Origin of the sequence: Stieleria tagensis, assembly GCF_024129865.1 — a bacterium.
Taxonomy (GTDB): domain Bacteria; phylum Planctomycetota; class Planctomycetia; order Pirellulales; family Pirellulaceae; genus Stieleria; species Stieleria tagensis.
This window is the reverse complement of sequence record NZ_JAMYFE010000018.1, coordinates 1-57,671: the sequence shown is the minus strand read 5'-3', so window position 1 is coordinate 57,671 and position 57,671 is coordinate 1. Positions and strand designations below refer to the sequence as shown.

At 55.2% G+C, this 57,671-nt stretch carries 39 protein-coding genes and 1 tRNA gene; 22 read left to right on the top strand and 18 right to left on the bottom strand.

The annotated features are described in order from the left end of the window. The first annotated feature begins 48 nt into the window (after window positions 1-48). The 6 genes from NHH03_RS02565 (at window position 49) to queG (ending at window position 9,127) form a co-directional block, all read left to right on the top strand. On the top strand, window positions 49-1,020 hold the full coding sequence (locus NHH03_RS02565) for a magnesium transporter CorA family protein (protein WP_253154173.1): 972 nt from the start codon (window positions 49-51) through the stop codon (window positions 1,018-1,020). 1 nt (window position 1,021) lies between these two features. After that, complete coding sequence (locus tag NHH03_RS02560) at window positions 1,022-1,804, top strand: endonuclease/exonuclease/phosphatase family protein (protein ID WP_253154172.1); 783 nt, start codon at window positions 1,022-1,024, stop codon at window positions 1,802-1,804. Next, entirely contained in the window at window positions 1,801-3,252 is a 1,452-nt protein-coding gene (cls, locus tag NHH03_RS02555) for a cardiolipin synthase (RefSeq protein WP_253154171.1), read from the top strand. The genes NHH03_RS02560 and cls overlap by 4 nt, the downstream gene beginning before the upstream one ends. A 23-nt stretch (window positions 3,253-3,275) precedes the next feature. After that, window positions 3,276-5,438 (top strand): cation:dicarboxylate symporter family transporter, encoded by a 2,163-nt coding sequence (locus NHH03_RS02550; RefSeq protein ID WP_253154170.1) that lies wholly within the window; start codon window positions 3,276-3,278, stop codon window positions 5,436-5,438. Between the two features lie 75 nt (window positions 5,439-5,513). Continuing rightward, a complete protein-coding gene (locus tag NHH03_RS02545) occupies window positions 5,514-8,054 on the top strand; it encodes a PVC-type heme-binding CxxCH protein (protein ID WP_253154169.1) in 2,541 nt (846 codons plus the stop codon). After that, entirely contained in the window at window positions 8,054-9,127 is a 1,074-nt protein-coding gene (gene queG / locus NHH03_RS02540; RefSeq protein WP_253154168.1) for a tRNA epoxyqueuosine(34) reductase QueG, read from the top strand. The genes NHH03_RS02545 and queG overlap by 1 nt, the downstream gene beginning before the upstream one ends. Before the next feature lie 212 nt (window positions 9,128-9,339). On the opposite strand, the gene NHH03_RS02535 is transcribed toward queG, so the two are convergent. Beyond that, window positions 9,340-10,374 (bottom strand): aldose epimerase family protein, encoded by a 1,035-nt coding sequence (locus tag NHH03_RS02535; protein WP_253154167.1) that lies wholly within the window; start codon window positions 10,372-10,374, stop codon window positions 9,340-9,342. A 79-nt stretch (window positions 10,375-10,453) separates the two neighbouring features. On the opposite strand from NHH03_RS02535, the gene NHH03_RS02530 reads away from it, so the two are divergent. The 4 genes from NHH03_RS02530 (at window position 10,454) to NHH03_RS02515 (ending at window position 14,891) form a co-directional block, all read left to right on the top strand. Beyond that, entirely contained in the window at window positions 10,454-11,566 is a 1,113-nt protein-coding gene (locus NHH03_RS02530; RefSeq protein WP_253154166.1) for a tRNA dihydrouridine synthase, read from the top strand. A gap of 134 nt (window positions 11,567-11,700) precedes the next feature. Further along, on the top strand, window positions 11,701-12,981 hold the full coding sequence (locus NHH03_RS02525) for a lactate racemase domain-containing protein (protein ID WP_253154165.1): 1,281 nt from the start codon (window positions 11,701-11,703) through the stop codon (window positions 12,979-12,981). Window positions 12,982-13,239: 258 nt separating this feature from the next. After that, window positions 13,240-13,716: a ribosomal protein S18-alanine N-acetyltransferase gene (rimI, locus tag NHH03_RS02520; RefSeq protein WP_315861420.1), complete on the top strand. Its 477-nt coding sequence runs from the start codon at window positions 13,240-13,242 to the stop codon at window positions 13,714-13,716. 59 nt (window positions 13,717-13,775) lie between these two features. After that, window positions 13,776-14,891, top strand: a complete 1,116-nt coding sequence (locus NHH03_RS02515; protein ID WP_253154163.1) for an exonuclease domain-containing protein — start codon at window positions 13,776-13,778, stop codon at window positions 14,889-14,891. 97 nt (window positions 14,892-14,988) lie between these two features. Here NHH03_RS02515 and NHH03_RS02510 read toward each other — a convergent pair whose 3' ends face one another. After that, entirely contained in the window at window positions 14,989-16,218 is a 1,230-nt protein-coding gene (locus NHH03_RS02510; protein ID WP_253154162.1) for a DUF1015 domain-containing protein, read from the bottom strand. A 269-nt stretch (window positions 16,219-16,487) separates the two neighbouring features. On the opposite strand from NHH03_RS02510, the gene NHH03_RS02505 reads away from it, so the two are divergent. Then, on the top strand, window positions 16,488-17,411 hold the full coding sequence (locus NHH03_RS02505) for a carbohydrate kinase family protein (RefSeq protein WP_253154161.1): 924 nt from the start codon (window positions 16,488-16,490) through the stop codon (window positions 17,409-17,411). 212 nt (window positions 17,412-17,623) lie between these two features. Here the strand turns inward: NHH03_RS02505 and NHH03_RS02500 are convergent, their stop codons facing one another. Beyond that, complete coding sequence (locus tag NHH03_RS02500; protein WP_253154160.1) at window positions 17,624-17,950, bottom strand: DUF6793 family protein; 327 nt, start codon at window positions 17,948-17,950, stop codon at window positions 17,624-17,626. A gap of 81 nt (window positions 17,951-18,031) precedes the next feature. Continuing rightward, window positions 18,032-18,271: a hypothetical protein gene (locus tag NHH03_RS02495; RefSeq protein ID WP_253154159.1), complete on the bottom strand. Its 240-nt coding sequence runs from the start codon at window positions 18,269-18,271 to the stop codon at window positions 18,032-18,034. A 239-nt stretch (window positions 18,272-18,510) separates the two neighbouring features. Between NHH03_RS02495 and NHH03_RS02490 the strand changes: the two genes are divergently transcribed. Continuing rightward, window positions 18,511-18,584 (top strand) — tRNA-Asp (locus NHH03_RS02490). Window positions 18,585-18,689: 105 nt separating this feature from the next. On the opposite strand, the gene nadB is transcribed toward NHH03_RS02490, so the two are convergent. Both nadB and NHH03_RS02480 read right to left on the bottom strand, forming a co-directional pair. Next, a complete protein-coding gene (nadB, locus tag NHH03_RS02485; RefSeq protein WP_253154158.1) occupies window positions 18,690-20,345 on the bottom strand; it encodes an L-aspartate oxidase in 1,656 nt (551 codons plus the stop codon). A 144-nt stretch (window positions 20,346-20,489) separates the two neighbouring features. Then, entirely contained in the window at window positions 20,490-21,434 is a 945-nt protein-coding gene (locus NHH03_RS02480) for a DUF1570 domain-containing protein (RefSeq protein WP_253154157.1), read from the bottom strand. Between the two features lie 390 nt (window positions 21,435-21,824). Between NHH03_RS02480 and NHH03_RS02475 the strand changes: the two genes are divergently transcribed. Both NHH03_RS02475 and NHH03_RS02470 read left to right on the top strand, forming a co-directional pair. Further along, window positions 21,825-23,156: a hypothetical protein gene (locus NHH03_RS02475; protein WP_253154156.1), complete on the top strand. Its 1,332-nt coding sequence runs from the start codon at window positions 21,825-21,827 to the stop codon at window positions 23,154-23,156. Window positions 23,157-23,317: 161 nt separating this feature from the next. Beyond that, window positions 23,318-24,322, top strand: coding sequence for a peptidylprolyl isomerase (locus NHH03_RS02470; protein WP_253154155.1), 1,005 nt, complete (start codon window positions 23,318-23,320; stop codon window positions 24,320-24,322). Between the two features lie 92 nt (window positions 24,323-24,414). Here the strand turns inward: NHH03_RS02470 and NHH03_RS02465 are convergent, their stop codons facing one another. Together NHH03_RS02465 and NHH03_RS02460 are read right to left on the bottom strand one after the other, a co-directional pair. Further along, complete coding sequence (locus tag NHH03_RS02465; protein WP_253154154.1) at window positions 24,415-25,911, bottom strand: hypothetical protein; 1,497 nt, start codon at window positions 25,909-25,911, stop codon at window positions 24,415-24,417. A gap of 190 nt (window positions 25,912-26,101) precedes the next feature. Beyond that, window positions 26,102-27,040 carry a TIM barrel protein gene (locus NHH03_RS02460; RefSeq protein WP_253154153.1) on the bottom strand — a complete coding sequence of 313 codons (939 nt, stop codon included), beginning with the start codon at window positions 27,038-27,040 and terminating at the stop codon, window positions 26,102-26,104. A 546-nt stretch (window positions 27,041-27,586) separates the two neighbouring features. Here NHH03_RS02460 and NHH03_RS02455 point away from each other — a divergent pair. Together NHH03_RS02455 and NHH03_RS02450 are read left to right on the top strand one after the other, a co-directional pair. After that, window positions 27,587-30,004, top strand: coding sequence for a DUF1588 domain-containing protein (locus tag NHH03_RS02455; RefSeq protein WP_253154152.1), 2,418 nt, complete (start codon window positions 27,587-27,589; stop codon window positions 30,002-30,004). Next, window positions 29,991-31,322, top strand: coding sequence for a DUF1552 domain-containing protein (locus tag NHH03_RS02450; protein ID WP_253154151.1), 1,332 nt, complete (start codon window positions 29,991-29,993; stop codon window positions 31,320-31,322). The genes NHH03_RS02455 and NHH03_RS02450 overlap by 14 nt, the downstream gene beginning before the upstream one ends. On the opposite strand, the gene NHH03_RS02445 is transcribed toward NHH03_RS02450, so the two are convergent. Both NHH03_RS02445 and NHH03_RS02440 read right to left on the bottom strand, forming a co-directional pair. Next, window positions 31,319-32,761 (bottom strand): DUF1501 domain-containing protein, encoded by a 1,443-nt coding sequence (locus NHH03_RS02445; protein ID WP_253154150.1) that lies wholly within the window; start codon window positions 32,759-32,761, stop codon window positions 31,319-31,321. The two genes, NHH03_RS02450 and NHH03_RS02445, sit on opposite strands and share 4 nt — an antisense overlap. After that, window positions 32,751-35,984, bottom strand: coding sequence for a DUF1553 domain-containing protein (locus NHH03_RS02440; RefSeq protein ID WP_253154149.1), 3,234 nt, complete (start codon window positions 35,982-35,984; stop codon window positions 32,751-32,753). The genes NHH03_RS02445 and NHH03_RS02440 overlap by 11 nt, the downstream gene beginning before the upstream one ends. Window positions 35,985-36,170: 186 nt before the next feature. Here NHH03_RS02440 and NHH03_RS02435 point away from each other — a divergent pair, with 186 nt between their 5' ends. Both NHH03_RS02435 and NHH03_RS02430 read left to right on the top strand, forming a co-directional pair. Continuing rightward, window positions 36,171-37,454, top strand: a complete 1,284-nt coding sequence (locus NHH03_RS02435) for an MFS transporter (protein WP_253154148.1) — start codon at window positions 36,171-36,173, stop codon at window positions 37,452-37,454. A 111-nt stretch (window positions 37,455-37,565) separates the two neighbouring features. Continuing rightward, window positions 37,566-38,933 carry a Gfo/Idh/MocA family oxidoreductase gene (locus NHH03_RS02430; RefSeq protein WP_253154147.1) on the top strand — a complete coding sequence of 456 codons (1,368 nt, stop codon included), beginning with the start codon at window positions 37,566-37,568 and terminating at the stop codon, window positions 38,931-38,933. Between the two features lie 10 nt (window positions 38,934-38,943). On the opposite strand, the gene NHH03_RS02425 is transcribed toward NHH03_RS02430, so the two are convergent. From NHH03_RS02425 to eda, 5 genes are all read right to left on the bottom strand, one after another. Continuing rightward, complete coding sequence (locus NHH03_RS02425) at window positions 38,944-40,698, bottom strand: proteasome accessory factor PafA2 family protein (RefSeq protein ID WP_253154146.1); 1,755 nt, start codon at window positions 40,696-40,698, stop codon at window positions 38,944-38,946. A 60-nt stretch (window positions 40,699-40,758) separates the two neighbouring features. Beyond that, window positions 40,759-41,583: an XDD4 family exosortase-dependent surface protein gene (locus tag NHH03_RS02420; protein WP_253154145.1), complete on the bottom strand. Its 825-nt coding sequence runs from the start codon at window positions 41,581-41,583 to the stop codon at window positions 40,759-40,761. Between the two features lie 199 nt (window positions 41,584-41,782). Continuing rightward, window positions 41,783-43,228 carry a sulfatase gene (locus NHH03_RS02415; RefSeq protein ID WP_253154256.1) on the bottom strand — a complete coding sequence of 482 codons (1,446 nt, stop codon included), beginning with the start codon at window positions 43,226-43,228 and terminating at the stop codon, window positions 41,783-41,785. Between the two features lie 108 nt (window positions 43,229-43,336). Continuing rightward, window positions 43,337-44,386, bottom strand: a complete 1,050-nt coding sequence (locus tag NHH03_RS02410; RefSeq protein WP_253154144.1) for a sugar kinase — start codon at window positions 44,384-44,386, stop codon at window positions 43,337-43,339. Then, a complete protein-coding gene (gene eda / locus NHH03_RS02405) occupies window positions 44,386-45,060 on the bottom strand; it encodes a bifunctional 4-hydroxy-2-oxoglutarate aldolase/2-dehydro-3-deoxy-phosphogluconate aldolase (protein WP_253154143.1) in 675 nt (224 codons plus the stop codon). Before eda ends, NHH03_RS02410 begins: the two co-directional genes overlap by 1 nt. 136 nt (window positions 45,061-45,196) lie before the next feature. On the opposite strand from eda, the gene NHH03_RS02400 reads away from it, so the two are divergent. Beyond that, on the top strand, window positions 45,197-50,998 hold the full coding sequence (locus NHH03_RS02400; protein WP_253154142.1) for a PVC-type heme-binding CxxCH protein: 5,802 nt from the start codon (window positions 45,197-45,199) through the stop codon (window positions 50,996-50,998). A gap of 59 nt (window positions 50,999-51,057) precedes the next feature. Here NHH03_RS02400 and NHH03_RS27810 read toward each other — a convergent pair whose 3' ends face one another. Continuing rightward, complete coding sequence (locus NHH03_RS27810) at window positions 51,058-51,183, bottom strand: hypothetical protein (RefSeq protein ID WP_261364045.1); 126 nt, start codon at window positions 51,181-51,183, stop codon at window positions 51,058-51,060. Between the two features lie 88 nt (window positions 51,184-51,271). Between NHH03_RS27810 and NHH03_RS02395 the strand changes: the two genes are divergently transcribed. Next, entirely contained in the window at window positions 51,272-52,219 is a 948-nt protein-coding gene (locus NHH03_RS02395; protein ID WP_253154141.1) for a hypothetical protein, read from the top strand. A gap of 71 nt (window positions 52,220-52,290) precedes the next feature. On the opposite strand, the gene NHH03_RS02390 is transcribed toward NHH03_RS02395, so the two are convergent. Together NHH03_RS02390 and NHH03_RS02385 are read right to left on the bottom strand one after the other, a co-directional pair. Beyond that, window positions 52,291-52,455 carry a hypothetical protein gene (locus NHH03_RS02390; RefSeq protein ID WP_253154140.1) on the bottom strand — a complete coding sequence of 55 codons (165 nt, stop codon included), beginning with the start codon at window positions 52,453-52,455 and terminating at the stop codon, window positions 52,291-52,293. Window positions 52,456-52,535: 80 nt separating this feature from the next. Next, on the bottom strand, window positions 52,536-53,315 hold the full coding sequence (locus NHH03_RS02385) for a family 16 glycoside hydrolase (RefSeq protein WP_253154139.1): 780 nt from the start codon (window positions 53,313-53,315) through the stop codon (window positions 52,536-52,538). A gap of 825 nt (window positions 53,316-54,140) precedes the next feature. Between NHH03_RS02385 and NHH03_RS02380 the strand changes: the two genes are divergently transcribed. Both NHH03_RS02380 and NHH03_RS02375 read left to right on the top strand, forming a co-directional pair. Then, window positions 54,141-55,637, top strand: coding sequence for a sulfatase family protein (locus NHH03_RS02380; RefSeq protein WP_253154138.1), 1,497 nt, complete (start codon window positions 54,141-54,143; stop codon window positions 55,635-55,637). Window positions 55,638-56,625: 988 nt separating this feature from the next. Then, complete coding sequence (locus tag NHH03_RS02375; RefSeq protein ID WP_253154137.1) at window positions 56,626-56,841, top strand: hypothetical protein; 216 nt, start codon at window positions 56,626-56,628, stop codon at window positions 56,839-56,841. Window positions 56,842-57,671: the final 830 nt, after the last annotated feature.

The following is a 57,671-nucleotide window of genomic DNA, read 5'->3' as shown; positions in this document are numbered from 1 at the left end:
ATTCCCTAGGGCAAGCCCGTCAACATTGCGAATCTGAATCCAGCACCCATGATTGTTCATGCTTTCGAAATCGACACGTCACTCCAGTTGGTTCCGATTGACCCACAACAAGCCGTCACCGCCAGCCAGAACTCGGATGCCCGAGTTTGGATCGACCTGCATGATCCAGATACGTCAGAACTGAATCCCTGGTTAGAAAAGTTATCTCTGACGGCGATGTCCAAACGGCTATTGCGAGACGCCCGTCACCACACCGGGTTCTATCCACTGAACCATGAAACGCTATTGGTGATTCCATTTCTACACATTGGAAAGACGGGATTGCGTGAAGCGAGACACCTGTTCGTGTTGTGCCGCGACAATCTGTTACTGACGATCCACGAAGCTTCGCTGCTGACACCACAGCGTAGCATTGAAATCCGCAAGTCCGGCGAGTGGTTAGCGGATCGCAGTATTTCGGCGCTCCTGTCAGCACTGATGATCGAGCTGTCATTGGACTGTTTGGCAAACATGGCAGCGATCCGCAGTCTGATCGTCGTCCTGGAAGAAAAGATGGATCGAGAACCCGATTTAGTGGACGCCGACGAAATCGTCGACATGCGGACCGAATTGCGGGTCCTGGACACAGTGGTCAGTGAACAACTTCCGTCGTTGGAATCATTGCGGACAATTGAAGAATCCTTTTTTGCCAACAAGGACTCGGCATTGCACATGCACTGCGCGCTGGCGAACCTGCAAGCCGCCGATCGTTCCATCGATCGATTGGATCGACGAATTGGTGATCTGCGTGCCGGGTTTCAGATGTTTGCGCAAGACAAGACGAATCACCGGTTAGGATTGTTAACGATCCTATCAGCGATTTTTATGCCGATCACCTTGCTGGCTGGCATCTGGGGCATGAATTTCCAGGACATGCCTGAACTAGATTCGCCGATGGGCTACCCACTGGCAATCGGAATGATGGTGATGATTCCCGCGTTGATGCTGTACTATTTCTATCGCAATGGCTGGTTCGAATAGCATGGCTGAGAAAACAATCGACTCAGACCAACGCGAAAACGAGTCAGTGTTTCGGGTCGTTACCTACAACATTCATAAAGGCATTGGTGGCATTGATCGCCGCTATCGTCCACAGCGGATCATCGATGCGCTTGCGCACTGCGAAGCAGACATCGTGCTGATGCAAGAGGTCGACGACAACGTTCCTCGATCTAAATTTGACTATCAAGTCGAATTGTTTTCGGATGCATTGGGAATGAAACACCATGCCTTTCGGCGGACCGTGCAATTGAAACAAGGGCATTACGGAAACGCCATCCTGAGCCGGTTTCCGATCTCCGAAGTATTCGACGTCGATTTGACGATTCCGTTCAAAAAATCTCGACGCGCTTTGTTGGCCCACTGCAAATTGCGGCACCTGGGGCATGAGCGAACCCTGTGGATTGCCAATGTGCATCTGGGATTAGCCGGATTTGAACGCAAAATTCAACTGCGTCGACTGTTGCAAAACGATCTGCTACGCCGGACGCATCGAAAGACGCCACTAGTGATTGCCGGTGACTTCAACGATGTTTGGGGTTCGCTGGGCAAACAGATCATGCATCCGGCGGAATTTGCGATTGCTGGGCCAAGGATCAAAACGTTCCCAGCCGCCGTCCCGGTGCGTGGTTTGGACCGCGTGTTCTATCGCGGCGATCTGCAGGTCGATCACGCTTTCTCATGCCGCACGGAAATCTCGCGTCAGGCATCGGATCACCTGCCATTGGTCGTCGACTTTCGTTTGCTGACCGAACCACACGAGTGAGTGTCTTGATCTCCGACGCCTCCCTACTGCTCGCACTGCATCTCTCAATTTTGATCGCTGTGATCTTGAGAGTCCTCTTGCGAGAACACCGTGAACCGGCATCCCGAATCGCCTGGATCGCGGTTGTCTGCGCGGTGCCGATCGGCGGGATTGTTGCCTATTTGTTTCTCGGCGAAGTCAATTTGGGACGGCATCGCAAACATCGTCTGCGGCAGCTTTCATCAGCATTGTCTTCACGGGGGGCCGTGCCGGAGAACCCCAATCCGTCGATGCAGGTAATTCCCCGCGATTACCAGCCGTCGTTTGCCGTCGGCCAATCAATCAGTGGATTCGCTCCGGTCACCGGGAACCAAGCAACATTGATGTCCGATTCGAACGTGACCATTGACACGATGGTTGCCGACATTGATGCCGCCAAGCATCATGTCCATCTGATCTTTTACATTTGGCTGGCAGATCGAAACGGGTCCAAAATTGTGGAAGCCTTGCAGCGTGCGGCGAAACGCGGCGTTCGCTGTCGCGCAATGGCCGACGGGTTGGGCTCACGTGGGATCATCAATTCGGTGCACTGGAAATCAATGCGCGATGCCGGCGTGCAATTGTCGATCGCTCTGCCGATCAATCGACCGCTACTGCGCGCTTTCTTTCGTCGTATCGATTTGCGCAACCACCGTAAACTGCTGGTCATTGATAGCCGGATCGCTTATTGCGGTAGCCAGAACTGCGCCGATCCGGAGTTCTTGATCAAACCCAAATACGCGCCTTGGGTCGACATCGTGCTGCGATTTGAAGGGCCGATCGCACAGCAAAATCAATGGTTGTTTGCCTATGATTGGATGACCAGCGTCAATGAAGACCTGCACGCGTTGCTGGTCTCACCGGTGCCATCACAGGAAGGCGGGTTTCCCGCACAAGTGGTTGCCACGGGTCCCGACGTTCGTTGCTCGGCGATGCCCGAGATGTTTGTCTCGCTGATATACTCCGCTCGCGATGAACTGGTGATTTCCACGCCCTATTTCGTGCCCACCGAATCATTGCAAGCTGCGTTATGCTCGGCGGCCTATCGCGGCGTGGACACGAAAATTGTATTCCCGGCACGCAACGATTCCAGGATTGTGGCGGCAGCGAGCCGCAGTTACTACGCTGATCTGTTAGCCGCGGGCGTGAAAATCCATGAGTATTCTGGGGGCCTGTTGCATGCCAAAACGTTGACGATCGATGGGGCGGTCAGCATGATCGGATCAGCAAACATGGATCGTCGAAGTTTTGAATTGAATTATGAAAACAATGTCTTGTTGGCGGATGACGAAATGACCGGCCAGATTCGCCAACGTCAACAGACGTATTTGGACAGTTCGACACAGGTGACGTCGCAAGAAGTTGCCCAATGGTCGTTTTCGCGACGGATCTGGAACAACACGATCGCGATGTTAGGGCCGGTTTTGTGATCGCATCCAAGAGATTTACCAGCATGACGCAGATGATCGTGGTTGGGATCATCGCTGGAGTTCTGTGCGGTTTGTTTTTTGGCGAATCGACGGAATCGATTCAGTGGGTCGGCGACGTTTACGTTGGATTGCTGCAAATGGCTGTGCTGCCGTATGTGGCGGTCTCATTGGTCGCCAACACAGGCCGGCTTTCGCCACGATCGAGCTACCAACTGCTCCGTAGCGCTGTCATTGTCATGATCTCTTTGTGGCTGATTGCGATCATCACACTGGTGATCATGACGATGGCATTTCCTGTCTGGAATACCGGCTCGTTTTTTAGCAGTCGTTTCTCGGAAACACCACCGCAGCCGAATTGGATGGAACTGTTTGTCCCCTCCAACCCGTTTCGTTCGTTGGCAGAGAACGCGATCCCCGCGGTGGTCGTGTTCAGTTTAGGCGTTGGGTTTGCGTTGATGCGGCATCCGCGGAAAGAGCAGTTGCTGGAACCGTTGCAGGTTTTTGTCGAGGTGCTTGGAAAGCTCAACCGCATGGTCGCCAAATTGACTCCGATCGGCATGTTTGCCATCGTTGCCTCGACTGCAGGAACGATTAGTCCCGAGAAGTTCAAACTGCTGCAGGGCTATCTGTTGACCTATGGGGTGTCAGCGTTGTTGCTGACCTTTATCGTGTTGCCAGTCTTCGTGACCACGGTGACGTCACTGCGATATCGAGATGTGATCCGTGTGGCTCGCAATCCTCTGATCACAGCATTCGTGATCGGTAACACCTTCGTCGTGCTGCCGATGATCATCGACGCCGTGAAAGAGTTGTTTGACGACCATCCGACATTAGGACATTCGCATCACAATAGTCCGGGTTCTTTGGTCGCGCTTGCCTATCCTTTTCCCGATGTTGGTCGAATCATCGGGTTGATCTTCCTGCCATTTGCAGCCTGGTTCTTTGGCAATGTGATCGACCCGACGACCTACCCCGCGCTGCTAGGAGTTGGCTTTCTGGGTTCCTTCGGAAAGCCCGTGATCACGTTGCCGTTGCTGCTGGAGATCGCAGAACTACCAAGTGATATTTTTAATCTGTACCTGGCTTCGGGAGTCATTGCGGCGCGGTTCGGAGATCTGATGAAGTCGATGCACTTGATCGTGTTCTCGATCTTGACGATCGCCATCTTGGAGGGCACGTTCACCATCAAATGGGGCCGGTTGATCAGTCGAATCTGCGGAGCACTGCTGTTGGTCGGACTTTCCGCAGGTTTGATTCGTGGCTATTTAACCAACGAATTTCAAGACCACTATTCAAAAGAGAAACTGATCACACAACGTGAAATGCAGTTTCACAAATTCAGCAGTGTTGCCGACGTGACAGTGAAAGTGCTGGAACGATCGCAGCCGAATCCGGACCCGATCGAACCAAATCAATCGCGTGTTCAACGGATTCAACAGCGAGGATTCATTCGTGTCGGATTTGATGCCGGCAAAATGCCTTTCGCCTATTTTCGCGCCGACACGCAGATGTTGATCGGATTTGATATCCAGATGGCCTACTATTTGGCAGATGATTTGGGAGTTGGCATTGAGTTTGTCCCGATCGAACAAGGGAAACTTTATCAGCAACTTTCAGCGGATCACTTCGATGTCGCGATGTCAGCGATCGAAGGGAGCGTGCGGCGAGCGGCCAGCATGCCATCGGTCGACGCTTACATGGACGTGACGCTAGCGTTTGTGGTGCCCGATCACAAAAAGTCCGAATTCCAAGACAAGGCAGAGATTCTAAAACGTCCGCAACTCAAGTTGGCGGTGATCAAAGGCGGCTACTTTGCCGAGCACCTCTTTCGAGCGATGCCTAAAAACACACAGGTCGTGTCGCTTGAATCGCCAGAGGAGTATTTCAACGGTGTGCACCGTGACGTTGATGGTTTGGTCATCAGCGCAGAATCGGGTTCGGCTTGGACGCTGCGCAACCCCCAATTTGCCGTTGCCAACCCTTTCCAAAACCGAGTCCGCGTTCCGCTGTACTACATGACGGGTGATGACATCGCATTCGGGATGTTTTTGAAGAATTGGTTGGCGCTCAAGCGTTCCAACGGCACCTACGACGAGCTTTATGATCACTGGATTCTTGGTGAAGACCCGGTGGACGAAACGAATCGCTGGTGCATCCTGCGAGATGTGCTGGGTTGGATTGACTAGTGCTGCGTCGACGCCAGGTGACCGCATCAAACGAGGCCACCCCGAGTTTTCTGTTTGAAGCCTCACTGGTCTGCCATGCACATCGGATGTCTCGTCTACAATGCAGCGCTGCAGAAAGCACTTCTTCCCCGCGAGTTTGCCGTGACACCGATTCGTTTCCTGTTAACTGCCTGCGTATTGTTTTGTGCCGGCGAACTGTTTGCTGATCCGCCACAGCCTCCCTTGGTCGTTGATCCGGATTGGCAAATCGAACTGGTGCGCAGTGAACCGGACATCGTGACGCCGGTGGCGTGTGCATTCGATTCCGCAGGTCGACTGTTGGTGATTGAATCTCACACGCACTTTCCTCCTGACAACTACTCCGGTCCAAAAACAGACCGGATTCATTTGCTGGCCGACTCTGACGGCGACGGTAGTCTGGATGACCAATCGATTTTTTACGAGGGCGGAATTGCAACGATGGGGCTGGCGATCCTGCAGGATAACTGGATCGCTGTCGCCAACCGCAGTGAAGTCATCCGCATCAAAGATTCCACCGGTGACGGCAAGGCTGATCTGCGCGAAGTCCTGCTACGTTTGAATACCGTCGCTGAATACCCGCATAATGGTCTGGCCGGGTTGGTCATGGGACCGGATGGTTGGTTGTACGTCGGCCAAGGAGAGAATTTTGGCGAGCCCTATGAATTGATCGCCAGCGATGGAACAAAACAAATTGGCGGTGGTGAAGGAGGGAATATTTTTCGCATCCGTCCCGATGGTTCAAATTTACAGCGTGTTGCGACCGGGTTTTGGAATCCGTTCGGCATGTGTTTCGATTCCGCCGAGCGATTGTGGACCGTTGGAAATGATCCGGATGCGATGCCGCCCTGTCGCTTGCTACAGGTTGTTCCCGGCGGTGACTATGGGTTCCAGTTTCGATTCGGCCGGGCTGGAACGCATCCGCTGCTGGCCTGGAATGGTGAATTGCCTGGCACACTACCGTTTGCTGCCGGCACAGGAGAAGCTCCCTGCGCGGTCATGCCGGTCGCCGACCGATTGTGGGTGACCAGCTGGGGGGATAACCGCGTCGAGGCCTATCGTTTGTCAGCTGAGGGGGCGTCCTGGAAAAGCCAGACCGAAACGATCGTGCAAGGCGACACTGATTTCCGCCCCGTCGGCATCGCACAGGCTGCTGACGGATCAATCTATGTGACCGATTGGGTTCGACGCGACTACAGCGTCCACCAAACCGGTCGGATTTGGCGTCTGAGTCGAAAGCAGAGTCAACCGGATACATCTGCATCAAGTTTGCCGGAACTCACGACCGCCGAAAAACTGGCTCAGCAGATCGCGAAATCAAATGATCGACTAGCCATTTTTGAGGCACTCGACGATCAAGACCCGTTCGTTCGCCAAGCCGCAACCACGGCTCTGGCTGAACAACCTAATTTGAAACAGATTGATTGGAGTGTGTGTCAAACATCTGGGCAGCAAATCGGATTGCTCGCCGCCTGGCGGTGGTTGGAATTGTCTGATCCATCGTCGATCACTGTGACCGAGCGTCAAAGGCTGTTGCGCCAGGGATTGGCAAGTCAGTTCGAAGGGACGGTGCTGTTGGCGCTGCGTTGGAGCGCCGAACGAGGAGAACAGTCACTGCTAGACAATATCCAAACGTTGCTGTCGCGGCCTTCGATTTCACCCAAATTGTTTGAGTCCGCTGTCGCGACGATTTCCTATCTGAAGGGTGGCACTTCACGCGGTGTGCGTGATCCGGTCCGGGAAAAACTGCTGTCCCAACTTGCGGCCGACACCCATCAATCCGCATCCATCCGGGCGATGGCGGTTCGCATGATTCCCGCTGACAGCAATCAACCCTCCGATTCAGAATTGTTGCAATGGGCGATCGATAGCAGGTCCGATCAGCTAGTCTTTGAAATCGTTCGCCTGTTAAACGCACGCTCCGGCGATGCAGCAATCAATGCACTGGCAGAGTTGTCCGCTAACGATCATGTCACCAATCGAAACCGCGCTGCGGCGGTCTCCGGGTTGGCCAAAGCGAAACAGCAGCAAGTTGGACTGTTGAATCGATTAGAATCGGAAAGTGAACCCGAGATGATTCGCGAGGAAGCGAGACGGGTGCTGGCCGATCACACCGCGACCGACCAATCCGCGCAACCGGACGCAACGGATTTGTCAGGCTGGATGAAACAGGTGGGTGATGGTGGCGACCCCGAAGCAGGTGGGCGAGTCTTTTCACGTTCAATCTGCATTCGTTGTCACGCGTATTCCGGACGTGGCGCGACGACGGGGCCGGACCTGACTTCGTTGGGAGGGCAAACACGTGAACGGCTGCTAGAATCCATTTTGAATCCTAGTAAAGAAGTTGGGCCGCTGTATGTGCCCTGGAAAATCTTAACCGTCGATGGCAAGGTGTTGGCGGGACTGAAAACGGCCACCCCAGGCGTCGGCCAAAAATTGTCGTTCCAAGGAGCTGACGGAGAACCGTTCCTGGTCGGATTGGAGGAAATCGAGCAGCATTCATTTAGCGATCAATCGATCATGCCAGCGGGATTGCAAAAGACAATGTCGATTGATGAACTCAGAGACCTACTTGCGTTTCTATCCAAGACAGAGTGATGGTGTTGCATCCAACCGAACGCTCAACCCACGCGGCGCCTTGGTTGCAGGCGTTTGGGCAGTTCGCCGAACAGTTGGGGTTTGTGAAATGGGGAATCGCCCCAGCGATCGATGCCAGCGGTTTCAGTGACTTGGTCAAGTGGATCGACAGCGGGTACGCCGCGGAGATGGATTATTTCGCCAATCGGCTGGATGCTTATCGTCACCCTCGCGGTGTGATGGCCGGTACCAAGAGCATCGTCGTAATGGCCTATCCCTATCCTGCGGATCCGCCCGACGATTCAGCAACGTCTGCTGTGAAAGTTGCTCGCTATGCTTGGCCAGGTGCCGACTACCACGACACGCTTCACCACAAAATGAAGCAATTGAAGCGGCTGATTCGCGACCAATCGCCGACGACAAACGTCCGCGGTTGTGTGGACACCGCGCCGTTGCTGGAACGGGAGCTCGCCGTCTTGGCTGGACTTGGCTGGCGTGGAAAGAACACGCTACTACTGAATCGCCAGCTAGGTAGCTATTTCTTTTTGTGCTGTTTACTGTTGGATGTCGAACTGCCTTACGACGATCCTTACCAGACGTCACATTGTGGAACTTGCACCGCATGCCTGGACGCCTGTCCGACCGACGCGTTTCCGGCTCCCGGCGTGCTTGATGCGAATCGCTGCATCAGCTATCTGACGATCGAACACCGAGAAGCGATTCCGATGGATCTGCAACGCAGCATCGGGGAGTGGGCGTTTGGCTGTGACATCTGCCAAGAGGTCTGTCCGTGGAACCGCAAGCCAAGTCGCCACAGCGACACGTCGGATCAAGACGCGCCACTGCGCCGCGTCTCGCTGGAATGGTTTTTCGATGCCGACGAAGATCAGTTTCGCCAGCGATTTCGCAAGACGCCGCTGTGGCGCACACGACTGCGCGGCATCCAACGAAACGCGGCAATCGTGTTGGGAAACCAAGGCCAGCGAGCGTCACTCCCGGCGCTTCGCAAGGGTGCCAGCAGTGACGACGAAATAGTCGCCGCCACCTGTCGCTGGGCGATCCAGCAAATCGAGCAAACAAACCCCAACGTTTGACCTGTCGCCGATCTGTAACTCACTCTGCCTCCAACATCGTCAAACCCCACCGGCTTGAGGTCTGTCCCCGGTCACTCGATAAAGAAAGCATTCCGGTGAACGTTGGTGTGGAGGATTCATCCGACCATGCACCACTCCTTCGATCCAAACCTGGTCGGATAAATCCTCCACACCAACCGGTGGCTGGGCATCGAGGGCGACCGACTCTTGGCTTACTGGACGCCGAAGCGGTGGACGGTGGTTTCGCGAAGTGTGTCGCCGGGCTTGAGCAATGTGCTGGGAAATTCCGGTTGATTGGGGGCGTCGGGATAGTGCTGTGTTTCGAGACAGAACGCATCATGTGATCCGTTTCCGGCAGTTCCGGGGCCGCCGCCTAAATGGTTCGCCGTGTACAGTTGCACGCCCGGCTGTGTGGTTTCGATCTCCATCGTGCGTCCGGATTCCGGATCGACCACCGAGGCCGCCGGGCGGAGCGTGCCGATTTCGCCACGAACGACGTAACAGTGGTCGTAGCCTTTGGTCGCAGGCAGCTGATCCAATCGATCGCCAAGCGCGGTGGCAGTGCGAAAATCCAGCGGTGTCCCGGCGACATCGTTGTATTTCCCGGTCGGGATCAAATCACCATCGACGTCCAATGCCTTGTCGGCTTGGATTGTCGCCACATGGTCTTTTGCCGTGCCCGTACCCGCGCCGCCAAGATTCCAATAGCTGTGGTTGGTCAGATTGACGTGAGTCGGTTTGTCGGAGGTTGCGGAGTAGACAATCGTCAGTTCGTCCGCATCATTCCAGCTGTACTCGGCCGTGGCCGTCACGTTGCCGGGGAAGCCATTGTCCCCATCGGGGCTATGCAGCGTGAATCGTACGCCGACGGTTTTGCTGTCCTGGAATGTCTGGGCGTCCCAGACCTGATAGGAAAAATTCTTCTTGCCGCCGTGCAGTTGGTGTTTTCCATGATTGACAACCAGGGGATACTCAGTGCCATCGATGGTGAAGGACGCGTTGCCGATTCGGTTGCAAAACCGGCCGACAGTGCTGCCAAAATAAGGATGTCCGTCGACGTAGGGTTGCAGCGAATCGAAGCACAGATTGACGTTGGCAAGTTTTCCGGCTCGGTCGGGAACTTCGACTTCCAGCAAGGTGGCGCCAAAATTCATGACGCTGACTTGATGCCCGTGCGAGTTGACGAGTGTGTAGCGGGTGATCGGCTGGTCGTCGGCGGTTCCAAACGGAGCGGTTTCAATCTTCATGGAGGCTGATTGTGGCGGCTGGGCGAAAGTGACGGCGGAAACAATTGCGAGTGCAAAACATGTCAGAGAACGCATCATCATGACCGGTCAAGTGAAGGATTTAAATGGGGCGATTGAACCGCCTTCTAGTGTAACGAGTGGGCTGGATCAGGCGCTGGTGATTGGAAACGTTCCATTGGGCTTTCCCGTCGTCCAAGCCGCACTAAGCGGATACAGCGATCTGCCGATGCGTGTGATCGCCCGTCGCCACGGCGCGAGTTACACGGTTTGCGAAGTCATGTTGGACCAGTTTCTGTTGGCGCTGAACAAGCGTCAAAAGACGAAACACTTTCTAGACATTCACCCCGACGAACATCCCGTTGGCGGCCAACTGATGGGCGCCGAACCCGAACAGTTCTCGCTGGGGGCGTTGAAACTGGTCGAAGCCGGATTCGACATCATTGACGTCAATTTTGGCTGTCCCGTCAAAAAGGTACTCGGTCGTTGTCGCGGCGGGTTTCATCTGTCGCAACCCGCTGTCGCGATCGACATTTTGCAGCGCACCCGTGACATCGTGCCCGACCACATTCCGGTGACGGTCAAAATGCGGCGTGGGATCGACGATTCACAACAGTCGCGGGACGATTTTTTCCAGATTATGGACGGCGCGATCGATGCCGGGTTGGCTGCCGCAACCGTGCACGGGCGAACTGTCCAGCAACGTTACATTGGTCCCAGTCGCTGGGAGTTTTTGCGCGATGTGAAAGCGCATGTCGGCGACCGCATCAAAATCCTTGGCAGTGGCGACCTGTTCTCAGCAGCGGACTGTTTGCGGATGATGCAGCAAACGGGGATCGACGGCGTCACCGTGGCCCGTGGTGCGATCGGTAACCCCTGGATCTTCGACCAGGCCCGCCAGCTGTTTGCCGGTCGGCCGATTCCCGATCCGCCGCGCCTGTCGGAACAGGCCGCCGTGATGCGGGATCATTTTGAGCTGTGCGAACAAACCTATGGCGAAAAGCGTGCGCCAATGTTGATGCGAAAATTCGGCATCAAATACAGCCAAGCACATCCCCTGTACGAATCGGTTCGACTGGAGTTTGCCAAGATGAAATCGCGTGAAGAGTTCGAATCGATATTATTGGCTCGATACAGCGGTGACGGCCCGGGACGGATGATCCCACGTGAATGTCACGGCAGCCAAGAGGAGTAGCGTACTCGCTACACTGCAGAATACCTGGCAAACGGATCAAAACCGATCGCCAGAGAGGCTTGCCCCAGCGTGATCCCCAACCTTTCAATTTTTCAAATCCAATTGACGTGCGATCGATCGCACCACGGCTTCCTATGACAATCTATTTTGAAACCGGCAGTGAAACCACGTCACTTACCAGCGACGATCTGCGCGCGGCACTCACCGAAACGTTCGCAAAAATTGGTACACCCGAGAAAGCACTGCTGTTGCCACCGGACCACACGCGATTGTTTAGCCGCGCCGGTGAAATCACTTCGCTCTGCTACGAAATGCTGGGTGAACGGATCGCCGACATCATGCCGGCGCTGGGCACACACAGCCCGATGAAACCCGAGCAGTTGTCTCACATGTTTCCTGGTGTGCCGTTGGATCTGTTTCGCCCCCACCGCTGGCGCGATGACGTTGTCACACTTGGGACGGTCCCCGCGTCGTATGTCTCGGAGGTAACCGAGGGACTGTACAACAAACCCTGGCAGGCCCAAGTCAACAAATTGCTACGTGACGGAGGTCACGATTTGATTTTTTCGATTGGTCAGGTGGTGCCACACGAAGTCATCGGCATGGCCAACTACAACAAGAACGTCTTTGTCGGCACCGGCGGCGTGGAGGGGATCAACGAAAGTCACTACTTGAGTGCTGTCTATGGCATCGAGCAAACACTGGGGCGCGCTAACACGCCGCTACGACAAATCCTGAACTATGCCCAAGATCACTTTTGCGAAGGGATGCCGATCGTTTACGCGTTGACCGTGGTTCAGCAACTGCGTGACGGCACGCTGCACACGCGTGGTTTGTACATCGGCGACGATCACGAAACGTTTTTCAAAGCCGCCGATTTGGCCTATCGCGTCAATATCACTCATCTGGAAAAACCACCGCAACATGTGGTCGCCTATCTGGACCCCGCCGAATTTAAAAGCACTTGGCTGGGGAACAAAGCGATCTACCGAACTCGATTGGCAATCGCCACCGGTGGTCGACTGACGATTTTGGGGCCGGCCGTGGAAGAGTTTGGCGAAGACGCCGAAATCGACCGCTTGATCCGACGCTATGGCTATCGCACCAAAGAAGAAATCGTGCAATTGGTGGCCGATCACGAGGACCTGGCGGCGAATCCATCCGCAGCGGCCCATTTGGTACATGGATCACCTGAAAACCGTTTCGAAGTGGTCTATGGGGCTGGGAAATTGACCGCCGACGAAATCGCATCGGTCGGCTACACCCCCGGCGACATCAATGCACTGATGCAACGCTACGACGTCGGCTCGTTAAACGACGGATGGCATACCGATAGCGATGGCAGCGAGTTTTATTACATCCAGAATCCCGCTTTAGGGCTATGGCAGGCCGACTTGAAACACCAACCCGGTTAAAATTCCGCCCAAAATTCTCACAACAAATTCACAGGGAGCTGAAAACAGGGGCCAATCTGTATTGGTTCCAGTCCATGCGTTTGCTATTTTCCCGGCACACGGCAAACGACACGATGAACGGGACGTTTTGCTGGTTTTTTTGACGCATTTTGCGATTCGCCGGCCTGTCAATTAGCAGCCTCGGGACTCGTCTCGCTGGAAAGGAGCCCAGAAATGAAGCAAGCCAAAGAAACCCCCGTATGCGTGCATATTCGTTGGATGATCCGACGCGATATGCCCTCGGTATTGGCGATTGAACAGAATTGCTTTGAGTTCGCTTGGACTGAAGAAGACTTCATTCGCTGTCTCCGGCAACGGAATTGCATCGGCATGGTCGCCGAGAAAGATGACAAGATTGTGGGATTCATGATCTATGAATTGCACAAGAATCGGCTGCACATTTTAAACTTCGCGGTTCACAGCGAACAACGTCGGCACGGCGTCGGAAACGCGATGTGCAGCAAACTGTTCGGCAAGCTGTCGCACGAACGACGCAACCGAATCATGTTAGAAGTCCGCGAAACCAACTTGGAGGCTCAACTGTTCTTCAAGAATCTTGGGTTCCGAGCGATCAGTGTCCTGCGTGATTTCTACGACGATACGGTTGAAGACGCTTACCTGATGCAATTTCGCTATCAGCCCAACGCGACTGAAATCGCTCAGCCACACAACCGCATCACACGGATGGCTGGTTAACGCTGATTGGGAATCGGTCGGCTCTCGCCCCGGCGTCGTTCTGGGCGTAAACTTTTGCGATGGCATTCCTGGCAAATTTTACTGCGATCGATTTTGAAACGGCAAACCGCCGCCGCGACAGCGCCTGCCAATTGGCGGCAGTGGTGGTCCGCGACGGCCAGTTGGTCGACGAGCGGATGTGGATGATCCGGCCTGACCCATTCTTTTTCTCGCCGGGCAACATTCGGATTCATGGTATCCGCCCAGCCGATGTCGAATCCCAGCCGACATTCGGCCAATTGTGGGACGAGATCGCGACCTTCTTGGTCGACGACTGTTTGATCGCCCACAACGCCCCCTTTGACATTGGGGTTCTGACCGGGTGCTTGGAACGTCACGGGTGTGACATTCCCGATCTGCATTTTTCCTGCACACGGCTGATTGCCCGCCAAACTTGGCCGGATCGGCAACGCTTTGGTTTAAAACCGCTGTCGCAGTGGTTGGACATTCAATTCAAACACCATGACGCGCTGGAAGATTCGAGAGCCTGTGCCAAAGTTTTGCTGGCCGCCGGAATCGCTCGTCAAGCCGAATCGATGGTCGACTTGGAACAGAAACTCCGCATCGTGCGCGGCAAGGCGGGGAAATGGGGCGTTAGCCATGCGGCTCGCAAGGACAGCAAGAAACGAAAGCCGGCAGCGAAAAAAACACAGCCTGGCGTCCCCAAACGCATGCTTCGGCGTGGCGGCGGCCCCTCGTTGGCGCTGTCGATGAACCCGTTTGACGAATCGTCGATCACGCGTGAAATGACATCCGACTCTGCCGGCAATGAAACCGCCGTAGCCGGACACAGCGCTTCCGGACACAGCGCTTCCGGACACAGCGCTTCCGGGCACAGTGGGGCTGCCCCGGTCGATTGGCAGCGACTGGCGATTCGCGCTGAATTCATCCAGCCGCTACGAGGAAAACGCATCGTGTTTTGTGGCCAACTGCAAATGCTTTCGGTACAGCAAACGCATGAATTGACACTCCGCAGCGGTGGCGTGCATCAGACCACGGCGGACGACGATACCAATTGTATTGTCATCGGCACCAATGGAATCGACCAACAACAAGCCGACGCACTGATCCAACGCCGCGAAATGGAAATCCTGAACGAAGATCAATTCCTAAGCTTGGTTGGATTCAACCGTTAGTACAGGCGGAAAGAGGCATCCCGACCGAAAGTTCAAGCGAACAGCACAAGAACCCGGTCGGATGAATCCTCCACACCAACGTTGTGGCGATCGAAAATCAATCCAGCAGGTGGGTCAAAAGACCACTGCGAAGTTTCGGTTCGAACCAAGTGCTTTTTGGTGGCATCACTTCGCCGGCATCCGAAACCGACATCAGTTGATCAATCGATGTCGGATACATCGATACAGCAACGGCCCAGTCACCGGAATCGACTCGCCGTTCCAATTCTTTGGTGCCACGAATTCCACCGACGAAATCAATTCGCGGGTCAGTTCGCACGTTTTCGATGCCAAAGATGGGATTGATCACACGTTTTTCCAACAATGCGACGTCCAGACAATTGATCGCATCGTTTTGGTCAATCGAATCGGCCGGAATGGTTAGCAACCACCATTGCCCGTCCAAGTAGACGCAGAAGGAACCCGCACTCGGTGGCACCGGATCACTGGTCTTTTCCAACGTACCCACCTCTGCCAAACGCGCGCGAACTTCGTCGGGCGACATACCGTTCAAGTCTTTGATGATGCGGTTGTAGGACAGAATGTTTAACTGTGTTGATGGAAACAGAACCGTCAAGAACCAGTTGTATTCTTCTTCGCCGGTGTGTCCCGGGTTGGCTTCGCGGCGCGCCTTGCCGGCACGCCAGGCACTGGCAGCGCGGTGGTGACCATCGGCCACGTAGAAAGCCGGGACCTGAGTCAGTGCGGAAACATAGGGATCGGCTTGGTCGATTTTCCACACCGTGTGCTGAACGCCGTCATCGGCGGTGAAGTCATACAGGGGATCGGCTTGGATCGCTTGGTTGACCAATTCGTCGACACTGGCGTTATCCCGATAGGTCAAAAAGACGGGACCGGAATGGGCACCGAGTGTCATCACGTGACGGGTACGATCGTCTTCTTTGACCGGACGGGTGAATTCGTGCTTGAGGATTAAGTTGTTTTCGTAGTCATCGACGTGACAACAGCAGACCACACCGATCTGGCTGTTCCCGTTCATGATCTGGCGATACAGAAAGATTCCATCGTTCTCGTCTTGGACCAACACTTTGTCACGCAAGAATCGCTGCAGATTCTCTGCTGCCTTGGCGTAGATTTCGTCCGCATAGGGGTCGGTATCAGCCGGCAGATCGATGTCCGGACGAACGACATGCAAAAATGAATCGCTATTTCCCTCGGCAAGCGCTGCGGCTTCGTCACGGTTGACGACGTCGTAAGGAACGCTGGCCACCCGGGCGGCGTTTTCAACCTGAGGACGAACGGCACGAAAGGATTTGACGCGTGGCATCGGAATTTCTTGGGGGAATGGTGTCAATTGAAAGCTGCGCGAGGCAAACTTTATACGCGCCCATCCGGGTCTGCGACAGCCCCATCGGCAAGACCGCCCGCGAGACACTAAGATGGGCGTTGGTTGCGTTTTGAAGCTGCGATATGATCACAACCCGACGGGATTTTGCCGGTTGATGGGATCCCTGGCTGACACTTCGGGTAACTAAAAACCAATGCCCACGCGAAAACGCTGGCTTCAAAACGCACTTGTTGAGGAGATCCGCCGACTTGACGACTGAATTTGACATCGTGGGGATCGGCGTTTCGGTCTGGGACAACCTGTTTCTGGTCGATGAACTCCCCCACCGAGGCCAAGTCGTCCAGGCCTGTGAACGAGTCGAGGGGATCGGCGGCGGCATCACGGTTGCGCTGGCCACGGCCGCACAGTTGGGTTCGCGCGTCGCTCTGGTCGACTCGCTGGGCGATGACCCGCCCGCGAAGCGGATTCTGGAAACTCTTCAAACATTGGGCGTCGACTGTCGTCAGATCACGCAGCATCTGGGCAAGACCAGTTCCGTCGCATCGATCTGGGCTGACAAAGCCGACGTCGAACGAACCATCGTCTTTTCACCTGGCAGCGCTTGCGACCAATTGTCATGGTCGAATGAACTCGGGGACGCAGTCGCCAGTGCCAAGTTGCTGCATCTCAATGGTCGACATCCCGAAGTATGTCGCCGCGCGATTGAAATTGCCAAGCAAGCCACCACTCTGGTCTCGTTTGACGGTGGCGCCTATCGCTATCGCCCCCAGATCTTGCCGATGCTGATGGGTGCCGATATTGCCATCGTGGCGGCGCAGTTTGCGGCGCAACACTTTCAGATGCGATATCCCAATCGCTCGGTGATTGGGGCGCGGGAATTAGTGGAGTTTTTGTCGGCCGATCTGGGATGCCAAATTGCCGGAGTGACCGATGGGGCCGGCGGGAGTTACTTGAAACAGCAAGGCCAACCAACCATTTTTCAACCGGCGATCGAAGTGGATCAAGCCGTCGACACGACCGGCTGCGGCGACACCTATCACGGCGCCTTTCTACACGCTTGGGTCGCAGAACAATCGCTCAGCCAAGCCGCACAATTGGCGGCCCAAACGGCATCGCAGAATGCCCGCCGAATGGGGGCCTACTCGCTCGCGTCAATGCCAGGTGGACAGTGAATGGCGGTGCGACGCGTGAGTTTTCACGTTGCGCTTTTACGTGGGGCATTGGTAAGACCAAAAATCCCTCGCTCACGCGTCGGGTTGTGATGAAAAACGCTGGCTTCATAACTGACGCGTCGGGATGGGATCAAAACCACGGCTAACGCCCAGCGGCTGATTCGATCAAGACACTGTCTAATCAAGACACTGTTCAGTGAAGCCGCCGGTTGCTACCAGCCCATGACCATGTTGGATTCAATCATCTTTCGGGCCTGATCCAAATCGCTGCCGGTTTCCATTCGGTACAACCGGATCGCGTTGACTTTGTCGCCCGCCGAACGGTTCAGGCATTCTCGAGCCACCATGCAGGGGTCCAAGTTGGTGTTGGTTAACCCCAATGCCCCTTTGCTGATCACCCAGGTGTCCCGGGGGCGTTTGGTCAGCCGCACGACCTCGTCATGCGGGTAGGCTTCATACACGACCACCCGAGCGGCGTCTTCGTCGCTAGCCCAGGTGATGATGATGTGCGAGTCAGTTTCGATTTCAAACAGCGGCATGATTGATTCTCCAGGCCGGCCGGGCATGCTCAATAATTGATCCAAATGATCGGTCAATTAGGTTCTACGCGATAGACCGTGTTATCGGTTCACGCCGGGCCCCTTCAAGCACATAAATCCGAAAGCAACGGCACAACCGGCAACAATCCCCCAATGGGTCGTCGACATTTGGCTGGTGTAGCCCGACAGTTCATTGCCGCTGTCACGGATCCAATCGTTAATCGATGCGGTGAACAAAAAAAATTGGTTGGCGAACATCGCGGATGTCGTGGGTTTCTTAGTTTTCGAGCAAAAGATGCGTGGATCGATTTCGCGATTCATCACCACAACGCTAGGTCTGGAACAAACCCCGGGACTGCAAAAAAATTGCTTTCGTGGAAAAACATTTGCTCTCCGTTTCGCGGGGAATAAGCGAAAAAACGACCCGGAGAATAATTCGCTAGCAGATGATTAAAGAAACGTTTGCGAAACAGCCGAAGCATGGTCTTGCAGCGGGAACGACCATGTATATAATCCCGCTCCATCAGAGGACAGCAACGCCTTCGAGCGAGCTGAATTCTGGCGCGGTAGCTCAATTGGTTAGAGCCCCGGACTGTCGATCCGGAGGTTGCGGGTTCGAGTCCCGTCCGCGTCGCTAGAGAAAAGCCCGGTTGAAAAACCGGGCTTTTTTTATGCGCTCACATTGGCTCAAGAATTGACCGGCCGGCGACGGCGATCAGGTTTGCTGGCGTCGCAGTCGTTAGACGACAGGAATGTTTGCCGGTTCAAGCAACGCGCCGCGTTGTGGGTAGCCACCGTCGACGTTGATTTGGACCGTCAAATGACGACGCCAATGTTCATCGTCGGGGGCAGGGTGGTCGCTGCGAAAATGCACGCCACGCGATTCCGTACGCACCATGGCGGAGGTGACCATGATTACCGCGCTGGTCAGCAGGTTTTGCAATTCCCAACCCGATTCGTCTGAGAATTGATGGTTCATGACGTACGCGGAATACGAGCGAATGGTGTCGGCGGCCTTTTGTAAACCGGCGGCATCGCGTTCGACTCCGACAAACCGTCCCATCAAAGTCTTCAGCGACACACGGACGTCATCGATATCAAACGACTCGCTCGAGGAAGTCACCGATTGACGGATCGGCAGGGCCCGCATCTCGTGGACTTCTTCGCTAGCCGAGCGGGATGCCGCCACGCCCGCCGAGGCACCATACACGAGGCCTTCGAGCAAGCTATTGCTGGCCAATCGATTGGCGCCGTGCAGACCGCTGCTGGTCACCTCGCCGGCCGCCCACAAACCGGGCAGACTCGTTCGGCCTTGGCGATCGACCGTCACGCCACCGACCATGTAATGCGCCCCAGGGCGAACGGGAATTCGATCGCTGGCGATATCCAAGCCAAACTTGGAACAGGCCAACGCGATGCCTGGGAATCGCGCCAGAACGTGTTTGGCATTCAGGTGCGACAGGTCCAAGTAAACACAGGGGTGCGATGTCTTGTGCATCTGACGGATGATGGCTTGGCTGACCACATCACGCGGAGCCAGTTCGGCGCGATCATCGTATTCGGGCATGAAACGGTGACCGGTGGAATCGACCAGGTAGGCGCCTTCGCCTCGCACCGCTTCGGTGATCAATGACCGCGACGAACCGGCGATGTACAGCACCGTCGGATGGAACTGCATGAATTCCATGTCACGCAGCTTCACGCCCGCACGGTAGGCCAGCGAAGTCCCATCGGCGGTCGCCACGGGAGGGTTGGTTGATTCGCGAAAAATCTGTCCAGCCCCACCGGTGCACAGAATAGTTTCTTTGGCCCAAACCATCACCGGCCGGCCACCGTTTTCGCTGATCACCGCGCCGCGACAGCGGCCTTCGTGTGTCAACAGATCGATCGTGAATGCGTTTTCCAGAATCCGTACGTTTGGCAGATCACGCGTGCGCTGAATGACCGCACGCATGATTTCAGCACCGGTGGCGTCGCCTTGAGCGTGCACGATGCGTTCGTGCGAGTGCCCGCCTTCGCGTCCGAGCTCCAATTCACCGGCATCAAAATCAAACTGCGTGCCCCAGCGGACGAGTTCTTCGATTCGGCTGGGGCCCTCGCGAATCACCATGTTGACGACGTCTTCGTCGCACAGATTGGCACCGGCGATCAAGGTGTCCCGAATATGATTCTCGAAACGGTCTTCCGGATCGATCACGCCGGCGATGCCACCCTGGGCATAGTTGCTGTTGGATTCGCGCAGCACATCTTTCGTCACCACCAACACTCGCTGATGCGGTTGCACCGCATTGGCCGCACGCAAACCGGCCAGCCCGCCACCAATGATCAACACGTCGGTGAAACGGTGGACTTCCTGACGCGTGTCAAAGGGGACCAAATAGCGCGGCGGCGTCATGAGCGGTTTTCCAGACAAGCGGTTGAACGGAGGGGGTTCGCGACACCGCTGAGATCACGACGAGGGTCTGGCGTGCACCGCAACGTATCAGTGTACGTCGTGGCGGCCAGTTTTGAAATATCCGGTCCCGGCGCTCGCCGGTGGTTAGAGCGTCTGCAAAAACCAACTGACATTTTTTGCAAACTGATCGATATCCGTACCGACCCAACGCTGAAAGTCGTTCAGGCGCGCAAACCGGTCGTAGGGCTGATAGGTCCCCCGAGCCGACGTCCCGGCGAGCACTTTGGCGAACGATTTCGGGTCGCGTTCGGACAAATAGAACATCATCGCCCAGGCCACCGAGTAGGCTTGGTCGGTTGTATTGGATTGACGAAACATCTCGTCGCTGCCGATCAGATCGCGAACCGCATCGGAAAAATCCTGGCTGCGGCCGCCGTCGTATTTGGTTCGGATCACGTTCATGCTGTAGTCGTTGATACGGTCGCGCAAGGTCATTCCGGTCTGTTGCGAAACCATGCTTTCGGGTTCAAACATTTGCCCGACGCCTTCGGTGACCCAGCGAGGCGTGATCACGATGCGGCTATGTACATTGTAGTTGTAAGCCGATTGGTGAGCGGCTTCGTGTCGCAGAGTGGCTGCGACGTGGGGCAGGTAGCCACCGTCATGCGTGATCACTCGATTGCTTTCGCGCGCGTAAATCCCGGCGACCCGTTTGGCACTGACTTTCATCCGTCGAAGTTCGTTGTACATGGCTGCGGAATCGGGCATCACAACCGCGACCATCGGGAATCGGCCTCGTCGAACCTTGACACCCCGGCGTGACATGTAGCTGACAAACGAACGGTGGCACTTTTCGAACAGTTCGGGCCAGCGCGACCCGCGGCCTTTGGGCTGGACCACTAAAAAATGATTCGTCGCCAACACTTCGAAATCACGACCGAACTCCGATTGCAGCTCGGCACGCATCTCCATTGTCGTCGAGGGTTCGTAAGCCGACCGTAACTCCCGCACCGTTTGGATCTGGCTGGCGTTCAAAGTGTGCAACTGGCCGTCACGCCCCAAGACCACCATCTCCGACGAAAAGTCCATGATCGGTATTCCCTGACGTGCCCGATCACCCCATGTGAATTCAATCAGTCCCGGCGAAACGGCTAGACAGCAGCTGCACTGCCAAAGAATCGCGATCATCATCGCCGCGCTTAACAGGCCGCGGTGCAGGATTGGTCGAGACAACTGGTGGAAACACATCGTTGGGCGGTCACTTTTGATGAAGGCTTTCGATTTGGGGGGAGAATGCCGAACCTGCAAACTCCGAATTTTCCCTGGTCCAATACGTTATTCCGCAGCTGAATCGATCTGACTGGCGAGCAACTCTCGCGGGGGTTTGGTAAGATCGAATTCCGCAGATTGGGTGCAGGGGCTATAGAAAACTAGCTCAAAAAATTGACACCCGTAGTCGATCGAATCCGGGGAATTGAAATGAGTCGAACGGTCCAAACGGTTTTGACGGTCATCGACAACTACCGATCCGCGTTTTCGCTGGGGTGGCTGGTACTGGGCTGGCTGGTGCTGGGGCTGCTGGCCGGGCAATCCGGCAGCACGCTGGCTGATGAACCGTCCGAGTCGGTTTCGAAAGACGATGTGTTGGAATGGGTGGATCAACTCGATGCGGCCAAAGCCAGCGAGCGAAGTGCCGCAGAACAAGCGTTGATTCAAGCGGGACTCGATGCGTTGCCGTATTTGCCTGACGATCGAGCCGGGTTTTCAATCGAAGCCACCGAGCGGCTGGCACGCGTCAAATCGGCACTGATGGCGCTGAAAGCCAAATCGCAATCCAAGACCATTCGCATTCGACTGGGTGAGGCCAAAACACTGGGTGATGCCTTGGAAGTGATCAGTCGTGAAAGTCAGATCGAATTTGACCATGCGGCCGACGATTCATTGCCGATTCAGTCGTCTGGCGTCCCGTTGTCATTCTGGCACGCAGTGGACCTTGTTTTGGACCAGGCCAATCTAGACGTCAATCACTACGGTGGCGACAAAACAACCATGAAACTGGTCGCACGAGAAGAAGGCCGCCAATCCCGCGTCAATTCGGCGGCATACAGCGGTGTGTATCGGATCGAACCAGTGTCCGTGAGCGCCCGCCGCGCATTCAACCAGCCCAGTCAAAACGGATTGAATCTGTCGATGGAAATCACCTGGCAACCCGGCATGACACCGATCGGTTTGACGATCCCTGTCCCGCAGTTGTCTGGCGCATTGGACGACGGTAAATCCGTCAAACCACAAAGCAGCGAACAAACGATCGAAATTTCGACCAACAATGAACTGGCATTCAGTGAATTCTACCTGCCGCTGGAATTGCCCGCCGGCAGCCCACGCAAAATCACCTCGCTGCGAGGAACGATTGAATCGCTATTGCCCGGCAAACGGCACGAGTTCGCGTTGTCATTGACGCAGTCCGGTGCCAGCGAAACGGTCGATTCGATGACTGTCAAAATTGAGCAAGTGCAGCCCAATGGACCACTGTACGAAGTCCGCTTCGCAGTCGAACTGAGCGATGCCGATCGCGCGTTGGAAAGTCATCGGCAATGGATTTTTCAAAACCCCGTTTATGTCAAAGCCGCCGATGGTCATCGGATCGAACATTTGGGATACGAACTCTACCGACAAACCGAGAACAGTGTCGGCCTGGGATACCTGTTCGAGATCGAAGATCTGACCGATGCAAAACTGATCTACCAATCGCCGACGTCGGTGGTGAAAAGTAAAGTTGATTTTGTGTTGCAAGACATCGCATTGCCATGATTCGCATCGCCAAACGAACGGTCGTCTCACAAACCGGGCAGGGGCTGTCAACGGGTTGGGGATGCAGCACAAGTTCGACCTCCCCACGCTCCGCTCGGCCCTCCTGCCAGGAGGGTGAAGTTCGGCAGCGGGCTTGCAGAGCACGGCTACGGGTACTTGCCATGCGACTTGCGTTATGGGTGGGCGCTGTGATTCTGACCAGCACCAACCTTGTCGCGCAGCGTAGCGAGGCGTCACCGAAATTGGAGTTCAGTGACCCGATCGCTGCGATTGATGGTGCCCCTGTGTTTTGGGGTGAAGTCAGTTACCTATTGGCGACGAAATTACGAATCAAAGATCCTGCCCAGGCCGATCTAAACGTGCAACGAGCAAGCAGTGCTCTGTTGGTGCGTCAACATTTAGCGATGCGGTCACTGCGTCAGCAAGGTGGCGATCGATTGGAAACCTTGCTGGATCGTCAGTGGCAATCCTTTCTTACGGGCTTGCAGCAGCGGGGGCAAAGTATTGAACAGTATTGCGAACGGTCGATCAGCGACGAACGATCAGTGCACCATGCCATCGATTGGGAAACGGCTTGGCGAGGCTACCTGAAAAGCCGCATGACCGATCAGAATCTGAAACGCTACTACCAGGCAAATGCCGCTCTCTATCAGCCGACCAAATGGGATGTCTCTCATCTGTTCCTGGGAATCGATGCACAGAATCGAACCGATTCGTTAGAGATTGCAAAGCAACGGATCACGCTGATCAAAGAGAAACTGGAATCGGCCAAGGCCTCAGCCGGACTGCTTGAGTCGACCTTTGCTGATCTGGCCCGCGATGAAAGCGAAGGTGCCACGGCCAACGACGGCGGACACGTCGGTTGGGTCTCCGATCGTGGGGATCTGCCAGCAAATTTGATCGATGCCATTCGCAAGACCGATGTCGGATCAGTCACCCCGGTCGTCCGCAGTCCAATGGGGTTTCATCTCGCGTTGGTACACGACCGATCGACGACGGAAGTGCAATATGAACAACTCGCCGATCCAGCACAGCTGCGCCGCGATGCGGCGGATGCGTTGTTCGACACCCTGGTCGACGCCCAACGTGGCGTCACCGTGACCTGGTATCTGAAACAGCTGCAGCCACCGACAGAGTCAACAAGCGGTCTCCAAAGCGGCGACTGAATACGGCGGTTCACGATGGGTTGTATCCCAGGCGTCGCAACCAGTTGGTTGAACGAAAGGCGACTGTGAAGGGTGCAGCTTTGCTTCGTTTATCAGTCGGTGGGGGCGGCGGTGGCTGGGACGGTGATCGCCGATTGACCTGGATGCAGATCGCTGCTGCGTCGATGTTGTTGCTGGGCGATGCGAATTCGATCTTCCGCTCGTCGGTTTTGGCCTTCCAGATGGTCGGTCCAACGTCTGCGTCCGTGCGAACTGATTGGGCCAGGTGCGATCAAGAACACGGCTCCGAGTCCAAAAATCAATCCGGCCAGCATTGAACCAAAGGTCAACGTCGTCGTGCCCGGGCCGACAGGATACTGAGTCACTTGGGGTGGGCCGAGTTCGGCGATCAGGTTGGTCGAAAGTGCTGCCGATCGGCTGGCTTGAGCCTCGACCAATCGTCGTTCGGCATCAGCGACTTGCTGAGTCCGTTGTCTGAGTTCCGCATCAATTTCTGCGTACGAGGTTCGCACTTCAGCCAGCATTTCCAGCTTTTCTGAAATCGAGTCGCGTTTTTGTGTCAACTTGGTTACTTGTGCCCGCTGTAGGTCCAACATCGGCTCCATCGATGCGATCACGGAGTTGGTTTCTTGAATGATGCGTTCGCGAATTTCTCGCTCGGTGGCGATCGCAGCTTTGCGTTTTGGATTCAGCAACGTGTAGACGCCCGACAGTTGGCTGGCTTTCAATTGCGCGTCGATCAGACCGTCTTTTAATCGCTGCAGCGATGGCTGGCTATTGAGCAGATCGCCGCCGCTGATCAACAACCGCTGAGGATCTTTGGCTCCGGCTACCAACAGGGCATGCAACGAGGTTAATTTTTCCAGTTCCAATTCAGCGGCCTGAAGTTGCTCCTTGGTATCCGCGAGCGCCCGTCGGTTGCTGCTGCCACCGGTAAAGGTGTCGTTTAGATTTCGCAGCTCGGCCAGGTCCGCACCAAATTTCACTTCGATCTCGTGCACCTGGGCGCTCACAGCATCTAAATTGCGTTTCCCCATGTCACGCGCATGCGTCAGTTCGATGATCACGCTGTCAGCACGTACGCGTCGCACATCGCGCAGGTGTTTGGTCAGATTCTGGAAAACAGCTTCACAGAATTTGACTGCACGCGGCCGAGTCTCGGCTTTGACTTCTAGATAGACGACTTCGGTGTTGCCAAAATCCGAGCCTTGGGGGGCGACAATATTGACATGCTTTTTGACCGCCGAATCGATCTCTGAAATCGAGGGCCAATCTGGGTCGAGCTTGCCATCGGGAGGTCCGATTTGTCGCAACGCCGCCGAGACGACTTCGCGGTTCAGCGTCATTTCCAGAATCGTTTCTTGAGCCGCTTTCAATTCAGTCTGGCTGGCGAACCGCCCCAGGCGGTCAACGGCTCGGGTCGCTTCATCACGAACGACCAGTGGCTGGCGGGCGGCGTACAGATCGCTGGACATCAGCGAATAAGCCACGCCAATGGTCCCGAACAATAGCACCGCGCCGATCCACAACGGTGCAAACAGAACCAAGACGTTGCGAATGTGTTTCCAAGGAATCGGCGCAGCGGACATGTGATGCATCGTGAGGGTTACAGCGGAGTATTCGCTGAACCCTAGGAGCGCGTTTCACCGAAGCGCCCGCTCGCTTTCTCAGGCAACGCCCTGACCGATTAGAAAAAATCAAATCTTGACGGTTGAACCGGATGTAACGATTCAACCGCCATGCTACCGGGGGGCGTTGGGACACAGTCCGAACGACAACCTACGCGATGGGCGTGGCTTCGTAAGGGATGTCCTCGATCAAATCCATCGGCAATGGTTTGACTTCCAAGCCGGCTTCGGTGCAGATACCGTCGATTGCTTCTTGGGCATCTTTGACGGTGTTCTCGCGGGTTTGGCCTTTGTAGCGGGTCGGCGATGCCGAGGGAGAAATCGGGCCTTCGAAACCGCTGGAGATCAAGTGTTTCACAACGGCGACGTGATCCAAGCTGCCGCCGGTGACGGGCAACACACAATCTTTGCGAGTGATTTTGGCGGGATCCGCGTCATCTGCCAAGGATCCCAAACGCACGGCCACGATGTCCGAGCCAGCGATCTCGCTCAGCTGGTCCATGCCGCCGTCGCCAACGGCCCAGTCCCAGGTGTCGACGATGTAGCCAACGTTGGCTGCGCCGACGCCTTTGACCATCGCGATCAGACCTTCGACGTTGCGAACGAAGTCGAATTCTTTCTTGGTAGCCAGTTCTTTGGACGAATCAAATCCGACGCCCAATTGGATGTCCTTTGCCGCCAAGACTTCGGCCACTTGGGCCAAACGGCCACGCTGCGTTTCGAAGTACTCGTGATAGGGCAAACGGTCGGTCGCCGCTGGCAATCGAATGTAGGCGCGAGTCGCACCCAGTTCCGCTGCCAATTCGGTCAACGGATGCAACGCACCCACTTGGCTGGTGAAAGCATCGTCGTCGGCATCCAAGTCGATTTCCAATTGGAAACCGCCCAGCTGTTCCAGACGTCCCATGCCTTCGCCCATGGCGGCCTTCAAGAACTTTGCCGCGTCGTCAGCGGTGGTTCGTTGTGACCGGCGGAGGATTTCGTACATGTCGATGTCCATCGACGCGAAACCGTAAGTCAGTGCCAATTCGATCAATTCGCTTTGACGACCGTTGATTCCGAGAGACTTAGGCGAAAAATTCTTGAGCATTCGAGTTCCTGTCAAAAAATGTGCCGCAGTCGCACGCTCAGTTCCTTCGTCACATCAGCAGCTCAAATTGATCTGCCGGGCAGGGCACTGTGGGTGGTCTAACAGCCGGTAAAGAGTACGGGGGAAAGTGAGTTTTATGCCAGTTTGGTGCGGCAGTATCGCAGAATGACCCCAAATCAGCCAAGGGGCGTTTCGACAGCTATTGTCGGCGTTTTTTTTCCCGGGTTTTCCGCTGTAAAAGTCGCCTAATCTATTGGGATCCGGCTCAATCCGGCATTCAACGCGTATTTTGCCACGAATTTTAGTGCTTAACATTTATTCCGCTCCCGATATCTGGTCTAATAGTTGCACCGAAATCACCCACTCGGTCCCCACCCCAAAACGTCACCCAACTTCCCACCTTGGTGACGCCAAAACAATGTGCACGTGTGCTGTGTGCTTGCTGGCGAGTTCAGGAAGCGTTTCAAAAGCGTTCTTCGAACAGGTCGACTGAGAGACAGCAAAGTCGATTTCGGCCTGTCACATTGACACCCCTCCAGGGATTGCATGAATCTAAACTTGGCAACCATTCGCTCGAATTCGATTTCGAAAGCTGGCCACTGGGCTGGCTGGGATCGCTATTTTTGTTGGACCGTGTTGGTCTGGATTGCGATCGTCGGCAGCGGTTTCGCCGATCAGCCCGTTGCCGATCGACCTGCCAGTGATTTGATTTCACGCGGTCAAGCGATCTATTCCCAACAGTGCCAGTCCTGTCACGGTGAAGGCGGACGCGGACAAACGGATGCCTACTCGGATCCGCTATCTGGCGATTCCTCGCTAGGCGAACTGACAGAAATCATCGTCGATACGATGCCGGAAGAGGATCCCGAGCAATGTGTCGGCGCCGACGCCGAAGCGGTCGCGAAATACATCTACGAATCGTTCTACTCCGCTGCGGCTCAACTGCGCAATCGGCCTCCGCAGCAGCAATTGTCGCGTTTAACCGGTGGTCAAGTCGAACAGAGTTTGGCCGACCTGTACCAGCACTTTTACGAACCGCCGTGGCGGGAAACCAAACAGGGTTTGAACGGTGCCTATTTCGATGCCGGCCGGTGGGACAAGGACAAACTGAAACTAGAACGCGTCGACCCCGTCTTGGATTTTGATTTTGGCCGCGAATCACCTGTTGAGGGTGTGGATGCCGGCGAATTCTATATTCATTGGTCTGGCTCATTGCTCGTCGAACACAGCGGACGCTACGAAATCGTCGTGCATTCGACCTGTTCGATGAAGATGCGTTTCGGCAACCACGACAACGTGTTGATCAATAACAACGTGCAGTCGGAGGGGAAAACCGAATTTCGTCGTAGCCTGAATTTGATCGGCGGACGGCAGTACGCGGTGCTGATCGATTTCACACAACGAAAACGCAAAACCGAGATGCCGGAAGCCAAGTTTTCACTTTGCTGGGTGCCGCCCGGTGGGACCGAAACGGTGATTCCGCCCGAGAATCTGTTGCCGTCGACGCTGCCCAGTTCGTACGCGCTGCAAACCAAATTGCCGCCGGACGATCGCAGCTACGGATACGCTCGCGGAACGTCGGTGGACCGTCAATGGAATGACGCCATGACCGCTGCCGCGCTGGATTTCGGCAATGCAGCTGCCAAAGAATTGTGGCCGAACTACAAACGCAAACACCGCAAGGATTCGGATGAAAACCGAGGTCGATTGCGGTCGTTCTTGACCGAGATGGCCGAAGTGGCTTTTCGTCAGTCGCTGGATCCTGAAACGAAGAAGTTGTACATCGACGATCAGCTCGCTGCGGTGGATGACGACCAACTGGCGATTCGTCGTTGCACCCTGATGCTGATCAAGTCGCCTCGATTTTTATATCCACTAATAGACGAACAAGCCTCGGAAAGTCATCAGGTGGCCAACCGGCTGGCGTTGACGCTGTTTGATTCCCTGCCGTCAGATCGTTGGTTGTTGGAAGAGATTCGCAAAGACAAATTCCGGCTTGATCAAAAGGGAGCGGTCCAACGGATTCGCAGCTCGGCCGAGCGGATGGCCGGCGACCCGCGTTTGCACGGCAAGGTCATGCAAATGTTTTTCGAATGGCTGGATATCAACCCGGCTTTGGAAATCACCAAGGATCCCGAGAAATACCCCGGATTTGATAAGCTGTTGACATTGGATTTGAGACGTTCGCTTGAACAAACCGTCAGCGAAATTTTCTGGTCTCCGGAAAGTGATTACCGGCAACTATTCCAGCAAGATTGGAATTGGACCAACCAGCGTTTACACAAGTTCTACGGCGCGGCCTGGGAGCCATTGGAAGCGGGCGACTCACAATCACTCCAGCGTAGCCGATCGGACAAAAACGTCACGTTTGGCGTGCTGACGCACCCGTTGGTGATGAGCCATTTGAGTTACTATGAAACCAGTTCGCCCATTCACCGCGGTGTGTTTTTGGTCCGCCGTGTGTTGGGACGAACGTTGCGTCCCCCCAATGAAGCGTTCACGCCCCTGAACCCCGAATTACACCCCCACCTGACCACGCGACAACGCGTCGAACTGCAAACCGGCGACGCCAAGTGCCAGGTTTGTCACCAGAAAATCAATCCGTTGGGATTTGCACTCGAGAATTACGATGCGGCGGGACGATTCCGCAGCACAGAACACGAACAACCGATTGACTCTAGTGGCGGTTATGTCACACGCGCTGGCGAATCCGTTTCATTTGCAAATACCGCAGACTTGGCCCGGTTTATGGCTGAGAACGATGATGCACACCGTGCCTTCATCGAACGAGTTTTTGAGCACTTCGTCAAACAGCCCTTGGCGGCTTTTGGCGAAGAAGTCGGCGAAAAATTGGTGACACAATTCCGCCAAAGTGGTTTTAATATGCGGCAGCTGATCGTTGAGATCGCGGTCGTTGTTGCGACGCAGCCCCAACCAGAGGAAACAACACATGGATCGACGTGAATTCTTGACCCGAACGGGAATCAGTGCGGCCGCGGCAAGCTTGGTGATGGGGTTGCCCAGTCTGGCACTGGGATCAGCCGGCTCATCGGCGCGACGGCGACGAGTCGTGTTTGTCTTTAGCCCCAACGGGGTGATCCCAGATCATTTCTGGCCTGACAATGTTGGCAAGGGATACGACCTGAAACGGATTTTGGCACCGTTGGCCGAATTCCAAGACCAAATGCTGACCATGAAAGGCATTTGCAATCAGATCCAAGGCGACGGTGACGGCCACATGCGCGGCATCGGTTGTCTGTTGACGGGGATCGAATTGTTCCCCGGCGACATCCAAGGCGGCAGTGACACGCCGGCCGGTTGGTCGATGGGCATTTCGGTTGACCAACACATCAAGAATCGTTTGCAAGCGGACGCGGCGACTCAAACCCGATTCGGATCGCTGGAGTTCGGAGTGATGGTGCCCGACCGCGCCGACACCTGGACGCGGATGTCCTATGCCGGTGCGAACCAACCGGTTGCTCCCATTAGCGATCCCTACCAAATGTTTGATCGGTTGTACGGCCAAACCAAAAACCGACAAATGCTGGCGAGCGTCTTGGACGGATTGTCCGGTGATTTCAAACGTGTCAGCAAAGTCCTCAGCAAAGAGGATCGACGGCTGTTGGACTTGCACTTGGACTTGGTCCGCACGGTTGAAAAAGAACTGAAGACCGAGTTGGCTGCGGCGACGAAAAACGATTCGGCTAGCCATGCAGTGCCAAAGTTGCCGCCAAACATCGAAGAGCAAAATGACAACATGCCACAGATCACTCAGATGCAAACGGAGTTGCTGGTCAACAGCTTTGTAGCCGACTTTGCTCGTGTGGCCAGTTTCCAAATCACCAACAGCGTCGGTCAACCGCGGATGCGGTGGTTGGACATCAACGAAGGCCACCACGGTTTGTCGCACGAACCGGATAGCAACGAAGAAGCGTACGAGAAACTGATCCAGATCAACACGTGGTACGCCGAGCAAGTCGCGCACATGGCGCGGCGGATGAAAGAGACGCCGGATCCATCGGGTCACGGTTCGCTACTGGACAACACCACCATCGTTTGGACCAACGAGCTTGGCAAAGGCAACTCGCACACCCGAAATGACATCCCGTTTGTGATGGTCGGCGGCGGACTGGATTTCCAGTTCGGCCAAGCCTATGACTTTGGCAAAGTGTCGCACAACCGCTTGTTGATGAGCTTGTTGGAAGGCATGGGAATGCCCGAATCCAGTTTTGGTAACCCAGACTTCTGCGGCGACGGTGCACTGACGGGAATCATGGCCTAGCTGACCAGCTGTTCAAAGAAGCGGCCTTCGTTAACCGTTGGCCGCTCCGGACGCCCTTTGTAGTTGTAGACCAGTTTCATATGGTCCAGCCCCAATAGATGAAGGATGCTGGCGTGCAAATCGTGCACGTGCATCCGGTCTTCCACGGCATGCAGTCCCAAATCATCGGTGGCGCCAATCGTTTGACCACCTTTGATACCGCCACCGGCCATCCACATGGTGAACCCGGTCGGGTTGTGGTCGCGACCGTTGCCCTGCTCGGACATCGGTGTTCGCCCAAATTCGCCGCCCCAAACCACCAACGTGTCGTCCAGCATTCCGCGTTGTTTCAGGTCTTTCAGCAGCCCGGCCACTGGTTTGTCAGTGGCACGGCACAGACTGGAATGATTTCCTTCGATCCCCTTGTGGGCATCCCATTTACTGCCCGATCCGCTGTAGAGTTGGACAAAGCGGACGCCGCGTTCGACGAATCGACGCGAGAGTAAACACAGCCGTCCGAACACCTCGGTTTCTTTGTCATCGATTCCGTACAGACGTTCGGTTTGTTCCGTTTCAGCTGACAGATCGACCGCTTCGGGCGCATTTGCCTGCATGCGAAATGCCAGTTCGTAACTGGCGATACGCGCATCCAGCTCGCTTTGTTGTGGATGCCGGTTGGCAAAGTTCTGATTGATTTGATTCAGGAAATCCAGTTTGCCCGCTTGGTGCGCGGCCGTCACCTCAGCCGGCGGAAACAGGTTGGGGATCGGCGTTTGGCTTTGCTGCAACCCGACTCCTTGGTACTCGGCCGGCATGAAACCGGCACCCCAGTTCCGTGGCCCGTTGACGACCGAAGTCTTTCTGTCTTGCATCACAACAAACGCCGGCAGATCAGCGTTTTCGGATCCCAACCCGTAGTTGACCCAGCTGCCCAGTGACGGACGTCCTCCCAAAATCGAGCAGGTATTCATCAAACAGACACCGGCGGAGTGGTTGATGCCTTCGCCCCAACAGGATCGAATCACTGCGATGTCATCGACACAGGATGCCGTGTGAGGCAACCAATCGGAAACCCAGGTGCCGGCTTGGCCGTGCTGTTTCCATTTTCGTTTGCATGCCAGTAAATCCGACCTGGATTCACCCATCGCCGTGATGACTTCGCCAAAACTTTCGGGCAGCGGTTTGCCGGCCAACTCGTTCAACAGCGGTTTGGGATCGAACAGGTCAATATGGCTGGGGCCACCTTCCATAAACAGAAAGATGACGTTCTTGGCACGGGGGCGATGATGGAGCCCACTGGCTGTCGTCGCGTGCAAATCAATGCCTTGGTGGGCCAACGATCCCGCCGCGTTGGCGGTCGAATTCATCATTGCCGAAAGCGCCAACGCCCCAAAACCACAACCGCTGTCACGCAGGAATTGACGTCTAGAATTGGTCCACGGGGAATCATTATTGAACATACAGGAACTCGCTGGAGTTAAGCAGGACGTGGCACAGATCAGCCAAAGCACGACGCTGCGGTGTTTCAGTGATTTCATCGCCACGACCAAGTTGCAAATCAATCTGCTGCTCAGACTGATCTTTCAACAACCCCGCGGCGGGATCAAATTTCCAATGACCGATGGTGACTTTGGTGGAGGATTCGTCACGTAGCAGCAGTGCTTCGTCGTCCAAAATTCCACTGGAAAATCGAACGTCGTCGATCAGCCCGTCAAACACGCCATTGTTGCCATTGATGCGTCCGCCGATTGCGATGCCCGCATCACCACCAAGTCCGCCGATCAAATCATGTTCCATTGTCGCGATGGACATCGGTTGCTCATCGTCCGACAAGTCTTGCAGATAGAACGTGACCGACCCTGGTTTACCATCGGCTGAGAGTCGAAACGTCGCGGCGGCATAGTAAGGTTTTCCCAGGTCGACGTGTTGATCTGAAAACACCGCGGCTTCGGCGGTCTTGCTTTTTCCGTTATTGCCATAAACATGCAGCACCAGGGTCTGCGGCTTCCGGCGCGAGCCCTTGCCGGTGACACCGAACGTCCAACCAGCAGCCCCTTGTTTCGCGGGCGCGGTGGAGACAATTGAGCGGACCGCACCCGATTCATAAACACTGCCGAGCTGAAAGATCGTTTCAATGGTGAATTCGTCGGTTTGGATCCCCGGGTGTGGCTGGGATCGAGGAATCGCTTGGCCGTCGGGCTTGATGACGATGGAACTGCCATTTCGATAGGGCAAGATCGAGGTCTGTAGGTCGTTCTGATCGGGTGCCGACGGTTGGCTGTAGCGTGATTGCTGGGTCGCGAGAAATGTTTGAGCGGACTGGCGTTCGGCATCACTGGGATCCCGTCCGAATGCAAGTTGCCACAGTTGGTCGATGGCAGCAGCGGGCTGTTGATCGTCGACACGGCGGCTGAATTCTTTGGCATGATCCAACATCGCTTGGCTGTTGATCAGCATCAATGATTGCAGTGGGTTGGTGGTCGTATCACGCGCCGCGCTGCTGGAGAAAAACAGTGGCAGATCAAACGCATCAAGTAACGGGTTGCGAGAGTTGCGTGTGACAACGGTGTAGATCGAACGTCGAAGTTTGTCATCCGACGCGGCGGGACCACCGGCCTGGTCATTCAATCGATCCGAAACAGCCAGAATTGCGTCTCGAATCTGTTCTGCATCCAGCCGTCGTACGTCACCACGCCAATACCACTGGTTGGTCGGATCAATGACAGAAAATGCTTCCATCTGGGGGTGAAGACTGGATTGCCGGTACGTTGCTGAAGTCACAATTAGCCGGTGCAGTGGCTTTAATTGCCAACCTTCTTCAATGAACCGTCCGGTCAACCAGTCCAGCAGTTCGGGATGCGTCGGTGGGCCACCCAAGAATCCGAAATCACTGGCGTTGGGGGCCAAGCCGCGACCGAAATGAGTTTGCCAGATTCGATTGACGATCACGCGTGTGGAAAGTGGATTGCTGGCGTCGGCGACCCAGTTTGCCAGCTGACTGCGGCGCCCGGTTGATGTTGCCTGTGGCGACTGATCGGTGGAGACCAACGTTTGCCCAAATTCCGTTGGCTGGGAAACATTCAGAATGGAAAGAAACGCCGGTTCGACCTCTGTGCGTTTCTTGGGGATCACCGTGAGAGGCGCACTTGCGCAAGCATCACGAACAGATTGGGCCACCGGCAAAGCGGCCGGTTTTAAATGGTCAAACTGAGCCAACTCGCGGCGCAGACGGAGAATCGTTTCTTTGTCGGTATCGGAGAATTTCTGGTCCATCCGTTCGTATTCGAATTCGACTTGCCGCCAGACCAATTCAGAGATTTGCAACTCATGCGGCGTCTTTTCCGATTCCGGTTTGTTGTACATCGCTTGCACGGAAAGCGGAAACTTGATCACTGCCACGGTTTCGGCTTTCTTGCGGTATTTGGATTCCAGCGGGTCAAGCTGGGCCCGAATCGATTCGGTCGCTGCCAACCATTTCGCTTCCGCCGCCGCATATTCGCTGCGCTGTTGCTGCGTTGCACAGACGGCGTCGCGGTCCAGCAAAATCGGTTCAACGAAGGCTCGCAACGCGAAGTAGTCGCGTTGTAGCACCGGATCGAATTTGTGATCGTGACAACGTGAACACTGCATGCCGACGCCCAAGAAAACGTCACCCAACGTGTCAGTGATCTCGTTCAGCATCATGTCCCATTGGCCGACCGCATCACGACTGTTGTACTCGTAAATCCCATGTGTCAAAAAACCGGTGGCAATGCGAGCGTCTGGATCATTGGGATACAGTTCGTCACCGGCAATCTGCTCTTTGACAAACCGGTCATACGGTTTGTCGGCGTTGAACGATTTGATCACGTAATCGCGGTAGCGCCAGGCGTCTGGGCGAAGGTGGTCGGCGCGGTAACCGTCTGAATCGGCATAGCGGGCAACGTCTAACCAATGCCGCGCGAATCGTTCACCATAGGCAGGACTTTCCAACAGCCGATCGACCAACGACTCGTACGCTTGGTCCGATGTGTCCGCCAGAAACTGGTCGATTTGCAGACGTGTCGGTGGCAACCCCGTCAGATCAAAACTCACGCGTCGAATCAACGTTTCTCGCGATGCCGGCGGTGCGGGGGCTAGCCCCTGTTTGTCTTGCTGATTCGCAATGAAGTGATCGATTTCATTGATCGCCCAATGAGCTCCTGCGGTGGCAGGAACGGCCGGTTGGGATAGCGGCGCGATCGCCCACCACTGGCGATCTTCGTCGCTGAATGTTGGTGTTTTGTCCGGTGATGGCAAACGAAGATCCTTGGCCGACGCTCCCGGCCAAGGCGCACCGATTCGAACCCAGGTTTCCAACGCCTCGATCTGGTCCTTGTTCAGTGGACCTTTGGGGGGCATTTCGTATCCGTCGTAGTGCACCGCTTCGATCAACAGACTTTCGTCAACTTGACCCGGCACGATGGCGGCCCCTGAATCGCCACCGCGGAGAATGCCCGCAAGTGAATCCAAACGCAGGCTGCCCTTTTGGCTCTTTTCACCGTGGCATTTCCAACAGTGCTCGGCCAGCAACGGGCGGATGCTGGTTTCAAAAAAGCGAATGTGTTCGGGATTGGCGGAATCCAATTTCGCCTCGGCCCCCCAGACATTGCTAGACATCACTGCAATGGAAAGGGAGGCCAATAGCAGAAGCAGGCGTAGCATCGCGAACCTTGCGAATGGTGGGGACTCGTAACGAGCAAAAGCGGGGGAGGGACGGGTATCACTCAGGATAACCCATGCGAGGTGCGAAAGGGCGATTCTAACTAGCGGGTTTGGGATCGACCGATATAGTGCGTCCTACACTCACACAATCGTCGCGGGATCGAGAAACCTACCGAAAAAAGCTGAATGAATTTCCTTTCTAATCGCCTGGCGAGACGTTTGCCGTTTTTTTACGGCTATTTGATGCTGCCGCTGGCGATGCTGATGCAATTGGGGACCAGCGCCGGGCAAACGTTTGCAGTCAGCGCCTTCACGCCGTTTCTGTTGGATTCATTGCACCTGTCGCAAAGCCGGCTTGGGTTGGCCTACATGCTGGGAACCATGGCCGCCGCGATTCCATTGTCCCTGGTCGGCCCGGCAGCCGATCGACATGGTTTGCGGCGTGTGTCGGTTGTAGTGATCACGGCACTCGCCGGCGCCTGTTGCTTTGCATCGACGGTCAATGGATTTTACGGATTGTTGGCGGCGTTTTTCCTGCTTCGATTCTTGGGACAAGGATCGCTGTCACTGCTGGCCGGCAACACCACTGCGATGTGGTTCCGCGATCGCATCGGCCGCATGTCGGCAGTGTTGAGCGTCGGGTCGGCGATCGCGTTTGCTTGGGTGCCACAGTGGCTGGCCGAATGCATTACGCAGATCGGTTGGCGAGCGACCTATCAAGTGATCGCAATGCTGCTGGTCGCGTTGCTATTGCCGTTGGTGTTGCTGTTCTACCGCAATCGCCCCGAAGACCTGGGGCAACTGGTGGACGGTCGTACGAAACCGCGTTGGGATTCGGATTTGGATTCAGCGTCGACGATGTCAGATCAGATACCGGATCCTGATTCATTAACATTGGCCGCTGCCTTACGCACCAAGTCGTACTACCTGCTCGCGCTGGCCAATATTTTCTGGGCGATGGCTGGAACCGGCGTGCTGTTTTATCTGTTCACACTGTGTGATGATCGTGGCTTGCCCGACGGCACCGCTGCAACGATGTTCAAAGTCCTAGGTTTGACGATGTTGGCGATGCAATTTGCCGGCGGCATGCTGGCCGATTTCATGCGACTGAACCGATTGATGGGCATCGGTACGGTGATGGTTGCTGTGTCATTGGCTTGGCTATTTGTCGATCGCAGTTGGACCGGGGCGATGGTCTTCGCAGCCTTGTTCGGCGGCGGTCAGGGGATGTTGATCACTGTCAGCGGAGTCGCCTGGGTGCGATTTTACGGTCGACAACACCTCGGCAGTATTCGCGGCGCGGTCTGGTGCGGAACGGTCGCCGGCAGCGGTTGCGGCCCGTTATTGATGGGCTGGGCCAAAGACATCACCGGTGACTATGACCCGGCAATCTTGTGTTTTGCCTGTCTGATGGCACCGCTGGCGGTTGCAACGTGGTTCATCCAACCGCCAATCCCGTCCAGGCCCTGACACGGTTCGATTGAGCGGTGTTCCCCCCGGCAATGACGAATCGACTACATTAGTGGGCCTTCTGCGTTTCCTCGCCTGTTGCGTCAAACTCTTATCCAGTGGATTCAATCAATGTCAAATACTCGGCGCCAATTTCTCAAAACCACCGCTGCCGGTTCTGCTCTTGGAATGACTGCATCGGGCTTGCCCTTTGCGTCTGAACTACATGCCCAAGACGCAGCAAAGAAACTTCGACTCGCCGCAATCGGCGTCGGTGGGTCACGCGGGCGTTACAACCGAGGCGGCAGCGTCGCGCGGCAAGCCGCTCAGTTCGCAGACATGATCGCCGTTTGTGACGTTGATGACTTGCACACCGAGGAATTCAGCCAGTCGTTCGGCGGAAAGTTGAATAAGTATCGCGACTATCGCGAGATGCTGGAACAAGAAAAGCCCGATGTGGTCACGATCGGAACCCCCGATCACTGGCACGTTCCGATTGCGATCGCAGCACTCAAGGCTGGCGTGGATGTGTATTGTGAAAAGCCGCTGACGCTGACGATCAATGAAGGAAAACTGATCCGCTCGGTCGTCCAAGAAACCGGTCAAGTGTTTCAAGTGGGAACGCAACAGCGCAGCACCGCTGATAAATTCCTGACCGCCATCGCAATGGTTCACTCGGGTCGTTTGGGCGATAACGTCAACGCCTATGTTGCCATCGGCGGCGCCCCCGGCGATGGACCGTTTGAATCAACCGAGGCGCCCGCGGATTTGGATTGGAACCTGTGGGTCGGTCCAGCTCCTCAAGCTGACTACTGCGAAGAACGACGCCGCATGTTTCGCTGGTACTTTGAATACTCCGGCGGCAAAATGACAGACTGGGGCGCCCATCACATCGACATCGCGCAGTGGGCCCTGGCACCCGGCGAAGACGGTCCCACGCGAATCAAAGGAACGGGGGAATTCCCATCGACCGTCCCCAGTGATTTGGATTGGGCGGCGTTCCTGAATGGCGATGTCAAATTGCCCAACGGATACAACACCGCTACCAAATTCAACATTGAACTTGCCTACGACAACGGTTCAGTGATGAGTGTGAACGATCATTACAAACGCGAAGGCGAAAACGTTGACTTCCCAAACGGGATTTTGTTCGAAGGCGACAAAGGACGTATTTTTGTCAATCGTGGCAAACTTCAAGGAGCCCCGATCGACGCGTTAACCGAATCGGACAAGTCCGAGTTGCAGAACTACATTCAAAAGCTTTGCAAAGGGAAGACGCCCGGTAACCACATGGGCAACTTCTTCGAATGCATCGGCGACCGCTCCACACCGATCTCCGACGTGTGGTCACATCATCGCACCATGACGTCCTGTCACCTGTGCAACATCGCTTTGATGACCGGTCGAGAGTTGAATTGGGATCCCAAACAGGAAAAATTTGTCGGCGACGACGACGCCAATCAACTCCTTGGTCGTAAATCACGCGACTTCTCAGCGTAGAGATCACCCCTCAGAATTGGATGCGTTTTCTCTGCTTGCCCTCACCGATCACCGCATAGCTCCAATCACAACTGACCGGTTGATCGCCTCCGGCAAACTCGCGGATCAACCATCCGCGTTTGGTGGCCGGCGAATCCGGGGGCGGCGTGCGTCGGCGCTTCTCAATCCGTTCCTGCGTAATCAACGCCAGTGACGGATTCATCGCAATCAGTTTCCGATAGTAGCCATCGGGTGACAGTTCGTGGTAGCGCAGGTCGGTCTTCTTGCGCGAAACCCACTGTGAATCACTGCCCAACTGATCCATCATCCATCGCTTACTTAACCAATCCACTCGCCCCAGCGCCGGGATCACGTTGCGGGCATCGCGACGGAACGCTGCGACCACATTGATTAACTCGCTCCAACGTTCAATCACCAGCGCTGCCTCGCCGACACTCTCGGGCGGCGTTTGCGAGACAAACTCACGAGCCGATTTAAGATAGCGACGTTGAATTTCGAGCGCGCTCAATTTGCCTCGACTGGTTTTCACCCGTCGCACCAAATTCCAATCCGTCGTGATGTCGTGCAATGCATCAATCGGGCGGTCCAAAGTGATGAAATCTTTTGTCACACCCGATTCGATCATGTCCAAAATCAGTGACACCGAACCGAGTTTGACGTATTCAGCCAACTCGGAAAGGTTCGAATCGGACAGCCCCAACTGAAATCGCTGTCGACGGTGAAGCATCGCTTTGGTGGATGTCAGTGATAAAAACGACTTCGCACAGAACTGTCCCAACCAATGTCCGTACACATAAATTGGTCGCTCGCCGTTGTAACTGCCCATGTCCGACACCGTGTCAATCGCCATCGCTTTGGCGCTCAACCGATACCTGCCATCATGATCCAGATCACCGGTCCCACAAATCGAAACGCGAGAAACCAAGAGTGCGGTCAGATACTTGCGTTGTTTGCGAAACGCCACATGGCGTGCAACCAATCGCAAAATGAAAACTGTCGGCAGATGCACCAACCGCAACATTCCCGTCAACGTTGACTTCACCCATTTGGGAAGCGTCTCGAACAGCTCACCGGGCGATTGGTTGGAGTCGGACGATTCAGGAGAATCCAGACCCTTGATCCGACTGAAAAAATGGACGCCTCTAAATCGAATCAACATCACCATCGCAAAAGCGAGGGAAAGAACCGGAAGTGCAGCCAACATGCTGACAACTTGCAATCCCCACAGCAACACAATGCAGCAGCGATAGATCAGCAACCACAATCCAGAGGCAACGATCGCTTCATAGTTTTCTTGGCAGCCATAGACATGTCCCAACGCATCGGTACTGTTTTTCAGCACACGCAGATCGATCTCTTGTGTCGCTTCCGTTGCTGCTTTCGCGACCAGTTCATCGATCGATCGTTGACAGGCTAACAATTCGTCAGGGCTGCGAACTTCCGGCGTAGCAATTTCGACCAATCCGCCCGGCAAGGAATGCAACGATGGGTGCGATTCAAAGGTGACTGCGCCTCCACTGGCAAGAAACAGTTGATCCTGGTCAAACACACCCGGGACGGTTGGTTGACCACCGCGAATCGCCGCACAAATTCGAGCGTAGATCTTAGCCGATGCCGGTAATTCTGAACTCGTTAGATCGGGACGCCCGGCAACCAGCGTCGCATACTCGGTCTCCATGCCCAACAGTCGCGAAACCAGTTGCGGCGCTGTCTTGCCTTGACGCGGCTTGATTTCAACCGGTGGTGATTCAGACGCGGTTCCCATAGCGGGTTCTTAGCAAAGTGAAGATTTCAGCGATGACGGTTGCTTCACTATAACGGCTAATCAGCTCGCGATCTGATTTCGCATTCGTCTTCGGCCCACTAATCCCGCACTCATCAACAGCCATATCGCCAGCGAACCGGGTTCTGGTGTCACCGACGGATCGCCCTCTGGGGGATCCGAAACAGTACTGCCGACGAAAGCGTAGTCGGATCCAAATTCGACGTACGAACCAGCACCTAGAAAACCTAGATCATCCAGCGCGGTGTCCAACGTCAGATCAATCACGACACTGCTCTGAACAAAGGTCTTGCCGCCAGGCAAATCGCTGCCCTTCGCAACGAGGCCGTAATCCAAGCCGCCTGGTAAACCGGATCCACCCGAGAACGGCTTCACTTTTTGCCCGCCGTTGCTGTGCGAGGTCACACTCGAAGTCATCGATCCGATCTGCGCAGCAGTGGTGTTGTGGAGCAAACGCCCCGCCAAAGCGTCGTTTCCAACCCCCTGGTTGGAGAACCCATACTCGTTGTTCAGATCAAACTCCGGTTTTGAGCTTGGATTCTTCTTGTTCTCCTTTTCAGCTTTCTTCGTGACCAACTGCGAACCGTCAGCCAATTTGACAGATCCACCCGTGATCGAAACGCCGGCTCCCAAATTAAAATTCAGCGAGCTCAAGACCATGTCGGAACTGTCAGCTGAGCCGCCGAATGGTGCGACAGAAGTGTTCGAAAGCGTAATCTGCAGCTGATTGCTACTCACCAACTCAAAATTGGCGGTCGCATTCAGCCCAGCGGAGCTGCCTTGACCTTGATACGTGACCATCACGCCGGCCGATGCGGCAGCGGGGCAAAGTGCAATCAGGGCGGTCAGCGCAACCAAAATTTTCATACCGGTCTTCAATCGTACAATTTGAGTGGGGGGGGGCACGTAAACAGTAACTCGAGGGGGCGCGATCGTGAAAAATCGCGTCGCCAGTGTGCAACTACATGCCTGTACGAATGAATCGCGTAAAGCGGATTTAATACCTGCCAACTTTCCTGAAAAAACAAACAATTTCCTGAAAAAAGAAACGAAATCATTTGCCGGCTTAATTCACGTCGACCGCTGATCGCTCCAACAGGTCGTTATCGCGGATTTCAGCCAGTTTTGCCTTCAACTTTTCCTGCATCTGTTTGACAACCGGTTGAAATTCTGTCCGTTCGGCCAAGTTCGTGTACTGATTGGGATCAGCGTCGACATCGAACAATTCGATCCCCCCCGAGCCGTCTTCCCGGTATTGAATGAAGGCAAATCGATTTTCGCGGATCAAAAATCCTTTTCGCATCGGCGCGACGCAGAATGCCGATTCACGGACGGTCACAGTGGGGTCATCCAACATCGCAGAGATGTCGACCCCCTGAATGTGTGGTGGGACCTCCAATCCGCACAGCGATGCAACGGTGGGATAAAGATCCAGCAGCTCGACGAAGCTACTGCAGACAGCGGGCTGTTTACCTGGCACACGAATGATCAACGGTACCGCAGCCGACTCGTCACGCAGCGATACCTTGGCCCAAAAATCGTGTTCGCCCAAATGGTATCCGTGATCGCTGGTGAAAATCACAATCGTATTGTCTGCTTTACCCGACGCATCGAGCACGCTCAGTACCTTTCCGACTTGGGCGTCCATATAGCGAACCGCAGCGTAGTACCCGCCCACTGCCTTCTTTTGGCGGCGAAAATCCATCTGCATGTTGCGACTGGTCTTGTAGTTGATTCCCAACGTGGGAATGTCATCCCAATCGCCGGGAACTTTCGGCGGCAGCTCGATTCGGTCGTAGGGTTTAAAATCGGCAAAGTATTCGCGTGGCGCAACGAACGGCACATGCGGGCGGACAAATCCGACACCCAACCAAAACGGATCAACGCGTTCCTGTTGCAACAATTCGCATGCCTTCGTTGCTGTCTTGCCATCGGAATGAACCGAATCATCGCCATCGGCTTCTACGACGACAAACGTATTGCCACCGACAACTGGCTTGGTACCGTTGGGATTGCGTTCCAGCGTTTCGCCATCGCCCTCAGCTCTCCATTCCGGTCCGGGACTGTTAAATCGCTGCGTCCAAGATCGCTCGTCATCGGCGCCGTTGTAATCTTGGTCAGTCCCATGATCTTCGATCCCGCCGGGAACGCCCATGTGAAAAATTTTACTGACTCGCGCCGCGAAATAGCCATTGTTTTTAAAATGCTGTGACCACGTCGCTCGGTCGCCGATTTGAGGGCGCGGATTTTTATACCCAAACACACCTGTTGCGTGCGGGTAGTATCCGGACATCAACGAAGCGCGTGATGGACCGCAATAGGTGCCTTGGCAGTAGGCCCGAGTAAACCGTGTGCCACTGCTGGCTAGCGCGTCGATGTTGGGAGTCGAGCAAACCGTATTGCCGTAGCACGACAGCGCCGTTGCGGTCAAATCGTCTGAAATGATGAACAAGACGTTCATCCGATCCGGCTCCGCAGACAAAGATTCTTTCGCCGTGATCCCTGACATCATCAACAGAATGAATCCCCAGGTAGAACAAAACCGATGCATGATCAAGCTTGGTGGGCGTAGGGGTGCGTGCGGATGGAAATGGAACGAGTCGATCGGATTGTACACCAATCAGCGAACGATCCGCCCCGCGCCATCGCCCTGAACTAACGCTTCGATTTCGTCGCGTGAGATCAGTGAAAAATCGCCACTGATCGAATGTGCCAAACAAGCCGCTGCAGTCGCGAACGCCACCGCTGATTTCGAATCCGATAATTCGTCGGTGTCGATCGCAAACAGTAACGCTCCGTAGAACGCATCGCCGGTTCCGATGCGATCCACAACATCAGTGATCTCGTAGGTCCCGTCCGCGTCGGGGGCGTGAAACATCTGGCGTCGATTGACGTCGTAGAGTGACGCGGCAAACGATTGATGCGTCGACGAAACCGAGCGCCGCCGCGTCATCGCAATTCGAGAGAGTCGCGGATACTGTCGACTGATTTCCGACGCCAACGATTCGATCTCACTGTCGTCATCGATGCCCAACGTCATCACCGCGTCGCTGCGCCCACAGATCAGCAGGTCGATGCGTCCAACGATTCGTTGCATCGTTGTCGCGGCCAACTGTTCGGGCGAATCGCTAGGGTGCCATCGCCACAGTTTGCTGCGGTAATTCATGTCACAAGCCACTTGAATCCCGCGCGTTTCAGCCTCGCCCAAGACCACACCGATTAGATCGGCCGCCGTAGACGAAAGCGCTGGCGTGATCCCAGAAATCACCAACCAGACCGCGTCGGCAAAGATGGCTTCCCAGTCGTAGTCGCTGGCGGGTGTGATCGCGCAGCTCGATTGGTCGCGGTCATAAATCACTTGTCCGGGACGTTGATTCACGCCGTGTTCGACAAAATACAAGCCCATCCGCCCCTTGTCGGTCAACAACACGTGATCCACGTTGACTCCCTGCCGTTTCAGAGTCGCCAAACAGGAGCGTCCCAGTGCGTTTTCCGGCAGCGCCGTCACGAATGCTGCGTCCCCACCCAAACGATTGATCAAGGCAGCGACGGACGCTTCCGCCCCGCCAAAATTCGTCTCCAGGCTACCTGGCAATGCTTGCTCAAAGCGTTGAAACCCTGGCGTACTCAACCGTACCATGATTTCTCCCAGCGTCACAAATCGACTCATCAGCCTGCTTCCCCGGGTGGTTGGATCGACAGCTTCGCCGCTTCGCTGGCTCGTTGCGTAATCGTTTTCCAATCCCGCTGGCGAATCAGTCCGCGCGGTGCAATCCAGGAACCTCCGATGCTATGCACCAACGGATCTCGTAAGTAGTCCGACGCGTTCTCTTGATCAATCCCACCCAATGGAATGAACTGCAACTGGAGATGTGCATAGGGATTTGCGATCGCACGCAAGTACGCCATCCCGCCCAAGTGTTCGGCGGGAAAGTACTTCATCAGTCGGCATCCTGATTGCAACGCGGATTCGATGTCCGACGGTGTCGCAATGCCTGGTGCGAATGGCAGGCGGATGTTGGCAGCGGCTTTGATCACAGCGGGATTGGTGCCCGGTGCCACCGCAAACGCAGCGCCGGCATCCGCCGCCTCGTTGACCTGGGTGGGTGTCAACACCGTTCCCGCCCCGGCAATGATCTGGGGGAAATGCTTGCGGATCCGGGCGAGCGCATCCGTTGCCGCCGGAGTCCGCAACGTCAATTCGATCGCTCGCACACCGCCATCCCACAAACTTTCGGCCAACGGTAGCGCGTCGTCGGCGTCGTCGATCACCAACACCGCGATCACCGCAGCCTGTTGAAGCCGCGCCGAAAGAGCCACGGAAAAGGAATTCTCGAATGTCACAGTTGTTAAATCTCGTCGGCGCGATACCAAGAAACGTTGGTTGCGTAACCAAGCATCGGCACCCCGACCGGGCTTGTGGCGGTTAACATATCAGTTCCCCTCCTGCCCTGCATTTTCATTGCTCGTGAATTCACCAATGACACCCATCCCCCGGCCCACCTCGCTGTTCACATTCTTTTTGGCCACCGCGATCGTGATTGGCCAATCCGCAGCCCAAGACCTAACGCTTCACCCATTCCAACGTCAGCAATTGTCTGAGACCTATTTCTCCGAAGGTGCCGGCGTCGGCGACCTAAACGGCGACGGGCTCAAAGACATCGTGTACGGACCCTACTGGTTTGCCGGCCCTGATTTTAAAACCAAACAGGAAATTTATCAGCCGGTTCCTCAGAACATGAACGGCTATGCCGACAATTTTTTCTCTTGGGTAGAGGATTTTAACCAGGACGGTTGGAACGACGTGTTTGTCGTTGGTTTTCCTGGCACACCGGCCTACGTTTATGAAAACCCGAAACAGGACGGCCTTGGTTCCCATTGGAAAAAACACCAAGTGTTCGATTGGGTTTCTAACGAATCACCTCAGCTGGTGGATTTGGTCGGTGACGAACGTCCCGAATTGGTCTGCACCCGTGATGGATTTTTTGGCTTTGCAACCATCGACCCAAACGATCCCTTGGGAACCTGGCAATTCCATCCCATTTCATTACAGGTGACGGCCAAAAAATTCGGCCACGGATTGGGCATCGGTGACGTCAACGGTGATTCCCGAATGGATATCCTGCATTCCAAGGGCTGGTACGAACAACCAGAATCCGATGCGTTGACGTCTCGCTGGATGCACCACGATGCCACGCTGTCCGCTGGCTACGGTGGTGCGGAAATGTACGCATACGATGTCGATGGAGACGGGGACAATGACATCATCACCAGCGAAGCGGCACATGATTTTGGATTGTCTTGGTACGAACAGATTCGCGACAACGACCAGATCAAATTCAAACGACACTTGATCATGGGGGCACACCGCAGCGAGAACCGCTACGGCGTGTTGTTCAGTGAACTACACTCACTGGCACTTGCGGATATTGACGGCGATGGATTGAAAGACATCGTGACGGGTAAGACCTATTGGTCACATCACAAACAAAGCCCGATGTGGAACGCCGGCGCGGTGGTCTATTGGTTCCGTTTGGTGCGTGGCGATGACGGCGTCGACTGGGTTCCCTATCAAATCGATGACCAAGCCGGTATCGGACGACAGATCAATGTGTCTGATGTGAATGACGACGGGCTGCCGGACATCGTTGTCGGTGGAATGAAGGGAGCCACCGTCCTGACGCAGTCCAAGACTGCGGTGACCAAAGCACAATGGCTGGAAGCCCAGCCGCAGGTTTACGCCGGTCCGAAATTGCCAGACCTGAAATCGGCAACGGCGCGACGAGGTCCGAAATCCGAATTGGATGCAACAACTGGTCAAGTTGTTGGGGCCATTGAAGGCGAACATCTGCAGGCAACCGCGACGGGCGGCACGGCAAAGACGCAAGACATGTCGAACTTCGGCGCCGATTCCTGGAGTGGTCATTCACAACTGTGGTGGACCGGATCCAAACCGGGCGATGAACTGTCTCTGCCGCTACCTCCGTTTACCGGCACGGTGGATTTGGAGGTGGTCTTAACCTGTGCCAAAGACTATGGAATCGTTCAGCTGGCATTAGACGATCAACCACTCGGCGAACCGATCGATCTGTACGACACTCAAGTCGTCACGACTGGCGTTCTGTCGTTCCCAAAGTTAGTTGTCGACGGCAATCAACATCAACTGACGGTCACGATGGTCGGTGCCAACCCCGACGCCGTTGCGTCACATATGTTTGCAATTGACTATTTGAGAATCAAAACGTCGGACGGGAAATTCGTATTGGCGGCCAACAGCGGATCGCCAAAATCCAATTCAGCGGTTGCAGGTCTCCGTCCCAAGGATGTCGACGGGCGGACATTGAATCTCGATTTCGAAACGGGCACGCTGGACGATTGGACTGCGTCAGGAAACGCGTTTGCCGGGCAACCGATTCAAGGCGACGTGGTCGCAAAACGTCGATCCGACATGAAAAGCAACCACACCGGCCAGTATTGGCTGGGCGGATTTGAAACTAGCGGTGACAAGCCGACTGGAACCCTGACCTCCACCGCATTTGTGGTCTCAGAGCCCTACGGGACGTTTCTGTTCGGTGGCGGCGCTCATGAAACAACCCGAGTCGAATTGGTGCGCAAGGACAGCGGAACTGTCTTTTTTCAAACCGCCGCAAATAACCAAGAAACCATGCGGCAAGTCGTGGTCGACCTGCGCGGCCAGGTGGGCAAGCAGATTTTCATTCGATTGGTCGACGAGCACACCGGCGGTTGGGGACACCTGAACTTTGATGACTTCCGATTGCATGCCAATCGTCCCGCGCGATTGACTCCGCCAATGGTCGCACTAAAACCAGACGAATACCCGCACTCCGGACTGCCGGCACAGCAAGCCGCCCAAGCGATGCGAGTTCCCGATGGCTTCCACGTCTCCGTCGGAGCCTCGGAACCGGATGTGAAACAACCGATCGCCATGGCGATTGATGATCGCGGCCGCGTTTGGATCGCGGAAGCCTATGAGTACCCGATTCGCGCAGCCGGTGACGTGGGTCGTGATCGTATTCTGATTTTTGAAGACACCGATGACAACGGCTCATTGGACAAGCGAACCGTGTTTGCCGAAGGGCTGAACCTGGTCAGTGGACTGGAGGTCGGATTCGGTGGCGTCTGGGTCGGCGCCGCGCCGTATCTGATGTTCATTCCCGATCGCGACGGTGATGATGTTCCCGATGGCCCAGCGGAAATCTTGCTCGACGGATGGGGCTACCAAGACACCCACGAAACTCTAAACACGTTTATCTGGGGCCCCGATGGCTGGCTGTATGGTTGTCACGGCGTATTCACACACTCGCGAGTCGGTAAACCGGGAACCCCCGACGACCAGCGGACTCCGATAAATTGTGGCGTTTGGCGGTATCACCCGACCCGACATCAATTCGAAGTCTTCGCACACGGCACCAGCAATCCCTGGGGAGTCGATTTCAATGATCGCGGACAAGCGTTTATCACGGCCTGTGTGATTCCGCACCTCTACCACATCATTCAAGGTGCCCGCTATCAACGCCAAGGCGGTCGGCATTTCAACAACCACACCTATCGCGACATCGTCACCGTCGCCGATCACTTGCACTATTTGGGCGCCAACCCACATGGTGGCAATAGCAAATCAGATTCGGCCGGGGGCGGCCACGCGCACAGCGGTGCCATGATCTATCTGGGCGGCCATTGGCCGCAGCAGTATCGCGACGAATTGTTCATGAACAACATCCATGGACAGCGATTGAATATCGATGTTCTGCAGCCCAATGGTTCCGGCTATGTCGGCACTCACGGTCCCGACTTTCTTCTAACTGGTGACAACGCTTCCCAAATCCTGAACCTGCGCTATGGACCCGATGGCAATGCGTGGATGATCGATTGGTACGACATGCAAGCTTGTCACCGTGGCGACGCCGAGCTACACGATCGCAGTAACGGTCGGATTTTTAAAATCAGCTACGGGGATGAAACACCCGAGGGAATTACAAAACCACTCGCGCAAGCCTCCGATTTAGAACTCGTCGAAATGGTCTTGCGAACCAACGATTGGTACGTTCGTCACAGCCGCCGAATTTTGCAAGAACGCTCATCCCAACGCCCCATCGATCCCGATGCCGTCAGCCGCCTGCGGGAATTGTCTGTGAATCATGCGGACGAGACCCGTCGATTGCGCGCCGCTTGGGCACTTCATGTCACCGGCAACCTGACAGACCAGGACACAATCACGCTGCTCGACGACGCCAGTCCTTATGTTCGTGGTTGGGCCATTCAATTGAAAATGCAATCCGACAGTGGACCATTGCCGGCGCAGTTCTTGGAAAGGTTTGTTGGCATGGCTGAATCCGATCCGTCACCGATTGTACGACTCTATTTGGCATCCGCAGCCCAGCAAGTTCCGCTGGATTCACGTTGGGACCTGTTGCGTGCGTTGACCTCGCATGGCGAAGATGCGCGCGATCACAATTTGCCGTTGATGTACTGGTATGCTGCCGAACCGCTCGCTGATTCGGACGCCGCTGCCGCAGTCGATCTTGCAATGACAGCCGGCCAAACCATTCCGATGTTGCGTGAGTTCATGTTGCGGCGAATCGGCAGCAGTGACAATCAATCGTCCTTGGGCATCTTGATCAGTGGTCTGGGAAAAACCACCGACCCGGCCACCCAGCTGACCTACCTGAAATCCATTCGGACCTCCTTAGAAGGCCAGCGCCGCGTCGCTGCGCCGCCACAATGGGCACAAGTGATTCCGGTGCTTTTGAACAGCAGCGACGACCAAGTGCGACTGCAGGCGATTGCCCTCGGAGTGACCTTTGGCGATCCCGCCGCTCTGGCGGTGATGCGATCGCAAATTGTAGATTCGGACTCGCCCGATACCGATCGGTTGGTTGCCCTACAGTCGTTGTTGGATGCAAACGATACCGGACTCGTTCCAACCTTAATCGCCTTGCTCGATTCCGACTCGCCGCTGCGTGAAGCTGCGATCAAAGGGTTGGCACAATACAGCAATGCCAGTGTCGCGCCGGCGTTGCTGGCACACTACGATGCGTTCACACCCGAGCAAAAACGATTGGCCTTGGGCACGCTGTGCGCCCGTTCGATGTTCGGTAAATCACTGTTGGATGCGATTGCCAAACAACAAATCCCAGGGACCGATCTGACCGCGGACCTGGTGCGTCAGTTGCAGTTTTTGAATGACAAAGAAATCAATTCTCAACTGGAATCGGTTTGGGGCACCGTCCGTATTTCGGCTGCGGACAAACTTTCCATGATTGCCGACTACAAGTCGCTAGTCGAATCCAGTTCGCACCCTGAACCGGATCTATCACTCGGGCGTGCCGTGTTTGCCAAAACCTGCATGAAATGCCATGTCTTGTACGGTGTTGGTCATAAGGTCGGCCCCGATTTGACGGGTTCCAATCGCTCGAACTTGGACTACCTCCTCAGCAACGTCGTCGACCCCAGCGCCGTCATGGCAAAAGAGTATCTACCGACGATCGTATTGACCGACGACGGGCGTGTCGTCAATGGATTGATCAAGGCCGAAGACGAGCATTCGGTCACCATCCAAACCACCGATGCGCTCGTCGTCATTCCGAAACTGGAAATTGAACAGCGCACCGAAGGCGATAAATCAATGATGCCGGACGATCAATTGAAACAGTTTTCGGAACATGAAGTCCGTTCTTTGATCGCCTACCTGCGAGCAAAAGAACAGGTCCCAATGCTGGCGACCGCAGAAAATGCTGTCGGTTTCTTCAACGGAAAAGACCTGACGGGTTGGACCGGCGACGACGGATTGTGGACCGTCGAGAATGGTCAACTCGTGGGACGAACCGAAGGCTTGAAACACAATCACTGGATCGTCAACGAACTGGCGGTGGATGACTTTCGATTGTCGTTCGAAGTTCTTTTGGTTGAGAACGCCGGAAATAGTGGCGTGCAGTTTCGCAGCCAAGCCGAACAAGGTGAAGTCTCTGGTTACCAAGCCGACATCGGCGACGGATGGTGGGGAAAACTGTACGAAGAACACGGTCGTGGATTGTTGTGGGACAAGTCCGGTAAGCAGCACCTGAAACCCGGTCAATGGAACCAGTACCAGATCATTGCCAAGGGGCATCAGATCCAAACGTTTCTCAACGGCCAACTCTGCGTCGATCTGCTCGACCCTCAAGGGGCCAGTCGTGGGATCATTGCCATCCAATTGCACAGCGGCGGAAAAACAGAAGTTCGCTTTCGCAATATGCAGCTAGAAATCCTTTCTGGCGAATGAGATCTCGGTTTGTCCGAACAACAACCGTCGTAGCGGAGCCCGCCAAGGGTTCAGTTGGTCTAAGCCCAGGCGCCGCCGGCTACGAACGACAACGCCAATGGCTGCTCCAGCGATGCGTAGCGGATGAACGGCAGACGCAAGAAAAAGTCGCTGTGGTTGCTGGCAAAATGAATTGAGACTGCCATCGGATTGCCGTCGGGACAACCGTGATCCAGACTAAACGTCTATATTAGGGATTGCTCCCAACTTGTGCTCTTTCAACTGGGTTGATCCATGATTCGACGCCTCGCCGTGTTCCGGTCCACAAAGTTGCCCAAACAGCTCGCTGCATGGGGGCTGCTGGGATTTTTTTCTGGCGTCTTCGGCCCATCAACGCTGTGCGCTCAAGATGCGTCAACTGTCAGCGGTGATCAGGCGCCCAGACAGATCAAGCTGGAAACACTTTTGCCGATGCACTTGGCGTCCGCTCAAGAATATGAATTCCAGATCGAGAGCACTCCGCCGCGAAACCTGGTGCTACAGCAAACGCCGATCTCACAGTGGACCAACATGCGTCGCTCGGCGGGGCAACTCGGCCATGTCTTCGTTTGGATGGATGGCGAAGAACCCGCTGTTTTGGGAACGATTTTTTCGTTTCCCTGGAAAGGCGAATTAACGCAGCGGCGGATTGTGCATGAACTACACGCCCTCTCACCTGACAAGCTAACTGTTTCTCGCCGCGCACCCGGTGTGGTCTGGCAACCGGAATCGGGACTGGTGCGGTCGGAGCTGCCTGGAGTCCAGTCGGCGATCACAAACCTCGCTCGATTTAAAATCCAAACACGTCAAATCGTTCGCCGTTTCTCGGGGCACTGTGTCGGTCGTGATGGCCAACGCTGGGAATTGCGTGTGCTTCCCACACCGCTGATGTTCTACCCCATCAACCGTCCAACCGGCTCGGGGTTTGGCGCAGTGGTCGGAATGATGGGAGACGTCGGCAGCGATTTAGAATCGGGCTTTCTGATCGAAGCCGTCTTGGAACCGGACAATCAAACTCCCCAATGGATGTTTGCGCCCATCCGGCTGACTGACATGGAAACTCATCTGCAATTTGATCGACAACCGATCTGGGACAGCGTTCGCAGCGAGACCGATACCATTTTCCATGACACACCAAAGACCTACTTTCGGTTTCAAGACAAAACGGTGCCGCTGGGCGCTGAATTGTCAGACAACAACTAGGTCATTCAAGCAAGCAAGCAAGCAAACTGGTGCATTGGACTCGTCGAATGTTCGTGCGGCATTCCGGCGTTTCAGTTCGTGACCACTTCCGAGAATCGTTTGATCGTGTCCACGATCTGGGTACGATCATCTGTAATGCTGATCTTGCGGCCGTACTCACGTGCCGCAGCGGTCACAACCAGGACTGGGTAGATCGGTTTGCGAAACTTCCAATAATCTTCGCCGTAGAAAATCATTGGACTCTCGGTACCCTGTTTCAGATGTTCCCGTACTTCATTTGCCGACCCGAACTCCAAACGCTGCATCGCGACACCCCTTAGTTTTCATCACGAACAACGGTGATATCGTCCACCCAAGCTTCCTTGGCAACGGCCAGACGAAGTCGGCTTTTTGTGTTGTGCCCGATGCCTGGTGAAGTGAACTGCCCCACTTGTTTACCGTCAATCGTGACAGTCATCGTCTGGTCTGCGATCTCAACCTTCAGATCGTGCCATTGGTCGGCTTCTAGGTCGACCGGAAAGCTCTTTTCTTTGCTGGCGATCAACTGCTTGTCTGCCGCGGTCAGCGTCTTGGCCTGAGACTTCTCACGCATTTTCAGATTCATACGTCCCGTCTTCATATCAAGAATAGAGACTTTGTGGGTGCGGATTTTGGCAACACACAGGTGGCCCGCATGAACACTCTTCTCTTTCATATCGGCAATATTGATTCCCAGCTCGTCGCCTTTGCCAATCCGAAAACGCATCGCGATCTTGGCATTTTTGAACGCCATGTCTTGCACAACGCTCACGCCGTGATCGGCCACGTCGTGGCGATAGATATGTAGTGCTCCATCAACCAAGTCGACTTGCTTGTTCCCTTTGGCTCGTGATTTGCTATTGGTCTGCCAGCCATTGCCCACCTGTTCAAGCTGGTCGTCGGTCTCGGTGCGTTCGAATTGGTCTTGAAAGATTATTTCCCCCGCATTGGTCTGCAAAACGCACAGTGAAGTACAAAACAGGGCGGCAAACCACAAAATCGGCGAATGCTTCGTCATACCAATCTCAATAGGAAGAGGTGCGGGGACAGTGGGGACACTGCCCAAATCGGGCAGCAAACTGGTTATACACCAACCAACGATCTTCGGGGGACAGGATCATCGGGGGACAGAGCCCATTGCTGACTCACTGCCAATCCCCTCGCGGGAGCATGACTGGGGACAGAGCTCATTGGAGGGCAGTTGTCGTTCCCCACTCGGAGAATGATGGTCCGGCAGACTTGATTCCCGAGACGTTTCCACCTGATGCCGCGCGAGATGGTCTGGCTGGAGACGCCGACCGGATTCGACAGAACGGCAGGCGTGGCTGGAAGAGTGACAGAAAAATAGGCGACAGAAAAATCGGAATGCCGGGAAGACAGACGTCGCAATTTTTCTGTCATTAAAACTCCGCTCGGTCTACGCACTGCACTTGAGGTAGCTGCCATCGGAGACAGAGCATCACGAGCGGCGCCGAAAACGAAAGCTAGCATCGCCGAGGTGTCTATTCGTCGGCCAAAGTGCTGTGTCCCCTACGCCACAAGCACTCATACGAGACATCGGTGAATTTTTCAGCGGCGCCGCTACATTGGGATCATTTCCGAAGCGAGCCGATTGACGCTTAAATCTCGTTCCACCGGGATCTGTCTCAGCCATCGCGTCAACGGGTGAACGATCAGCGAAAGGTTGGGGTCTGTCCCCGGCCACGCTGTCCCCGGCCACGCTGGCGGCGCGGAACATTGGCCCGAGTTGTTCCCTGCGAGATGCCGACTATTGGCGTGGTGTAAACTATTCGGTTTGCACACTTGAGTTGGTGGGGCGTTCACTTCAAGTCACAGCGATATTTGTTGAGACGTTTTCTTCAGAAAACCATGGACATAGGGTTGAGCGATGAGAATGAGATTCATGCGATACTTTTCTGAAGTGCTGATGGCGATCGTCTTGCTGCTGTCGGGTTTTGTGGATGCATTGGATGCGTCTGAGCAGCCAAACATTGTGTTCATCTTGACGGATAATCAGGGAGCCTGGCATCTCGGATGTTATGGAAACCCCGATTTCCAAACGCCAAACATCGATCGTTTGGCAGCGGAAGGAATTCGCTTCGCCAATGCGTTTGCGAACAATCCGGTCTGCTCGCCAACACGTGCGACCTATCTCACTGGCCTCACTCCCAGTCAACATGGGGTTCACCGTTACCTTTCAGCAGGGCGATTGCAGATTGGACCCCAGGCGCGATACACACTCCAAGATTTTACAACCCTGCCGGAAGTGCTGCATCGTGAAGGATACGTATGCGGACTGTCTGGCAAGTGGCACTTGGGGGACAATTTGTACCCGCAGGATGGTTTTTCATTTTGGGTCACAAAACCACACGGCCATTCAAACGGTTTTCTCAATCAGGAAGTACTCGAGCATCAGAAGTCTAAAACGATTTCAAAGCACCTCTCGGAGTACTGGACCGATCGTGGGATTGAATTTATGGAACAGAATTTGAGGGCGGATGTGGAGAAGCCGTTCTTTCTGTACCTCGCCTACAATGGTCCCTATTCACTCTCGGGATCAATGCGAGAGAAAGTCCCGTCGCCTTGGTCGGATCCCTATCGCGACAGTGAACTGCCGTCATTCCCTCGCCCCCACAAGGTCCATCCCTGGCAAAAGAATCAGCAGAATCTGATCGGCAATCTGGAAGCGGGGCGTAATCTGGCGGGACAGGTCACAGCGGTGGACGCCGGAGTCGGCAGAATCATGGCCACTCTCAAGCAACACGGGCTCGACGAGAATACGATTGTGATTTACGCAGCCGATCAGGGAGCCGTTGCCGGTCAGAATGGGTTTTGGGGAATGGGAGACCATTCAAATCCATTGCACCTGCGCGATGGCACACTGCATATTCCCTTGATCATTCGCTGGCCGGGGCAAATTCCGGCAGGCCGAATCGAAGAACACATCGTGACCAATTACGATTTCATGCCAAGTGTCTTAGGGCTACTCGGCCTGTCGATGCCTCAGCAACCGCCGAAATCTCCTGGACGCGATTTTTCGCCAACACTCCGTGGACAGTCACTTGAAGAATGGAACGACGAAGCCTTTTTCGAATTCGAAAATGTTCGCGCGATCCGGAATCCTGAGTGGAAGTACGTCGAGCGATTGGGTGAGGCTCCAGAGTTTGAACTTTACGATCTTGCCGCAGATCCCAACGAATTGCGCAATCTTGCAAACCGCGAAGCGACGACTGTCGTGCAGAAGGACCTGCAACGAAAATTGCACCAGTGGTTCGCGGAGTATGCCAATCCCGAGTGGGACTTGTGGAATGGCGGTACCAGCCAATCACGTATTTCAACTTCCGATCAGATCGCCGAAGGAATTCGCAAGCGAAATGCTGCGAAAGCTTCCTCCGATTAAAAACCTGTCTGGCCGGCAGTTGAAACGTTTCGCAATCATTCTGGCGCTCGGTCACAAACCGTCGCTGTTGTCGTAGTGGCCATCGCAATCGTTACGTTTACATGCTTTTCCTCCCACTCGCGATAGAACTTGCGTCGTTGTGTGACATCTCGCAGCCAACAAGGTGTCACGGCTCACTGGAAAGCATAGGAATTGGCGTTGGCAGCGAGCGACCAATCACACCAATGACACGAATTCCAATGACAAAGCATCGTCAGGGTTCAGACGGAAAAATCCTCCACACCAGCGCCACGTAATCGGGAGTGAGGTTGGAGTTCACGCTTCAGCGTGCCGGGGCGGGACTGCTGGGGTGAAAACGGAACAACCCAAAGGTTGAACTCCAACGGGTTGGAATTTGCCACGTGCGGGTTGGTGTGGAGGATTTATCCGACCGGATTTCGCACTTCTCCAAACACCAAGCCGAGTCGGATAAATCCTCCACACCAGCGCCACGTAAACGGGAGTGACGTTGGAGTTCACGCTTCAGCGTGTCGGGGAGGGACTGCTGGGGTGAAAACGGAACAACCTAAAGGTTGAACTCCAACGGGTTGGAAGTCGCCACGTGCGGGTTGGTGTGGAGGATTTATCCGGCCGGTTTTCGCACTTCTCCAAACACCAGGCCGAGTCGGATAAATCCTCCACACCAGCGCCACGTAAACGGGAGTGACGTTGGAGTTCACGCTTCAGCGTGTCGAGGCGGGACTGCTGGGGTGAAAACGGAACAACCTAAAGGTTGAACTCCAACGGGTTGGAAGTCGCCACGTGCGGGTTGGTGTGGAGGATTTATCCGACCGGATTTCGAACCTCTCCAAACACCGGGCCGAGTCGGATAAATCTTCCACACCAGCGCCACGTAATCGGGAGTGACGTTGGAGTTCATGCTTCAGCGTGCCGAGGCGGGACTGCTGGGGTGAAAAACGGGACAACCTAAAGGTTGAAATCCAACGGGTTGGATTTCGCCACGTGGGGATCGCCGGGGACCGGACGATTATTCAACCACAATTTGCATGATTGGTTCGGTCACAGCGGTGCCATCGCAGAGATGCACCCTCTGCAAACCACCGAATCGGATTTTGAAAATTCGGATGGCGGTAACGCCGGCGGTAACAGCGACGCGAATCCAGCAGAATACAGCGCATCGCGTGACTGCGGGAAAATCAATTAAAAACGGCCTCCGATGCCCATGTTGAGCGTCGGAGGCCGCGATTTATACACCCCAGAGGATTCGAACCTCTAACCTTCGGTTCCGTAGACCATTTTTCGGCGTCAGGACGATGTGAGTCGTGATTGGCAAGAGGTGGATACGACACGTCACGGACCTTGTGAATCGCAAATCGCACGATTCCGGTCGTTGGTTACTTTTGCTCGTCGCGGGACAATGTTGGCAACGCGAATCGAGTCCAAGACCAAGTACTGGACTCGGTGTGATAACTCCGTGACCTAGCCTCTTGCGGTTGCAACTCTTGCACGTTGGCGCCACCACGATCGACACGCATGCCCCGTTTGCTGGGATGCTTTGATTGGTCCCCGAAGTAGCCGCGTTTAGGACTCACAAAAAATTTTCGGTTGCTCTCAGCCGCTGCAGGACACAGAGGGAAACATTCAAAAAAGGTCCTTGTTTGCCCTTCTACCGTGGCCTACAAGTAAAAGGGAAACGCGACTCTTGGAAAGAGCAGCGTGGAAACAGTGGGGGGCTTCCGTGTGCGACCTAGCGCCCAGATCGGATGCAGGCACGCAGCATGCGTGACTTGCCTGTCAGCGCCCTTCGAGACACTCGCAAGCCCCCATCGAGTCAAAGCTAGGTGAACCGGCCCCGGACGCTCGGCAAGGCGTAAGGACCGGGTGTGATGGCAACAATCAATCAATGTGTTACGTCAAATGGTCGCAAGACCGAGTGGTCGGGGCGGCGTACGCCATACCGCGTTGCCCCGACCACCTTGCCTCCAAAACCTCTCACGCTCGGTATGGCACCATGTGAGGTGGCCTGGGTTTTGG

Bases quoted from the DNA above. Each gene is read 5' to 3' on its own strand.
- NHH03_RS02550 (WP_253154170.1), top strand. From the start codon at position 3,276: ATGACGCAGATGATCGTGGTTGGGATCATCGCTGGAGTTCTGTGCGGT.
- NHH03_RS02390 (WP_253154140.1), bottom strand. From the start codon at position 52,455: ATGATTTTCTACGGCGAAGATTATTGGAAGTTTCGCAAACCGATCTAC.
- NHH03_RS02560 (WP_253154172.1), top strand. From the start codon at position 1,022: ATGGCTGAGAAAACAATCGACTCAGACCAACGCGAAAACGAGTCAGTG.
- NHH03_RS02395 (WP_253154141.1), top strand. From the start codon at position 51,272: ATGATTCGACGCCTCGCCGTGTTCCGGTCCACAAAGTTGCCCAAACAG.
- NHH03_RS02515 (WP_253154163.1), top strand. From the start codon at position 13,776: ATGGCATTCCTGGCAAATTTTACTGCGATCGATTTTGAAACGGCAAAC.
- NHH03_RS02380 (WP_253154138.1), top strand. From the start codon at position 54,141: ATGCGATACTTTTCTGAAGTGCTGATGGCGATCGTCTTGCTGCTGTCG.
- NHH03_RS02465 (WP_253154154.1), bottom strand. From the start codon at position 25,911: ATGTCCGCTGCGCCGATTCCTTGGAAACACATTCGCAACGTCTTGGTT.
- nadB (WP_253154158.1), bottom strand. From the start codon at position 20,345: ATGACGCCGCCGCGCTATTTGGTCCCCTTTGACACGCGTCAGGAAGTC.
- NHH03_RS02535 (WP_253154167.1), bottom strand. From the start codon at position 10,374: ATGAAGATTGAAACCGCTCCGTTTGGAACCGCCGACGACCAGCCGATC.
- NHH03_RS02445 (WP_253154150.1), bottom strand. From the start codon at position 32,761: ATGTTCAATAATGATTCCCCGTGGACCAATTCTAGACGTCAATTCCTG.
- NHH03_RS02430 (WP_253154147.1), top strand. From the start codon at position 37,566: ATGTCAAATACTCGGCGCCAATTTCTCAAAACCACCGCTGCCGGTTCT.
- NHH03_RS02435 (WP_253154148.1), top strand. From the start codon at position 36,171: ATGAATTTCCTTTCTAATCGCCTGGCGAGACGTTTGCCGTTTTTTTAC.
- NHH03_RS02415 (WP_253154256.1), bottom strand. From the start codon at position 43,228: ATGATGTCAGGGATCACGGCGAAAGAATCTTTGTCTGCGGAGCCGGAT.
- rimI (WP_315861420.1), top strand. From the start codon at position 13,240: ATGATCCGACGCGATATGCCCTCGGTATTGGCGATTGAACAGAATTGC.
- NHH03_RS02525 (WP_253154165.1), top strand. From the start codon at position 11,701: ATGACAATCTATTTTGAAACCGGCAGTGAAACCACGTCACTTACCAGC.
- NHH03_RS02495 (WP_253154159.1), bottom strand. From the start codon at position 18,271: ATGAATCGCGAAATCGATCCACGCATCTTTTGCTCGAAAACTAAGAAA.
- NHH03_RS02440 (WP_253154149.1), bottom strand. From the start codon at position 35,984: ATGCTACGCCTGCTTCTGCTATTGGCCTCCCTTTCCATTGCAGTGATG.
- NHH03_RS02510 (WP_253154162.1), bottom strand. From the start codon at position 16,218: ATGCCACGCGTCAAATCCTTTCGTGCCGTTCGTCCTCAGGTTGAAAAC.
- queG (WP_253154168.1), top strand. From the start codon at position 8,054: ATGGTGTTGCATCCAACCGAACGCTCAACCCACGCGGCGCCTTGGTTG.
- NHH03_RS02565 (WP_253154173.1), top strand. From the start codon at position 49: ATGATTGTTCATGCTTTCGAAATCGACACGTCACTCCAGTTGGTTCCG.
- NHH03_RS02480 (WP_253154157.1), bottom strand. From the start codon at position 21,434: ATGGACTTTTCGTCGGAGATGGTGGTCTTGGGGCGTGACGGCCAGTTG.
- NHH03_RS02470 (WP_253154155.1), top strand. From the start codon at position 23,318: ATGCGACTTGCGTTATGGGTGGGCGCTGTGATTCTGACCAGCACCAAC.
- NHH03_RS02530 (WP_253154166.1), top strand. From the start codon at position 10,454: ATGACCGGTCAAGTGAAGGATTTAAATGGGGCGATTGAACCGCCTTCT.
- NHH03_RS02475 (WP_253154156.1), top strand. From the start codon at position 21,825: ATGAGTCGAACGGTCCAAACGGTTTTGACGGTCATCGACAACTACCGA.
- NHH03_RS27810 (WP_261364045.1), bottom strand. From the start codon at position 51,183: ATGGCAGTCTCAATTCATTTTGCCAGCAACCACAGCGACTTTTTCTTG.
- NHH03_RS02450 (WP_253154151.1), top strand. From the start codon at position 29,991: ATGGATCGACGTGAATTCTTGACCCGAACGGGAATCAGTGCGGCCGCG.
- NHH03_RS02500 (WP_253154160.1), bottom strand. From the start codon at position 17,950: ATGCCGCTGTTTGAAATCGAAACTGACTCGCACATCATCATCACCTGG.
- NHH03_RS02460 (WP_253154153.1), bottom strand. From the start codon at position 27,040: ATGCTCAAGAATTTTTCGCCTAAGTCTCTCGGAATCAACGGTCGTCAA.
- NHH03_RS02410 (WP_253154144.1), bottom strand. From the start codon at position 44,386: ATGAGTCGATTTGTGACGCTGGGAGAAATCATGGTACGGTTGAGTACG.
- NHH03_RS02425 (WP_253154146.1), bottom strand. From the start codon at position 40,698: ATGGGAACCGCGTCTGAATCACCACCGGTTGAAATCAAGCCGCGTCAA.
- NHH03_RS02455 (WP_253154152.1), top strand. From the start codon at position 27,587: ATGAATCTAAACTTGGCAACCATTCGCTCGAATTCGATTTCGAAAGCT.
- NHH03_RS02545 (WP_253154169.1), top strand. From the start codon at position 5,514: ATGCACATCGGATGTCTCGTCTACAATGCAGCGCTGCAGAAAGCACTT.
- NHH03_RS02400 (WP_253154142.1), top strand. From the start codon at position 45,197: ATGACACCCATCCCCCGGCCCACCTCGCTGTTCACATTCTTTTTGGCC.
- NHH03_RS02420 (WP_253154145.1), bottom strand. From the start codon at position 41,583: ATGAAAATTTTGGTTGCGCTGACCGCCCTGATTGCACTTTGCCCCGCT.